At 39.8% G+C, this 57671-nt stretch carries 40 protein-coding genes and 7 pseudogenes; 13 read left to right on the plus strand and 34 right to left on the minus strand.

From position 1 onward, the window contains the following. Positions 1 to 346 precede the first annotated feature (346 nt). Both F891_RS14575 and F891_RS14580 read right to left on the minus strand, forming a co-directional pair. Positions 347 to 1105, minus strand: a complete 759-nt coding sequence (locus F891_RS14575) for a hypothetical protein (protein ID WP_004282173.1) — start codon at positions 1103 to 1105, stop codon at positions 347 to 349. A gap of 20 nt (positions 1106 to 1125) precedes the next feature. Further along, complete coding sequence (locus F891_RS14580; RefSeq protein WP_004282174.1) at positions 1126 to 1671, minus strand: hypothetical protein; 546 nt, start codon at positions 1669 to 1671, stop codon at positions 1126 to 1128. Between the two features lie 72 nt (positions 1672 to 1743). On the opposite strand from F891_RS14580, the gene F891_RS14585 reads away from it, so the two are divergent. Next, positions 1744 to 2082 carry a hypothetical protein gene (locus tag F891_RS14585; RefSeq protein WP_004282175.1) on the plus strand — a complete coding sequence of 113 codons (339 nt, stop codon included), beginning with the start codon at positions 1744 to 1746 and terminating at the stop codon, positions 2080 to 2082. A 130-nt stretch (positions 2083 to 2212) separates the two neighbouring features. Beyond that, complete coding sequence (locus tag F891_RS14590; RefSeq protein ID WP_005264215.1) at positions 2213 to 3547, plus strand: ISNCY-like element ISAba32 family transposase; 1335 nt, start codon at positions 2213 to 2215, stop codon at positions 3545 to 3547. A 705-nt stretch (positions 3548 to 4252) separates the two neighbouring features. Here the strand turns inward: F891_RS14590 and F891_RS14595 are convergent. From F891_RS14595 to F891_RS14605, 3 genes are all read right to left on the minus strand, one after another. Further along, positions 4253 to 4777, minus strand: coding sequence for a PaaI family thioesterase (locus F891_RS14595; protein ID WP_004282177.1), 525 nt, complete (start codon positions 4775 to 4777; stop codon positions 4253 to 4255). A 74-nt stretch (positions 4778 to 4851) separates the two neighbouring features. Next, a complete protein-coding gene (locus F891_RS14600; RefSeq protein ID WP_004282178.1) occupies positions 4852 to 5247 on the minus strand; it encodes a hypothetical protein in 396 nt (131 codons plus the stop codon). After that, the gene (locus F891_RS14605; RefSeq protein ID WP_004282179.1) at positions 5222 to 6100 is read right to left on the minus strand and encodes an alpha/beta hydrolase family protein; all 879 of its coding nucleotides are present in this window, start codon (positions 6098 to 6100) and stop codon (positions 5222 to 5224) included. The genes F891_RS14600 and F891_RS14605 overlap by 26 nt, the downstream gene beginning before the upstream one ends. Positions 6101 to 6186: 86 nt before the next feature. Here F891_RS14605 and F891_RS14610 point away from each other — a divergent pair, with 86 nt between their 5' ends. After that, positions 6187 to 6552, plus strand: a complete 366-nt coding sequence (locus F891_RS14610; protein ID WP_004733161.1) for a MerR family transcriptional regulator — start codon at positions 6187 to 6189, stop codon at positions 6550 to 6552. Positions 6553 to 6670: 118 nt separating this feature from the next. On the opposite strand, the gene brxL is transcribed toward F891_RS14610, so the two are convergent. The 8 genes from brxL to F891_RS14650 are packed head-to-tail and all read right to left on the minus strand — an operon-like array spanning position 6671 to position 22659. Next, positions 6671 to 8710 carry a protease Lon-related BREX system protein BrxL gene (gene brxL / locus F891_RS14615; protein WP_005264219.1) on the minus strand — a complete coding sequence of 680 codons (2040 nt, stop codon included), beginning with the start codon at positions 8708 to 8710 and terminating at the stop codon, positions 6671 to 6673. Positions 8711 to 8739: 29 nt separating this feature from the next. Next, positions 8740 to 11364 carry a BREX-1 system phosphatase PglZ type A gene (gene pglZ, locus F891_RS14620; protein ID WP_005264220.1) on the minus strand — a complete coding sequence of 875 codons (2625 nt, stop codon included), beginning with the start codon at positions 11362 to 11364 and terminating at the stop codon, positions 8740 to 8742. Then, a complete protein-coding gene (locus F891_RS14625; RefSeq protein WP_005264222.1) occupies positions 11365 to 13302 on the minus strand; it encodes an AAA family ATPase in 1938 nt (645 codons plus the stop codon). It lies immediately after the preceding gene. Position 13303: 1 nt separating this feature from the next. Continuing rightward, positions 13304 to 16810, minus strand: coding sequence for a BREX-1 system adenine-specific DNA-methyltransferase PglX (gene pglX, locus F891_RS14630; protein ID WP_005264229.1), 3507 nt, complete (start codon positions 16808 to 16810; stop codon positions 13304 to 13306). Positions 16811 to 16856: 46 nt separating this feature from the next. Continuing rightward, a complete protein-coding gene (gene brxC, locus F891_RS14635) occupies positions 16857 to 20537 on the minus strand; it encodes a BREX system P-loop protein BrxC (protein ID WP_005264232.1) in 3681 nt (1226 codons plus the stop codon). Between the two features lie 41 nt (positions 20538 to 20578). After that, complete coding sequence (locus tag F891_RS14640) at positions 20579 to 21154, minus strand: DUF1788 domain-containing protein (protein ID WP_002010699.1); 576 nt, start codon at positions 21152 to 21154, stop codon at positions 20579 to 20581. 16 nt (positions 21155 to 21170) lie between these two features. After that, complete coding sequence (locus F891_RS14645; protein ID WP_005264234.1) at positions 21171 to 21782, minus strand: DUF1819 family protein; 612 nt, start codon at positions 21780 to 21782, stop codon at positions 21171 to 21173. 10 nt (positions 21783 to 21792) lie between these two features. After that, on the minus strand, positions 21793 to 22659 hold the full coding sequence (locus tag F891_RS14650; protein WP_005264236.1) for a helix-turn-helix transcriptional regulator: 867 nt from the start codon (positions 22657 to 22659) through the stop codon (positions 21793 to 21795). A gap of 208 nt (positions 22660 to 22867) precedes the next feature. Here F891_RS14650 and F891_RS14655 point away from each other — a divergent pair, with 208 nt between their 5' ends. After that, the gene (locus F891_RS14655) at positions 22868 to 23197 is read left to right on the plus strand and encodes a DUF4236 domain-containing protein (protein ID WP_000506885.1); all 330 of its coding nucleotides are present in this window, start codon (positions 22868 to 22870) and stop codon (positions 23195 to 23197) included. 260 nt (positions 23198 to 23457) lie between these two features. Here F891_RS14655 and F891_RS14660 read toward each other — a convergent pair whose 3' ends face one another. The 12 genes and pseudogenes from F891_RS14660 to F891_RS18490 form a co-directional block, all read right to left on the minus strand. After that, the gene (locus tag F891_RS14660) at positions 23458 to 23607 is read right to left on the minus strand and encodes a hypothetical protein (protein WP_227574743.1); all 150 of its coding nucleotides are present in this window, start codon (positions 23605 to 23607) and stop codon (positions 23458 to 23460) included. A gap of 275 nt (positions 23608 to 23882) precedes the next feature. Then, positions 23883 to 24158: pseudogene (locus F891_RS17605) on the minus strand (HNH endonuclease signature motif containing protein); the annotation flags it as partial. Between the two features lie 20 nt (positions 24159 to 24178). Continuing rightward, on the minus strand, positions 24179 to 25411 hold the full coding sequence (locus tag F891_RS14665) for an ATP-binding protein (protein WP_004281980.1): 1233 nt from the start codon (positions 25409 to 25411) through the stop codon (positions 24179 to 24181). A gap of 550 nt (positions 25412 to 25961) precedes the next feature. Beyond that, positions 25962 to 27214, minus strand: a pseudogene (locus F891_RS14670) (HNH endonuclease signature motif containing protein); the annotation flags it as partial. 63 nt (positions 27215 to 27277) lie between these two features. After that, a protein-coding gene (locus F891_RS17610; protein ID WP_228129163.1) for an IS3 family transposase occupies positions 27278 to 28410 on the minus strand; the annotation gives its coding sequence in 2 pieces (ribosomal slippage) (positions 27278 to 28158 and positions 28158 to 28410; 1134 coding nt in all). 90 nt (positions 28411 to 28500) lie between these two features. Next, positions 28501 to 28902 (minus strand): annotated as a pseudogene (locus F891_RS14685) (hypothetical protein); the annotation flags it as partial. A gap of 782 nt (positions 28903 to 29684) precedes the next feature. Continuing rightward, on the minus strand, positions 29685 to 34733 hold the full coding sequence (locus F891_RS14690) for a tyrosine-type recombinase/integrase (RefSeq protein ID WP_005100797.1): 5049 nt from the start codon (positions 34731 to 34733) through the stop codon (positions 29685 to 29687). Beyond that, on the minus strand, positions 34730 to 35401 hold the full coding sequence (locus tag F891_RS14695) for a hypothetical protein (RefSeq protein ID WP_034439774.1): 672 nt from the start codon (positions 35399 to 35401) through the stop codon (positions 34730 to 34732). The genes F891_RS14690 and F891_RS14695 overlap by 4 nt, the downstream gene beginning before the upstream one ends. A 146-nt stretch (positions 35402 to 35547) precedes the next feature. Next, a pseudogene (locus F891_RS17100) lies at positions 35548 to 35880 on the minus strand (IS66 family transposase); the annotation flags it as partial. Positions 35881 to 35954: 74 nt separating this feature from the next. Next, entirely contained in the window at positions 35955 to 36143 is a 189-nt protein-coding gene (gene tnpB / locus F891_RS14705) for an IS66 family insertion sequence element accessory protein TnpB (protein ID WP_005100789.1), read from the minus strand. After that, positions 36140 to 36292 carry an IS66 family insertion sequence element accessory protein TnpB gene (locus F891_RS17915; protein ID WP_004647769.1) on the minus strand — a complete coding sequence of 51 codons (153 nt, stop codon included), beginning with the start codon at positions 36290 to 36292 and terminating at the stop codon, positions 36140 to 36142. Before F891_RS17915 ends, tnpB begins: the two co-directional genes overlap by 4 nt. Then, positions 36289 to 36673, minus strand: a pseudogene (locus F891_RS18490) (transposase). The gene F891_RS17915 and the pseudogene F891_RS18490 overlap by 4 nt, the downstream one beginning before the upstream one ends. Before the next feature lie 64 nt (positions 36674 to 36737). On the opposite strand from F891_RS18490, the gene F891_RS14720 reads away from it, so the two are divergent. Continuing rightward, positions 36738 to 37484, plus strand: coding sequence for an IS5-like element ISAba31 family transposase (locus F891_RS14720; protein WP_005264244.1), 747 nt, complete (start codon positions 36738 to 36740; stop codon positions 37482 to 37484). Positions 37485 to 37804: 320 nt separating this feature from the next. Here F891_RS14720 and F891_RS14725 read toward each other — a convergent pair whose 3' ends face one another. Then, the gene (locus F891_RS14725; protein WP_004281973.1) at positions 37805 to 38977 is read right to left on the minus strand and encodes a replication initiation protein; all 1173 of its coding nucleotides are present in this window, start codon (positions 38975 to 38977) and stop codon (positions 37805 to 37807) included. Positions 38978 to 39834: 857 nt separating this feature from the next. Between F891_RS14725 and F891_RS14730 the strand changes: the two genes are divergently transcribed. Together F891_RS14730 and F891_RS14735 are read left to right on the plus strand one after the other, a co-directional pair. Further along, on the plus strand, positions 39835 to 40608 hold the full coding sequence (locus F891_RS14730) for a ParA family protein (protein WP_004281972.1): 774 nt from the start codon (positions 39835 to 39837) through the stop codon (positions 40606 to 40608). Between the two features lie 13 nt (positions 40609 to 40621). Beyond that, positions 40622 to 41533, plus strand: a complete 912-nt coding sequence (locus F891_RS14735) for a ParB/RepB/Spo0J family partition protein (RefSeq protein WP_004281971.1) — start codon at positions 40622 to 40624, stop codon at positions 41531 to 41533. A 49-nt stretch (positions 41534 to 41582) separates the two neighbouring features. Here F891_RS14735 and F891_RS17920 read toward each other — a convergent pair. After that, positions 41583 to 42297: pseudogene (locus F891_RS17920) on the minus strand (IS5 family transposase). Positions 42298 to 43189: 892 nt separating this feature from the next. Here F891_RS17920 and F891_RS14750 point away from each other — a divergent pair. Then, positions 43190 to 43879 carry a GntR family transcriptional regulator gene (locus tag F891_RS14750; RefSeq protein WP_004281969.1) on the plus strand — a complete coding sequence of 230 codons (690 nt, stop codon included), beginning with the start codon at positions 43190 to 43192 and terminating at the stop codon, positions 43877 to 43879. Positions 43880 to 44104: 225 nt separating this feature from the next. On the opposite strand, the gene F891_RS17925 is transcribed toward F891_RS14750, so the two are convergent. Beyond that, positions 44105 to 44317, minus strand: coding sequence for a hypothetical protein (locus F891_RS17925; protein ID WP_004281968.1), 213 nt, complete (start codon positions 44315 to 44317; stop codon positions 44105 to 44107). On the opposite strand from F891_RS17925, the pseudogene F891_RS18495 reads away from it, so the two are divergent. Further along, a pseudogene (locus tag F891_RS18495) lies at positions 44288 to 44873 on the plus strand (DDE transposase); the annotation flags it as partial. The gene F891_RS17925 and the pseudogene F891_RS18495 sit on opposite strands and share 30 nt — an antisense overlap. 19 nt (positions 44874 to 44892) lie before the next feature. On the opposite strand, the gene F891_RS18130 reads toward F891_RS18495, so the two are convergent. Continuing rightward, positions 44893 to 45066 (minus strand): hypothetical protein, encoded by a 174-nt coding sequence (locus tag F891_RS18130; protein ID WP_004281965.1) that lies wholly within the window; start codon positions 45064 to 45066, stop codon positions 44893 to 44895. 1448 nt (positions 45067 to 46514) lie between these two features. On the opposite strand from F891_RS18130, the gene F891_RS14770 reads away from it, so the two are divergent. The 3 genes from F891_RS14770 to pnuC are packed head-to-tail and all read left to right on the plus strand — an operon-like array spanning position 46515 to position 50539. Continuing rightward, a complete protein-coding gene (locus tag F891_RS14770; protein ID WP_004281964.1) occupies positions 46515 to 47720 on the plus strand; it encodes a phosphotransferase enzyme family protein in 1206 nt (401 codons plus the stop codon). 40 nt (positions 47721 to 47760) lie between these two features. After that, complete coding sequence (locus tag F891_RS14775; RefSeq protein WP_004281963.1) at positions 47761 to 49941, plus strand: TonB-dependent siderophore receptor; 2181 nt, start codon at positions 47761 to 47763, stop codon at positions 49939 to 49941. 28 nt (positions 49942 to 49969) lie between these two features. Continuing rightward, entirely contained in the window at positions 49970 to 50539 is a 570-nt protein-coding gene (gene pnuC, locus F891_RS14780) for a nicotinamide riboside transporter PnuC (RefSeq protein WP_005264247.1), read from the plus strand. Positions 50540 to 50716: 177 nt separating this feature from the next. Here pnuC and F891_RS14785 read toward each other — a convergent pair whose 3' ends face one another. Continuing rightward, positions 50717 to 52228 (minus strand): acetaldehyde dehydrogenase ExaC, encoded by a 1512-nt coding sequence (locus F891_RS14785; protein ID WP_004281961.1) that lies wholly within the window; start codon positions 52226 to 52228, stop codon positions 50717 to 50719. A gap of 201 nt (positions 52229 to 52429) precedes the next feature. Between F891_RS14785 and F891_RS14790 the strand changes: the two genes are divergently transcribed. Beyond that, a complete protein-coding gene (locus tag F891_RS14790; RefSeq protein ID WP_004281960.1) occupies positions 52430 to 53611 on the plus strand; it encodes a sigma-54-dependent transcriptional regulator family protein in 1182 nt (393 codons plus the stop codon). Between the two features lie 514 nt (positions 53612 to 54125). Here the strand turns inward: F891_RS14790 and mdh are convergent. The 4 genes from mdh to F891_RS14810 form a co-directional block, all read right to left on the minus strand. Then, positions 54126 to 55298, minus strand: a complete 1173-nt coding sequence (gene mdh, locus F891_RS14795) for an iron-dependent methanol dehydrogenase (RefSeq protein WP_004281959.1) — start codon at positions 55296 to 55298, stop codon at positions 54126 to 54128. A 255-nt stretch (positions 55299 to 55553) separates the two neighbouring features. After that, positions 55554 to 55826, minus strand: a complete 273-nt coding sequence (locus tag F891_RS18500; RefSeq protein ID WP_005100766.1) for a hypothetical protein — start codon at positions 55824 to 55826, stop codon at positions 55554 to 55556. Then, the gene (locus F891_RS14805) at positions 55823 to 57382 is read right to left on the minus strand and encodes a PepSY-associated TM helix domain-containing protein (protein WP_005100761.1); all 1560 of its coding nucleotides are present in this window, start codon (positions 57380 to 57382) and stop codon (positions 55823 to 55825) included. The genes F891_RS18500 and F891_RS14805 overlap by 4 nt, the downstream gene beginning before the upstream one ends. Positions 57383 to 57385: 3 nt before the next feature. Further along, positions 57386 to 57667, minus strand: a complete 282-nt coding sequence (locus F891_RS14810; protein ID WP_004281957.1) for a hypothetical protein — start codon at positions 57665 to 57667, stop codon at positions 57386 to 57388. Positions 57668 to 57671 lie beyond the last annotated feature (4 nt).

Consider the following 57671-nt stretch of genomic DNA (forward strand, 5'->3'; position numbering starts at 1 on the left):
TGATGTGACAAAACCTGAATCCTGGTCGTTAAAGTGTTTGTTTGCACTCATATTTTAACTGTTAGGACTCAGGTTTTTTTATTTAAAGCAAACTATGGGACAGCAGTGGCTTTTGGAGCCGTTTTTTTAGACCCTATGATTAACCACGATTGTTTAACTAATATGAACAAAGTCGTGAAACATTGCTTAAATAATAGGCGTGGAACGTGAAAAATCATAAAAAAAGCCCGAACAGGGATGTTCGGGCTATAAACTAGAAACTACAGCATTGATTTCTATAGATAATTATAACGCATTTCGTATAAGGTGTATTATGTTAATTTTAGAAAAATTAATAAAAATGATGTTAATTACTAGTAATAACCCGAGCTTTAAAATCATCAATATTTTTGCTCTCATCAAAAATTTTGAAAAAATTTAAAGCGATTTGTCTTGCTTCATTTGAAGATGCTCTCCAATGGGCAGGATGAGGCATTCGAAGTACTAGAGTTTCATTATTCCAGATACGCATATTAAATTTATCTATATGTTCTCCAGCAGTTATTTTTTCATTGCTTAATAGTTCTAAGCTTTTTTCTAGTTTAGGAAAATTATTATGATATTGACCAGTGAAAAAAATAACTTTAGGTTTTAAACGTTTTATTTGTTCAGATAAATTTTGAATAGATAATTTTTCTAGATATGAGGAAATTTTTTCATATTCAGATTTTTTTCTGAGCCCATTAAAAGACTTTTTCTTATAGTCAAATAAGTAAAAATTTAACCACTGTACTGGTTCATTATGATTAACCTCTTTTATTTTCTTCATAAATTGATGAAAACGACTTCGCGTAGCGGATTGTTCATATAACTCACCATAGCGTTTTTTACTGTTTTGAATGATGTTTTCTAAGTTTATATCGTCATTTAAAAAATTTTCTAACCGCCCTTGCCATCCCTTAGTCTCTTGACCAATTAATAGTACTTTATTCTTAGATGAATCAAATAAAGGGTCAAAATTGGGAATAAATGGATAGCTTAAATCATGTAAGCATTCTTTCTCAGCAGGAGGCAAATTATTCAAATGCTCTTTTAATTGAGCTAATTTTGAAGTGTATTCAATCATTAATTTTTGTCTCTTAAATATTAATCATTAGACTGATTACTTAAAAAGTTAAGCTTAATTGTTAGATCACCATTCTGCCCTATATCGAATGTATCATCAGGGTCATCAGTCTTTAAAAAAAAGACCATATTTTGTTTCAGTAAGTTCTCAAGTTCATCTAGTTCAGTCTTTGTTAATTTCTCAGAAGTTGTATAAGTAGTAAAACCAAAAGCCCCTTTTTCATTAGCTCTAACTTGGCTCACATGTTCTAAAATTTTATTAGAAAGATTGATGGCTTTTGCTTTACCTTCTCTTTCATTTAGCTCTATTGCTCGATCTCTTAAAACACTTTCCAATTTAGCAGGGATAATAAACCATGAAGGGTTTCCCATAGCTGAAGGATATCCTTTTGGTGATTCTTCAGATCCATTCCATCTTAAAGCTAATTTCTCAACAGTTTTCCCTGATTCATCAGCCCAGTTTAAAACAGCAATTGAAAATGATTCTTCAGCACCATCATAGAGGACATGGACTCCCTTTACATTTTTTCTAGGGGTTCTTACATCTTTAGGAAGAACATATGTCATTAGATATTTCCTTTTATATGTATTTGTATATAATAAAACATATAAAATTTTACATGTAAATAACTACGTAATATGAAAATTGGAATTTTTTGGTATTGGAAAGATGAGGTATTAGGGATTGCACATGATTTTTGTCTTTCAGATATCGACTCTATAGGCTTAGCTGATAGTAATTATGCTCATATCGAATATTGGAAAGTTCTTCAAAGTAGAAATAACGATTTGAAATATATGGAATATGAAGAAGTTCCAAGAGGAAGAGCTATTTTTAATTCAAACGTAAATAAACTAATAATTTATTTGGACAAAAGCCTTTTAATACGCTCTAAAATTGAAAAAATTACTTGCTTTTTTGAGGCTGACTCTGAGCAAATAATTATTAAAAGGGATCCGCATTACAAAACAAAATAGTTCCATTTAACATAATGGGCGTTATACGAAATGCCTTTGTTAGAACCCATTTAAAGTGTCTATATTCTCACCAATAAAAATGTCTGGTTTATGATGGTTTTTATCACCATGGACTGGATATAAAATATAGATGCTGATCACTATGTCTGATAAAGAAATTCAACGCCTTGCAGTTCTGCAAGACGTTAGAGATCATCGTATTACCCAGGTCCGTGCTGCTGAAATCCTGAATCTTTCCACCCGTCAAATTACCCGGTTATTGCAGAAGCTCAATCAAGATGGTGTCTCAGGTATGGCACATGCCAGTCGTGGTCAACCGGGTCATCGTCGCCATGACGTCCTGTTAAAATCAGAATGTCTTTCCATTATTTCTGAACATTTACTTGGCTTTGGTCCTACATTGGCTCATGAGAAGCTCAGCAGCATGTTTGGCCTGCATATCCCGGTAGAAACGGTTCGGCGCTGGATGACTGCAAATGACCTCTGGATTCCTCGATCCAAGCGCCTGAAACGTCCATATCAGCCTCGATACAACCGTGATTGCTTCGGTGAGCTGATCCAGATCGATGGCTCATATCATGACTGGTTTGAAGGTCGAGCTTCCAAATGCTGCTTGCTGGTTTATATCGATGACGCCACTGGAAAGCTGTTGCATCTGCGCTTTTGTGAGGCTGAAACGACCTTTGATTATATGCTTTCAACCCGAGCCTACATTGAGCAATACGGCAAGCCTTTAGCGTTTTATAGCGATAAACACTCGGTATTCCGAGTGAATCAGAAATCGAGCCAAGATAGCCAGATCACGCAATTTGGGCGGATTCTGAATGAGTTAAATATTGATATTATCTTCGCCAACTCACCCCAGGCCAAAGGCCGTGTGGAACGTGCCAATAGAACACTCCAGGATCGCCTGATCAAGGAAATGCGCCTAGAAGGTATCTGTTCAATTGCCGAGGCAAATGCCTGGCTGCCCTGCTTTATTGAGCATTTCAATCAGAAGTTTGCCAAGTGTGCGCGAAACTCAAAGAATTTACATCGGCCATTAACCGAATCTCATCTTGAACTGGATGATATTTTTACCTGGCAGGAACCGCGTAAGGTCACCAAGAATCTGACCCTGACCTATGACAAATGTATTTATCTGCTTGAACCGATAGAGCTGAATCATAAGCTTGTTGGGCAATATATTTCATTTCTGGAGTACCCGGATGGGACTGTGGCCCTCATGCACGAGGGACGAAAGCTCAACTACAGCATTTTCAATAAATTAGCTGGGCTACAGCAGAATGAGATCGTTGAGAATAAACGGTTAGGTACAGTTCTGGCACATATTCAGCAACAGCATGAAGAGTTGGAAAAACAGAATAAACGTTCCCGTCTCAAGAAAAGTATGCCGAGTCGTAAAGCTCAGAAAGCTGTTATTGAACAAAGAAAGTTAAATCCTGTGCTTGACTCTTGTGGTTAAAAACAGGACATTTTAAATGGTTTATCGCATAGACATTTTAATTGGTGAATAACAGCCTTTTTAAATAGTATTATTTATCAATTACTTAAACCCATAAATCCAAAACCCAAAAGATCAAAAAACAGACGTTTTAACAACTCGTGTGTTTTTTAAGCAGATTTGTAATATTTGGCCAATAAAATCGATTAAAAAATACTCAAATTCGACATTTCCCTAATGTCCACGGCCTTCCCAGGACCAAAAATATCCCCAATTTCTGGGGATAAAATTTAGGCTATTTTGTACGCTTTGGCGCACATCAATCTCGGCCCTTTGCTACTACCTGGAACAGTGGAATTTTCCTATGATCAAGTCATCAGGAACAGGATGTTCCATAACATAAAACAAAAATTATAAGTTATTGCACATGGACCAGAGGGTACAACAGCACAATCAGCAACGATGAAAAACCCCGGCAGGATGCCGGGGTTTTTTATTTCTAAGATTAATCCTTAATTTCTAAATTTCATTCTGAATGTGATGTGGTTCCGTTAATTAGACCACTCAATCTAGTTTTATAAGTGATAAATCCGCTCTAAATATTTAAATTATGCTGCCATTACTTTTGGTAAATGTCGATCTCCGTTGGGGTATACCCATATAATATCCATTATATTCTTAGCATTTTTCTTTGGTTTAAAAGCTATTAACGATCAAAAATTTTATCTAAACATCAAGAATGATGCAGGTTGTGGTGGCATGGGCATATAATTTGCCATCAGGCCCTACAATTTTGCCTTCAGCAGTCGCTGTTCTCCGACCAGCATGAATGACTTTGCCTTCAGCCCGTACTAAAGGTGTTGCCACTGTCAAAGCTCGCACCATATTTACTTTTATCTCTAAAGTTGTGTAGGTTTTTCCTGCTGGCAAAAGGGTATGGACAGCGCAGCCAACAGCGGAATCTAAAAGCGTGCAGAACCAGCCGCCGTGGACTGTACCTAATGGGTTGTAATGATGAAGCTTTGGACGCCCTTGAAAAACGGCAATACCTTTTTCCATATAAATAGGAGTGTAGTCGAGCGTTAGACCAATAGGAGGATGAGGCAGCTCTCCTGCAAACATAGCATTAAAAATGTCCATACCGCTGCGAGTGGTTAAGTCTGATAATGGAATGACGTCAGCGTCACCTAGCTTTTCTCTAATGAGTGCTTCTTCTGTTTCCCATGTTGCTATAGTTTCTTCAACATTCATTTTCAATTCCTTAAAACGATAAATAAGATGTTAGCTCATTCTTATAAAGACCAAAGTTTTATCAATTAGTGTTCTTAATGCCCACTTTTATTTTTAAAATACATCGTTACATAGCCGATTAACCAAAAAGCACATATTGCTTGAAACCAGATAAGACTGTGCATGGTGATCGTCATAATATTATCAGTCTTAACGTTGTAGTGTAGTAATGACAATAAACCCATCAAGGCATACAAATAAAGCCACCAATGCCCCTTGCTCATCTGGCTTTTGACAGCCACGATCAAGCCGTAGATACCGATTGGTGTCATGACGAACCAAAAAGCATCTACCAGATGAGGGGATAACCAATCAGGCTCAGGATAGTGATCAAAATGAACCACATTATGAACATAGTGCAAAATGCTCGAGAACACATTAAGTAATACAATAAAAATCAAGGTTTTACAATGTTTGTAACGATTTATCATGGTGTACCTTGTTGATCGTCTCTAAAATATCTTGCCAAATATGAGTGTTTTTACTTCTAAAATAGCCAAAATGCCCAATTGATTGGTCTGATCCCTTGCTAATGGTATAGCGTTTAAAAGTGATGGGTTGATCGCTAGTCACATTTTTCCAAAAATTATGCAGGTTGCGTTCAGTACAGATTTCATCATCATCGGCAGTGAAGACGAAAGTTGGCACATTAAAATTCTTGTAAGTCCCAAGGGGAATGGTTTTCCCATAGAATTTATCCGAGAAAAACAGCTCTTTTTCTCGGCACCAAGCACCCCATTCCTCTGTAAAACCAGCTGGCAAATCTTCCATGAGTTTGAAGCTTTTAGCCGGCACATAATTAAAGACTTTATTACTAAGCGGTGCTAAAAAACGGAAAAAGAAGTTAGCCTTAAGACGATAGCGAAGCGGCATATAGCTAAAGTATCCTGCTGAGACAGCCACTGCGATTAAAGCATCCAATTGATCAGCATTATGAGCAAGGCCAACTTGTTGACCTCCAGCGCTATGCCCTACGCAATACAAGGGTAAGTCATTGAACAGGCGCTTGGCTGTATCGATAACAGCTGGAATGTCGTACCGTCCGATATCAGAATACTGATAATGACAATCCTTTAGATGACTCACTTTAGAATCGCAAAACCCTCTGTAATTCCATAGAATGACATGGAAACCATGCTCTCTTAAATATTTAGCAAAAGGTAAATAATAAGAAGTATTGGTAGCGGTTCCTGGGTTTATTAGAACAACGGCTTTAGGATTAGCAGCTTTATAAAGAGTTGCACGCAGCTCGACGTTATCATCCGTCAATATATTAATATCCATAAAAAACCCTACTTGTTGTTAATTAATGGCTACTCTAAACTATGGATATTACTCCATAGTCAAACGTTAAGTGAGCGTGCTCGATAATGAATACAAAAGAATTAACTGAAATAGTCGGATTAAGCAGAGATACAATTCGTTTTTATGAGAGAGAAGGGTTGATATTGCCACCATCTAGAACAGCTAATGGCTATAGAGACTATACTAATAAGACAGTCGACCAGCTTAATATGATCTCCATGGCGAAAGAGTTAGGTTTTACCTTAAAAGAGATTAAAGAGTTAACAGAGCTACTGTATACAAACAACCTGACCCAATCACAAATGGGTGAAAAGCTTCTAGAAAAAAACAAGCAAATTGAAGTTAAGATTCTAGAGTTATCTAAAATGAAAGCGTTGATAGATGATGCATTAAAAGGCATGTGTGAATATAAGGATAAGTTGGCGCTTTGAGACCTTCCTAAATTTTGTGTAAGTATTTAATCTAAACGTCAGTTACACAGAATCTGGGATGGTCTCCAGAAACTGAATTTAAAACAATCTACTGTAACTCTTCCAGACAGATATGAAATTAATCCACCCCTAACCCTTTAAACACCGCATCCACCGGATCTGCATAGAAGCTGGTCTGGAACTTGGTAAACAGTTCCACAGGAATCGTTGGGATATCTGCCGCACTACTCATTGGTAAAGCAACCTTCTTGGCACCCGCATCAAAAGCAACTTGCAGACATTCGGCAATACTTTCCACCGGTGTCACTGAACCACCCAAGCTCATATCACCCAGTACCACCATCTGACTTTGTACCGATCGTCCTAACAGGCCTGAAGCGAAAGCCACTAAACTTGGCAAGGCAAGATGGCTGAGCGGCCCGGTATTCTGTAATTCCACCACATGTAAGTGGAAGTCATGTTCCAGCACCTTACTGCCCCCCGAGATCCGGGATGCATTGGCCTTGAAGTAGTCAAAAGCAATCTTGACCTGTTCTTTGGCACTGCTTGAATTCCATAAACCAGATGTCGCCAACTTTCCTGAACCTTTAGTGACTTGAAGTTCTAAGCGGTATAAGCCTGGCATGCCCTTATTACTGAGGCCAATGGTATACAGGAAACCTGGTTTAGCAGGACCTTCGGGAATAAGTCCACCTCCACCCTGCTCTTTTACCGAAACAAAATGCTCTTCTAGGGTGTCATTGTCGATATAGCTAAAATGCACATCATAGAATTCCATCCCTCCAATTTTCTTCAGCTGTTCTTTGACCCGACGGCGCACCTGCAGTGCATATTCCAGGCATTGCCGTACATCTTCTTTGTTAAACTGACCATGTGGGTAGAGCAGCTTCATCAATCCAGAAACCGTCTTGCGAACGGCGATCACATCACGCTGATTCAGGTTATTCCCTAGCTTGAAGTACTTCTCCATGGCATCCGCAAAACTACGCTTACGCATTTCCCGGAAGAATTCAGCCAGATAATCAACGATTAGACCATAACGGTTGGTAAAGAATTCCGGACGCATTTTTGGAATTTCCCAACCCGGGATATAGGCATGAAAGCGATCAAAGAATGCTGAATCGATCATTGCTTCAGGAAAAGGAGCCAATAAGTGGCTAGTCTTCACCAAGGATTCAACACTTTGGTTAATATTACCCACAAAAACCATCGAAGCTGAGGCTTCCATCTGTTCACGACCACGGGCAAAAGATCCTGAGGCCATGTAGTCTTTCATGATCTGTACGCCATCTTTGTCCTTAAAGGAAATACCGGCGACTTCATCAAAAGCTACCACATCCCATAAGCCCACCAGACCAATACGGCGGCTACTCATGTTATAGAACAGGTTGGCGACAGTCGTTTGCCCACCAGAGACTAAAATACTATTCGGTGAACACTCTTTGTAAATATGGCTTTTCCCGGTACCGCGTGGTCCCAGTTCACAAACGTTATAGTTATTTTCAACGAACGGAACCATACGCGCTAATAGGTGCCATTGCACGTCCTCTTTTAACGAAGCCGGTTCCATGCCGATGGAACGGATTAAACTCTCGCGCCACTGATCCGTGCTTAATGCTGCTCGTCCGTTGAACAGCTCATCCATATTCATATTCGGCATTTGAATCGGCTTGAGTAAACTCACCCCAAATGGAGAACTAGTCTGTCCTTCTTCAAAATAATAACTGAGCGTAGCAATGACCCAGATACCACCAACAAGTAATTTTTCATACTCTTTGACGATGCCTGCCGAGATTTCGGCATCTTTGATACCCAGATTACTAAATGATGCTTCGTATTTGTCCTTACGCTCATTCAGCTTTACGGTCACCCGATCAATGACCTTATAACTGCCCCGTTCACGAACCAGGGATTTCACCTTCTCAGCTTCATCAGGACGGACGTAGTTCTCAGCCAGTACGGTCTTTACGTTACGTAGTCCCTGTTCAATGATCTCTGGATCATCCGAGGCACAGTACATCCCCAGCAGGTATTCGAGTACATAGACAGGGACATTGGCCCCTTCTTTGATCAGTTTAGTCAGATCCTTACGTACCACCCGCCCGGCAAAGTGTTCATTCAGCAGCTGATCCAGTTCTTTATCGTTAGCAGATTCCATGTAGGCTACGCTCTATCGTTAATTCGTTATTAGAAGAAGTCATCGGTAAATGCCAAATCAATGGTGACCTTATAGCGTTGCATCTCGATATTCAGGTCTTTGTCCTTCAGTACCAGGAAGTAATCTTTCTTACGGTCAAAATCAGTGCCAGACAATGACAGCCTGACCTGTTTGACCCGATCGGCAACAGAGTCGGTAGTGCTATCAAAAGTCAAAGTTTCTTCACTGGAAACTTTAAGATCCCCATCATAAATGGCAATGGATAAAGTCACTGGCATGACCAGCTCACTGACAGCTTCAGTTTGCATCAAATCAAACTTCTGGATGTTATTGACCATCTTCAGCGTGGATTTGGTAGAAATGACCTCAACTTTACGCTTGGTCCGCTGTCCAGCCTTTTCACCACGTAGCTGTTTTACCGTTAGTACAGGCACTACGATTTCCTGAGGCATGATGCCGCCATGCACGAAACGTGAGCCTCCTACAAAATGGAAACGGTTCGCCCCTTTTGGAATCCAGAAATCAGTCGCAGATAATGTGCCTGCCGTAGCTTGGGTTGAGCCTTTCCAGGCTTCCTTGCTCTCTGGTAAACCATGCCCAATCACATAGCGTTTTTTGCTCTTCAATGTATTGGTAGGTTTTTCAGTCAAGCTTGAACGATCCGCAGATTCCAGTTTACTTTGCTGGAACAAGAAGCCATGGTCGGCTGTAATCAACAGGGTGGAAATATTGAAGTGCATTAAAATTTTACGGCTGAGTTCAGTCAGCTCTTCAATAGCATGTTCCACCGCCATAAAGGTCTCAGATTCTGTCGAGGCACTGTCACCGCGTGCATCAATCACGTTGTGATAAACGTAAATCAGCTCATAGTCTTTCAGCGCTTCACGGCCTTCATCACGCGACCAGCCTTTTACCATTTCAGCGGTTACTGCCAATCCATTATAGGTAGCCAGAATTTTGGATCGTGCTGCAGTACCTTTGCTAGATTGCCCATCTACTAAAACATCATCCCCTGCGGCCTCTTTGTACTCCAAAGTCTGATGCGGCAACAACGAGGCCATGCCAAGTGTGGTGTAACTTGGTACGACACCCAGCTGTGAAGACAAGGTCGCTTCAGAATAACGCTTTTCATTAATACGATCACGCAGCTCTACCGCAGCTTCATAGCGAAAAGCATCACTGATAATTACCACAATACGGCGTTTCGTTGCAGAACTGAGTAAGGGTCTGACGTGAGTATCGTAGAAGTTCTGCTGATTTGGGATATCTGCCACTTTCCAGACATTCAAGCGTTGCTCAGCTTCTACACGCTCACCCCAGTTACGTGCCAAGTGGTCAATAAACCAGTAGGAATAGCAATTTTCGACTTCTTCATCGAGTTTTTTCAGGATATCGACATGAGCGCGTTGAGAAGCAGCACTGTAGTGGCGATAGGCCATATCAAAGCGATACAACTCCTGCTCGTAGGCTTTATACAAGGCTTCGCTAGAGTCGAAATAGAAACCGGCATCAAACAGCAGTCGCAGGCTGAACAGCTCAATCGCTGCCTGCAACGCTGTATAGACGGTACGGTATTTACGGCGGGTTGCATCGTCCTTATGTTTGGAAGCCCAATAGCCATCCAGACGGGTAGAAATAATCGTTCTGAAATGTTCCAGTTCAGCTTTGGCTGCTGCAGGGATATGACTGGCCAAATCAACAATGATCTTTTGTTCAATTACTTCAAAGGTCATGACATCGAGCAGCTGCTCCAGATCAAAGGCCCCGACCTTTTCTTGGATCCGCAGTGCATTTGCCACGGTCTGGGAGAGTGTGTCGAAGGTTGGGTAGTATTTGGAGCTGTCTCTCCAGCGCGACAAAAAGGCTCTGGCTGTTGCACGGGAGCTGACGGATGACATCACCAGTTCTTGAGCCCATAGCGGTATATCGCCCAGACTTTCACAGAAACCTGTGCTCATCAAACGGATAAAGAACGTACCGAGCTTGAATGGTGCTTCCCCATTCAATTCTTCAACCGATGCTGGATAACCAATTTCCGCCTGTAATGCTGTGACTAAAGCTGGCACCAGTTGGAATTTTTCCAGTTCAGCAAAGGAATCTGGATTCACTTCCAGGCTCAGATTCTGCTGTACCATTTCATCTGCCAGCGCCAGAACGATATGCATGAGTTCGGCACTGTCAGCCTTGACCACAGCCGCAATCATGGCCATGTCCAGATCCTGTGCATCTGCATCAGGCTGGATATAGCGTTTTAAGGTGCTCAGACGTGCTTTGGCTTTGAGAAATTCTTCACGTTTGGCCAGATGTTCTCTTAGACTCTGCTGCTGTAAACCCAGCTCATTGAAAATAATCGAGAAACGATCGGCATAGAAGCTGCGAGAATATAGCTTGATGTCCAGTAACCAGTCTTTTTCGGTTTCAGGCTCAGGGCTAGGGAAATACAGCAAGTATTTACCCTGCTGATCTTGCAGTTCCAGTTTGAGCTTGATCGCCAGGCTCGACTCTTCTGCCATATTCAGAATCTGGACATCATTTAGCTCTAGGGCTTTGATTTCTTCAGTAAATGACTGTTCCGCATCGTACCAAAAGACAATTCGGTGATTTTCAGTATAAAAAGCTTGGGTCAGACCTTGCTGAAGTTGATCCAGATTCATTTATTCGAGCCATCCTCTAATTTCATTGATCCAATTTGGAACAACGTGATTTCCATCTATATTTTCAATATAACGTTGAGAAAACAAAAATTTATTATTGTCTTTATCGAAGAAATCGTTCAATGCATCCCATTCACTTGTCCTTAAATCCAAAGCGAAATAAGACACCTCTTCTGTAATTTCTTCAACTGATTTCGTTAACCAATTTAATTCCTGAGGATACTGATCTTTAAAAGATAAAAGTGTTTTATAAAATGTTTTGCCAGATAATGAATTTTCGATTTCAGTAGCAGGTGAAACTGGGTTTGCTTGAATATTTACTAATTTTGTTGTTCTTGTGGTTGAACAATTAACCATTCGCTTACAGATTAAATTTGGCAATGCTTTAACGTTATAATTTACTAATTCAGCATCTGTATCAGAAATTAAAATGATTTTTCCTGTTATTTCATTACGAAAATCTTCATACGTAGTTTCCAAATAATTGTATAGTCGCTTAATTTCACTAGCTCCACCTACAGGTACAATTCTTAATTTTTTTAAAGCTATGAGATCTTCTAAATACTTACTTAGATAAATTTTTTCTGAAGTACCTTCACAGATTAGCCAATTGTAAGGTTCATTCCCCATTGCACTAGTGATTATAGATTGCACAAGATCATTCATACTTTTTAAACGGATATCAAATGGAAGTCTTCCTTTTGAAGATGCTGTCATTTGCTTCACCTGTTCACGATAAGAAGCAAGGTTTATCTGATCAAAAACATGAGTCCCTTCTTTTTTACTAATAATTGTTGCACTACCTGATTCTATTACTGGTAAAAACCCATACCAATGAGATGAAAAAATCACTTGCTTACAATTTCGACTAATATCATACAGAGCATCAAATTGTGTAAAACATGCAGACATATGCAAGGATGACTCAGGCTCATCTACTGCGATAATTAAATTTGCACCACTATCTCTATGCTTAGTTAATAAGCTATGAGCTACATCAATAATCGCTTTTTGTTTTTCGCCGGAGCTTAGTGCATTAATTTCAAGCCAATTATCTCCTTGCTTTTTATGTAATTTTCTAATGTTAAAAAATGCTTGGATAATTAAATTATAAACATCAGCTTTTTTCAGTTGCTGTTGCCTATCAGTTGGAGTTCTATAGGAATATATTTCTAACTCATCTTCCAATGTATCTAAAAAAGAATTTAGATTTCGATTAATTTCCGTAATTTGAGATGGGGTAACTTTCTGACTCAATATTTGATTCAGATTTTCTCCCATTAATACTTGGATTTCGTTTGTTTCTAATTTAGTAAAACTTTCTGGATCAATCTCACGTGGAATATAAATATATTCAATTGACTTCCTAAGACTATTTAAAAGTGGCTTAAATTTATTAAGCTCAACATCATTTAAACTTGTTCTTCCTTCCTCAATTTTTTCATCACCTAATAATTTTTCTAATAATAATGAACAATTAAAAATAGAGACAGAAATCTCTCCCTTATAATTTTCACCAAGAGGTAATAAAAAATATTCTGATATGTCTATATTACGCAGTAGCTTATTTCTATGATCTATAAAACGTTTTGTATGAGCTTTTGTAGAGGGTCCTACATCTTCTTCAGTAATTGACCATACCACATCGCTTATAATTAAAGCTTGTTTATACTCTTCAGATCCATCTACAAAACTATCTTTTTTTACTAAAAATACAGGAACGATCTGAGGTTTCGTTGATGCTTTACCACTCTTTTTAGTAACAGTATGAAAATTCCATTCTTTCCCATTAAAAAAGCAATCTAATGCTTCTAAAACAGAACTTTTACCAATTCCATTATCCCCAACAAGACCACAAAATTTATCTTGATCAGTTATGGGAATATAATTAATCCCTTGGTAAGTTTTAAAATATCTAAGAAAAATTCCTACTATCATTTTATTTTTCCCCTGTCACTGCTTTCACTTCAGCCAACAAGTCCCCAAACTTGCCGTAGTTCACTTTCACCCCATCATCTAGATCCAGTGAAATACGCTGATCGGCATAGTGACGCAGTTTTTCCTCAAAGCTACTGAGTTCAGCCTGTTGCTTATGCAAGTTTTGCAGTTCTTTCTCTTTTCGTTTGATTTCAGCAGCTGAATCACTGTTTTCTATTTCACTTTCCAAAGAATTGGCCATAGCGGACATTTTGGAAATCAGTGGCATCACGTATTCGGTACGCATACGTGCCAAAGTGCTTTCGTTATAGCGGTGCAAGTACACCAATGCCTGGAAAGCGCCTTGCTTACCACTGCTGAATAACCAGTAGATTGGACGCTTTTTATAAGTTTGCATATGGTCTTTATAGAATTTGCTGGCGAGGTAACGGCGAATGGTGTCTTCTGCTGTTTCGTTGGCTTTTTTATCCAAGCTTTCTGCCAACCACAGCATATTAGCGTCTAGTGTGTCTTTACCCCAAACCGCAGTTAAGAACTCTCGAATACGGTGCGTTGCATCATCTTCAAACCAGTGCATTTCGGTCAATGGAATAATGCCATCAGCATCGGCAGGGAATTTTTTATAACGGCTGGCATCAAAGTCTTGATTGCCTGCATGGGCATAGATCAAGCCAGGTTCATCTAGGCTATAGCGCCCCATCATGCAACCAATTGCATAAGACACTAAACGCTGGCTGTCTTTTTCACGGTCGGCACGGGTGAGGGTAATTTGCTCATCTGGTACGTCAGGAGTGAGTTCATCCTGTAAACCATAAGCATCAATAAACAGCTTGTTGTTTTCTTCTTCCAGACGTTTCATTTCAGCCACGACGTCAGCATTTTGCTGCTGCCATGCATTAAATGCTTGTTCTAGGTTTGACTGCTGCGTACGAATAATTGGTTTTTGAGTGAAGTCCCAAGAAGCTTCCAATTGATTCCAATTATTACGAGAAATCTCTATAGCTTTATGCGCTAAGGAATTTTCTTTATCAATATAAGGCATTGCTGCCATATTACCCGGTTGTATATTGAAAGTTGGATTAATTACATCCATGTAAAATCTTCCAACTTTGCTACATAATAATGATAAAATATTAAATATTTTTTGTTGTTCAGAAACTGCGCACATTCCTGAGGCATCATCAAATAAATAACCTGCTGGCGAGTATCGGAAGCTTGGAAATGACGATGTAATTTTGCTCCAAATTATGGCAGGTTTGAAAATATATTCTAAATTATGATTTGTTGAACCACCTTTCCAACCTAACTTCTCCATATTAAGTAATTTATAACCATCATTTTCCCAATCAACAATACTTAAGTTATTACCATACCATTGTCTATATTCTCCTCCTTTTTGATATGGAAACCATTTCTTTAAACTATGAAGAGCTTCTTCTCTAGATGCAATATTAAAACCTATTTTACTTATTGATACTTCAAACCAATATCGAACAAAATACTCATTATCACGAGTACACATTCCTTTTCGAGGATGAGAAATTTTTCCTAATGCCTGACTGTTGTCTAAAGCAATATAAGCTCTACTACTTAACCAATAAGCCACAGGGCTACCAGGAATTTTCTTAAAGTCATCTGGTTTTGCTGTTTTTAATCGCTCATTTTGAACAGGGAATTGTTTTGGTACACCATGTTCATTTACATCATCATTTTTACAATAAGAAAAACTACCTGCATAATTACTGACATGCTTATTTAGCATAACTGTTGCAGCTGTCCCAAAGGCAATGCCCATTACTCCATTGCCCATATGAACCATACAAGACAAAGTTTTATTATTTAACAGTTTTTCACGCATTGCCTCATAAGATGATAAGAACATCCAGCTTTGCATGGTCACCATACTGTTAAAGCCATTATCCTTACACCACGCAAAACCACGCTCGATAAACATGGCAAACAGGTCTGACTTGCTGTCTGGGAATTTCTTTTTGGCAAAATCTTTCAGTGCTGTATTCATGCCCTTCCCGCCCATATACGGCGGGTTGGCAATGACAGCATCATATTGTTTAGCGAGTAATTTAGCTTGCTTTACTAAAGGTAATAGCTCCTGTGCTGACTGCTGTGCAAAAATATCCCCTGATTCTAATGCTGTATTCAGCTTGGTTTCTAAATCAGGTAGTTTCTTCGCAAATGCTTGAGGAATTTGAATCAAAGAACCAAAAGTCGACGCATGTTCAAATAAATCCAGTAACTCTTTTAAATCTGACTGCGCAATACCAGTGTTTGCCAAATCCTGACTCAATGCGTCTAAACGTTCCGGCTGACTATCTTGTAGCGCAATAATATTCAGCTTCGGTGGATTGCTAAATAAACGGCGGTCATCCTCACGTGCTTTCATCAATAGCGCAAAACTCGCCAATTGTGCCGCACGGGTATCGATATCAATGCCGTACAGGTTATTTTCCAGAATCAACCGTGGAATATCACGACTGCGGTAACCACGTTCCAGATAAATTGCTTTGAGGCAATCATAGGCCTCCACCAGAATATGCCCCGAACCACAGGCCGGATCGAGTACCGTAATGCTTTCAGGGTTTAAAGTATCGCCATCTTCACTGATCCGCACATCAATCAGCTGTTTTAACTGTGCATTGACCTCATCCGTTTGTTCAGCGGGTTGAATATAATATTCCCAATTATTGGCCAGCGTACTATCAGGCTGTGCCATCATCCATAAACGACCGACACTGTTTTGCACCAAATACTTCACAATCCAGTTTGGAGTGAAGAGTTGCGTCGCTGCAGGAATGTCTTCACTTTTAACAACCTTACCAATCACCTGATCTTTCTTTTCAGAAATATAGAACTGATACAGCCAGCCAATAATCTGTACATCCGACCAGTCTTCTTCAGGAATGCTGCTGACCAGATCACGAATCAAGGAGTCGGTTTTGGTCAGGTTATCCGGTAATAACAGTTCAGATTCATCAGACACCTGTTCGAACAGGAGTGGCATGACCTGATTCAACGCATGACACTGAGCCAGTAACAGTTCCCGATACAGCTCTTCGTCTTTATTGCCATCCAGCTTCAGTTCAGCCACACGGCTGGCATCTAAACCTGGTAGGTCAATATCCAGACATTCTTCCAAAATCTGTGGCAAGCCTGCACTACCATCGGCACTACTGAGTACACGACGGCCATGATCCAGTAAGCCTTTGCATTCCATGTAGCGAATCGCACAGAGACGGTTAAACCAGCTGTAAGCGATATAATCAATCGTCTGCTCAAAACTGCTGGTTTGAATGCGCTTGATCAGCTTCTCACGAGGTTTCATGACGGATAGCGGAAAAACCTGATCGCCAATCAGCAGCAAGTCGCCTTTCTGTTCAGCCGGTAAAATGCTGTCTGCGGTGATGCCATACTTGGCGGCCTGCTTGCGCATCGCTGCGATAAAATCGTTACGTGCTTGCGGTGCGTATTTTTTAATATTACTGGTATTCATGTTAAAACCTTTAATTAATGACTGATGCCGATATCCCTAACCCAAGTTAGCGAATACGCACACGCTTTTTATCACCCACGATTTTCTTCAGTTCAACTTTGAGTGCGTCTACAAACTGATCCACAGACTCTTCCGTTTCCAGATAGACACTGCTAGAGGTTTTGTTGTAAATGCTGGCGACATCGACTTCGACAACAGGTTTCGGTGGCACTACGGCTGTCACAGGCTGTACCGGACTCGCAGCAGGTGCTGATGTAGCTGGGCTGGAGGTGGTTGCAGTGTTGGTTACACTCTCTGCTTTGCTCTGAGCCAGTTGTGCCGCTTTGGCCTGACGCTGGATTTCCGCCTCAACTTCGCTTTCCAACTCATACAAGGCTTCATCAAAACGCTCGACGGCGGTTTGGGTTTGCAGCATATAGATGGTGGACAGGCTAGTTTCCACTTCAATATCCGTTTTCAGCAGTTGTAGTGGGCGTAATAGCTTGTTACTCAGCTCAGCGCTAGCGATGCCACTGTTTTTAATCTCGGCTTCTAACTGCTTGATCTTGTCATCAATGTGTTCTATCGCTTGATTGCGCTTCTCAGTCAGCAATTGCTCATTGACGCTTTCCACTGTGCGAACCAAATCAGCCACTTTATTTAACAGGCCATAGGGCGATTCAAGGGTGGCAATACGATGTAATTCGGAGAGGGCTTTTTTTGCCACCTCATCACTGCCCAGCGCCTGTTTGTTTTTCTCAAAATGACGTAAGGCTTGCTGTAGTTGCTGCCAGCTTGGCATCTGATTACTAAAGAATTCATGAATGTCACGATAGTCTTCTTCCAGATCCAGATAGTCGTCCTTGTTCTCAACCACGGCTTTAAAGAAATCGAAGCTGTCGCTATTGGTCAGCAGACGTTCCAAAGTCAAAATCGACTTTTCAATCACTTTCTTGCCCGGGAACTGTCCGACATCAGTTTTACTCTTATACGACTTAAAGTTGGCTAACCAAGTCTTAAAATGCTGCAAATAGAATTCAAACAGCTCTTTCTCAGTCGCTGGCCCCATGGCCGAGAATAGGTCTTGGGTCAGTTGGCGTGCCTGTTTCAACACCTGATCATCAGTCTGGCGCTTTTTAATAATGGAAACATCACGGCGACGGCGGCTGTTTTGTAAAGGCTCAAAGGCATCTTTTAACTGTAAGCTGCCGCCATTTAACTGCAGTGAAATCCGCCCCATTGCCGCCAGCTGACCTACCAGCAATAAAATCTCGGCATCTGGCCAGCCATAAGGGCGTTTGACAAAACGATCTATCACATCTGAGACCAGAATACGTTCGCTACCGGTGGCCCGTAGTGCAATGTACTGCTCCACTTCCTGTAGGGCTTTGGGATTGCTCTGACCGCCATCCAGAGACAATCCGAGCTGCGCCATATCATCCACAGTCAAGACGGCGTTCAGTTCACGCCAGGCATCCTGCTGATAGACCTGCAAATAGCTCAGTTTGGTATAGGTGTTTTCCAGCAAATAACGACAAGCCTCATCCAGCTTGGTGGTTGGACTTGAAGATGAAAGTTGTAGATGTTGACCCAAGGCATAACTTTCCGCGTCCAGCAACATTTCTTCGACCCGGGCACGCAGGCGTTTTTTACGCTCCTGATTCTCACGGCCACGGTCTGCCAGAATACGGGTGATATCGGACTGAGTGCCATCATCATTTAAACGGATGAATTTATTGGTTTTCAGCCAGGTGCGCAGTTCATTAAAGAACTGTTTATCGTCTGCCAGTTTAAACAGCACTTGTCCTTCAGCCTGAGTACTTTTACCAATACAGTAAGCTTCAGTGTAGAGGTTGTATTCCGTATCCAGTGGAGAAATGATTTCAACTTTCAAATCGCTCTCATACTTGCCATCCAGGCTATGGCTATCTAGGAAACGACCAATCTGATAGTCCATCTTGTTGGCTTGATGGCGGTATTTGTTCTGATCGCGCAGTAAATCTTTAAAGATCAGATTGGCTAACTCTTTATTTTCTTCTGAAGCTGCTAAGTCAGTGGCTTTAATTTTGCGGGTGATATCGCGTTCTTCATTGGTCAGGAACAGGAACTCATCGCCATTCCTCGTAATCAGGCTCTCTTTTTCCAGACGCTGCAGGCTCTCTTCAATCCGCTTACGCAATGCCAGCTTATCTTCATCAATTTTCTCAATCGACAAAGTCACCAGGTTATCTAGCGTACCTTTGATGATATCGACATAGCGGATCATGAACAGGGTACGCAACATCTGCACATCAAAACCATCCAGGGTCTTATTCTGCCCTGCCTGGTCGATGGTACGTTTAACCGCTGTATCCAGGAAGCCTTCGACTGAAGTATAGAAGCGGTGGAAAGGAACCAGGGCACCGACTTCATCTGTGGCAATCGCATTCGCGGCCATCTGGAACGCATCTAGCATGGACCGTTCACCATAGGCCAGGTGTGCACCGGTCGCACCGACTTTACGGATTTCTTCAAATACTTTTTGCACCAGCTGGAAATGGTACGGCGCAAAAGGATAGTTATGAATAAAACTGTCTGGCCCCTCATAGTTCTTGAGGGTTGGGCCTGAACGGTCAAAGGTAATCTGATTTTTTAAGATATCGCCCTTTTGCTCAAACACCGATCTGAGCAATGCTTCTGCTTCTGGGGTTTTACGTAATAAACGTTTCTGGATGACTTCATCGGTATTGGAACTGGACAGTGATAAACGGGTTTTAAAACGTCCAGCAATCTTGGAGAAGTCATTGGCTTTGGAAGAAGACATCTCACCTAAAACAGCATCGATGTCTGCCTGTGAGGTCACGATAATCCAAGCGCGGCCTTTACAGATCGTACCTAGGTTTTCAGTAATGGTTTGCAATGTCAGCATCAAGCGGGTATCGCTGCCAATAAACTGCCCCACTTCATCGACCAAGAACAACATGCGTTGCTGGGGTCCTTTGCTGTCCAGGTATTCTTTCACCCACTGACAGAAGTTTTCAACCGAAACACTAAAGGTCTGCTCAGAATCCTCAAACCATTTATGCGCAGCTTCAGCAGATAAGTTGAGGGCTTGGGAAATTGCGGTTTCGACATCATCCTGATAGAACTGATAGCCATCACGTTCTTCCAACCATGACATGCCGCTGGATTCTTCAAAGGCTTGTTTAAAGCGCTCATACACCCCTTTCTGGCTCAGGTGACGTTCCATATGGGCAATATGTGGATGGTCAGCACTAAAACCCTGATACTCGTTAAACACGCGTAAAAACACATTCAGAATCGGATTGCCGTCATCATTGGAGCTGGCTTTACTGTCGATGTTAAATAGGATGACATCGGCATGATGGCTAACGGCCTTGCCAATATCCGCACGGATAAACGCATCACGGATTTTGCTTTCATCAAAGAATTCTGCAGCACTGCGTTCGTTACCTTCCGCGTCACGTGCCACTTTATTGGCCAGAATATACGATAAGGTTTTCAGGAAATGTGATTTACCTGAGCCAAAGAAGCCTGAAATCCACACGCCGACACGATTGGCAATCGAAGGATCGCTCAGGTCTGTGCCATAAGACTGGAAAAAGTCCCGAAAATGCTTTTCCAGCTCATTGGTGACCACATACTCATCAAGTTCCTGATATACCGTGGTATTGTCATTCTGGTCTGCCTTGACCACCCCGTTTATCGCACGATCTAATGGCTTGTAAAAAAGTTCTTTAATGTTCATCTCAATCCATTCCCCCGAATTCTTATTTCTATTTGCCGTGTTTAAGGCACTAATCTGAATGCTCTGTAGTAATTGTTGCTTGGAATTTTTCCAAATAAACTCATCGCTTGACCGTCGTAATAGCCTGGGTAAAACAGCACCACTGGCTTATGCCCCAGTAACGAATGCAAACTGTTCAATAAGTGATGGGCACGTAACAGTGGCCAAACCGACCCTACCCCAGTCATCAACACAATATCTTGCGCATTGGTGGCATATTTACTCACCAGATAAGGCGCGAACTTATCCATATGCAGTGGGCCCTTTAAGGCTTTGAGCAGCGCTTCATCGCCTTTGGCTTTTTGCATTTGAATGGCTTTATCGATGAAGTTACGCTCAGCCAGATAATCCACCACGGCTTGCAGCAGGTTGATATTCACCACCTTCAGCTGACTGTGTTTTTTCTCCAGCATCCCGTCTAGAAAATGCAGATATTCGCGCACTTTCAACTCATCTTCAGGTGCATAATCAAAAATCCAGAAGCCAATTTCATTGCCCAATCCTTGTCCAGTGAGAAACTCAGTGGAAAGAATTCGCTCTGGAATCTGGTTCAGACGCTCATGTATTGTTTGACTCATTGCTGCCCCTCTACAACTAACGCGTCCATACCGACACTTCCATAGATCTTTTAATGCGTTGTTTATAATGTTCTTCCAACAGGCTACGCAGCTCTGCTCTGACGATCACGCGCTGCAACTCCAGCTTACGGGTACTTTTTAAGTAACCGGCTTCTGCCAGCATGCGAAACACCACCTGCCCCATTTTTTTCTTGCTGGACTCTTTCCAATCACAGATATCCGGATCACGTTGTGAGCGTTCATCCAAAAAATCTGACCAGATATAACTGTCCAAGTATTGCGCCTGAGAGATATAGGCATCCCTCATCACCGTTTCCATAAACTCAAGCAGCAACAGGTTGCGTTCCAGTGCGCCACAAAAAGCCACCTGGGTCGCCAGCTCATCGTCCCCATCCCGCAAAGCTTTCCAGAAATCAGGCTCTAAGCGCTCAAGACGCTTACGAATGGCAGTGGCGTTACGTTGGGCTGAAGCAGGCGTTCTTTTTTGCAGAATATTGTCAATCTGAATTGCCTGATGCCATTGTTCTGGAATCGCTTCTCGTAATAACAGATCCGCGATCAGCCGGCTTTCACGCACCATCAGGGAGCCACCAATCAGGTCACTGTCATAATGAAATTGTTCTAACATGGCCAATCTCCTATGAGGCCTGATCAAACAGGTAAGACGACAGCTTTTCGATATCTGAGCGTTGTAGTACCAAGGGATATTTCAAGGCATCATCCGCCTCAGCCAGCGTGATCGCGGCCTGATATCGCTGCAAGGTATAGTGAGCCAGGGCTTTTTTCACCGGAATCTGTAATCTGCCATCAGGCATGCCGAAGTCTTTTTCGACCAGCGCTTGTTGTGATGAGTTCAATTTTGGATTAGGGATCAGCGTCAGTACAATTTCTTCATGCCATTGCTGATCCTGAGCAGGGTCTACTGACTCAATCGCCACCACAACAGGTGTGCGATCAATTCTGGAGAGTAAAAAGTCCTTAAACTGCTTGCTCTGATGGCAATAGGCACGGACATGCCAGCGAAAACCGGTATACACCAGGGTGTGTGGGGAAATGATGCGTTCATGCCACTGCGGATTCTGCATCGAGGCATAAATCATTTTTAAAGTGTTTTGGTTTCGGCAGGCACGCAAAACTTCCCGAATCACTTCAGGACGTACACTGCGATCAGGTAATTGAACTGCTGTAAGATTCGGTTCTGGTGTCGCAATCAGGGTATGCGATTCACTAACCAAACCTGACAGCATATTGAGATATTCATTGATATGTACGGTAGTCAGCACCGGTTGAAACGTGGCTTTAGGCACATAGCCTTTTACGGAGGGATCATGGACCAAGGCATCTGGGTTATACAGCGTATTGTAACGCTTGATATCCGCAGAAGCCTGCTGTCGACTGAGCCCAAACCAGCTCATTAAACGATTGGTAACCAAACGACCTTCCCAGTATGCAAGGAGCTCGATCGCTCGCATTCGTAGCAGGACTTCATGCTTATCTGTCGTCATATACCAATCAGTCAATAAATAGCAGCTTTAAGATTACCCTACAGCAAATATACAGTAAACATTTTTGACGGTATTTAAAGGTAGTATTGCAATCACCAGATAAAAAATATACTAGTATCCTGATGATAGCCGTCAAAGTACGATCTCTAGCAGATCATGGATCCTAGTATAGCGCGTGAATTGAGCTAAGTTTTAAAATGAGAGCAATATGGGTTTTAGATTTCGTAAAAGTATTAAATTATTCCCGGGTTTTAAAATTAATCTGACCCATAAAGGCATCAGCAGTGCCAGCATTGGCAAACCTGGTGCTTCTCTAAATATTGGGAAAAAAGGTACGCGAACCAGTGTCGGTATTCCAGGTACGGGACTATCTTACTCTAAACACCAGCCTTACTCTAAAAAGACCCGTGTTCCACAACCGACATCGCTAGAACACACGGAATATAATCCTCAGAATTTAGAACAACCGAAGACAAAGATCTGGCCTTGGATTATTTTTGGAATATTGTGTTTTATGGTGGGTGCCGTCATTTTTTAGCAAAAACAACATTGTATTTTGATCAAAAAAAACGCCCACATGGGTGAGTGGGCAAACTAAGGATATTAAGATCCTTCAGAAACTACAGCGCAATTCTCGCTCCTACTCTATCCGTTATTTAAATAAGCGACTGTGGCTCACAGCATATTGCTGATCGCACAGCTTAAAAGTAAGTTTTGTTGTAGTTTTAATGAATTGCGGTTTTTTAAAGGAGCTTTTTTATAGCTTCATTATTTTGTGTGTTTTTTTAATTATTCAGACTATTCTAAATAGTCAGTACGTAATAGTATCACCTGTTGATCTTGGTATTGGCGATGAATGGTTACATCCATTTTAGCAATTGTTTGTGAGGTTAAATCTGACGGCTCACGTACTAATAAGCCTTGTAATGTTGTTAGTAAACTTTTCATTTTGCAATCCCCTATTTGATTTAAATCAATCACATGAATAGTACTATTTTGTAACATCAATATTTCAATACGATGAATCAAAGTGATATTAAAAGGACTGCCCCCTGTATATATAGAAATCAGTCCTTAAAAACGGCTTAATCAACGATCCAACTTTATAGAATCGGATCGTTTAGGCGTTATGTTCAGGTTAAGAACAAGAGTATTGACTAACCATGACTTGCAAGGCTGGTTAGGGTAAATCAGCCAGACCAAAGCCATATCTTGCTGATAAATTAGTACAAAAGCTCGTCAAACAAATCCGCTCTAGTCTCCTCTAAGCTGATATCTGATTTTCTTCTATTACAGAGCAGATGAACCAGCAGACCATTTTCTAGCACACCTTGCCCACCTGCGGCTTTGGTAATCCTATGATCCGATTCAGTAGAATCGAGATAGATTAATCCATCACAAATGGGGCAAAAGTTATGATTACCCACTAGAAAATTATGCTTAAGCAAATTTTTGGTTAATGCTGAAAAGGCCTTGGGCTTTGATCGAGAAATTGGATTGTCGATGCCTACACTCCACTTTATTTATTTTCAGACAGCAACCAATCAAGAGCGTTCATTTTTACAATACCATTATAATTGGCTTCAGTCCCTATGGTGTCTAAGGTAAGTAAATACTTGGGATATGAATCAGAAATTTTCTGTAATGGACGTAACTCTCGGCTTAGTGTCTCCTCATTGAGCGTTTCTAATGCCACCTGATAATAAGTTAAATTCTGTAAAGTATCGACAGCAACAAAATCAATTTCATATTCATCAACCCGCCCTACATAGACCGTATAGCCTCGTCTGACAAGCTCAAGATAAATCACATTTTCTAAAATATGACCTTGATCAGCATTAGCATCAGGCAACATAATGCGGCGCAATCCGACATCAACTAAATAGTATTTTTCAGAGGATTGTAATAACTCACGCCCACGTACTTTAAATTGTGCGGCGCTATAAAATAGCAAACTGTCCTGTAAGCCCCGAATATAGCGCTTCACTGTTTCAAATGAGATTTTAACCCCGCTTGAAACAAAGGTATTTTTAATTTTATTGATGGAAATGGGTGAGCCTGTCACGCTTGCCAAATATCTTGCGACACGCTCGAGAGAGTTAATATCGGCAGTATTTAAACGGGGAATAACATCTTTAAACATTACACTGGCATAGACTGCTTGCAAGTAATCATAGGTTTCCTGCTGGCTGGTCATGGCAAGCGTATAGGGGAAACTACTTCGCGTGTACATAGCATACAAATCACGATTGGATAATTGTTGGATGATCGGATTATTTTCAATATGCCACTGTTTAAACTCTTGGAATGACAAGGGTAAAACATGTTGCTCGATATAGCGTCCTGTGAGTAAAGTCGCAAGTTCTCCACTCAGAAAGAATGCATTTGAACCTGTAATATATAAATCGATATAATCCCGAACATATAAAGAGTCGACTACTTTTTCAAAATTGGTAACATGTTGTATTTCATCTAAAAAAACATAGTTTTTCTTACTTTCATCAACTTTGGACAATACATAATCATGTAGTTTACGGTAATCGGTGAGTTCTTCAAATTCCATAAATTCAAAGTTGATGACAATGATGTTTTCGGCTTGTACCCCCTGTGCTTTTAGGTCTTGTTGAAACATCGCCAGCAAGGTGGATTTTCCAGAGCGACGTACACCCGAAAGCACTTTAATGACATCACGGTTTTGCCATGTATTCAGAAATTTTAAGTAGCCATCACGTCGAATATTAGCGCTTCTCATTGCTTACACTTGAAATCTAAATTTTTAATTAATTCTATCAAAGTTTAGAACCTAGATGTAAAAATATTCAATTTTAAAAAAAGTTTAAAGTTTAAGTGAAACATTCAAAGCTACTGTTGAAGCATGCAAACAGTAGATCTGATAAAAATCCAAATTCTGTCTTTTTAATTATTTTCCATGTCATGTTATGTCATTGATGCTGCGACTTAACTGCTATATAAATTAAGTGAAAAGTAAAAGGAATTAATATGTTAACTAGAGTGGAACTCATTTTTGTTGTGCTGATGGTCTCAGCCTTAATCCTAATTGCTTATGAAATGCTAAAAGGTTTATTTTAGAGCATCTATACAATTTTTGATCAAAAAAAAGCCCACAGAGGGAATCTATGGGCGAAACTAAGGACCTTGACGGTCATTCAGAAACTACAGCTAGTTTCTGGTTGTGATTCTAGACTGAATTAAAAATAACCACATTGGCTGAATGTATCACAAGTTAAATCATGTGATTAATCATTGATACATCTGCAAAAATGAGCTCATCGCTCTGTTGATTAATACAGTAATTCACCAAACAAATCCGCTCTAATCTCTTCCAGACTCAGATCTGATTTCATTCTATTACAGATGGGATGAACCAGCAGACCATTCTCTAGAACACCTTGCCCACCTACGGCTTTGGCAATCCGATGATCCGATTCAGTAGAATCAAGATAGATCAATCCATCACAAATGAGGCAAAAGTTATGATTACCCACCAGAAAATTGTGCTTAAGCAGACTCTTGGTTAATGCCGAAAAGGCCTTGGGCTTTGACCGAGAAATTGGACTAATCGACTCCACATATCCCACCACATGCTTGACGACTGCATCATCATAACCACCCAAAAATCTTTCGACATAAAACTCGTTAAAGTTTATGTACTTGAAGGCCTTAGACATGGACAGAATAAAGGTATTCAGGCATTCCTCATCATCAAAATCAACTTCCATTTCCAAGCTTAAGCAAATAAAGGCTTTATAGACAATTTGTAGCCGATCATAGCCCTTGATACCACTGCCGAACTTGCCGACCGTTTCAGTGGTCGCCACGGGGAAATTAGCAATCAAGAACTCAATACTACGGCGTACCCGGGTGAAGTCTTTGAAACTAATCGTTCGATGATGAATCTGCATGAGGCTTTCATGAATTTCATACACAATTGAAAACCATGCAAGAAAAGAAGTAATCTGAAAACGCTGGTCCTTATAAAAATATAAGTATGGATGAAAGCCCAAACTCGGAACCCCAGTATTTTTTACAGGCGTCGCTATTCTGCAAAGAATGGTCAACAGATGCGACATCAGGTTTTCAACGCGTTCCCCCTGATTCAGACTCATAATATTATGAATCTGATCACCAGCAATGATATTCATCAACTCATTGACCAAGCCAATTTTTTTGCCATGACTCATTTCATTGTCTAATAAAATGGTCGAAAAAAGGAGCTGATGGATCCTCTCCCCTAACTCAATCAGCTCATTTAAACGTGTATATTGGAGCTCTTCCAAGTTAGATTTATTGTCATTGATATAACAACAGGCATAGATCGCATAATAGGCGTCACTCCCGCGACTTCTGAGATGATATTCCTCATATTTATCTAGACGTTTAGTATCTGAGTTAATCGATTGAAATACCCGTCGCGCATCTTCTGGAGTCCCCAGTACCTGCCGGAAACTGATTTTAATATCGCCTAATTTCGATTTTTTTCTGCAAATTCGGCATCAGTACAAATTTTTTGAAAATCAGCAAGATCTCCTAAATAATAGAGATGGTCCCACTTGTTTGAACAACTAAAAGCTTATTTATAAGTGATATTCTGCTCTAGTTAAGCTACCTTATTTTGTTGTGGTAGCTGGTCATAGTAAAACTCATCTGGAGTCATTTTGTCCAGACTCGAATGAGGTCGTTTCAAATTATAAAATTCAAAATATGCGTTTAATTGCTTCTTCGCATCAAAAACATTGCTGTAGGCTTTGAGATAAACCTCCTCATATTTAACGCTCCGCCATAATCGTTCAATCATCACATTATCGACCCAACGACCTTTACCGTCCATGCTGATTTGGATGTCATTTGATTTTAACACTTCAATAAACGCATCACTGGTAAATTGACTGCCTTGGTCTGTATTAAAGATTTCAGGTCGACCATATTTTTCAATAGCTTCATTTAATGTTTCTATACAAAATGCAACCTCCATACTAATCGATACGCTATGGGCAAGCACCTTACGGCTGTACCAATCAATCACAGCACATAAGTAGACAAAGCCTTTTGCCATAGGGATATATGTTATATCCGTTGCCCACACTTGATTACTCCGTTGAATATTCAATCCTTTGAGCAGATATGGATATTTACGGTGAGCTTGATTGGCCTGACTTAGATTTGGTTTACGATATAACGCATTAATGCCCATTTTCTTCATTAAAGTACGTGTATGACGTCGTCCTATATGATGTCCTTGACGGTTCAATAAATCACGCATCATACGGCTACCTGCAAAAGGGTATTGCATATGTAATTCATCAATACAGCGCATCAGCTTCAGATCTGATGCACTCACAGGTTTTGGGCGATAGTAATAACAACCACGGGAGACTTTCAGTAGCTTAGCTTGCTTAGATACTGAAATCTGAAGTGAGTCGTCGATTAACTTTTGTGGTTGAAGCGGCCCAGTTTCTTCAACACACCTTCTAAAAAATCAATTTCTAATGCCTGCTCACCGATTTTTGCATGTAGTTTTTTTAGATCAATGGGTGGTTCTGCTGGAGCTTTTGATTGATCGAAGGCTTGCGAGGAAGCCGAAATCAATTGATTTTTCCAGTCAATAATTTGGTTTTGATGAACATCAAATTCAGCACTCAATTCAGCAAGTGTTTTTTCTGCTTTAATCGCAGCAAGCGCTACCTTAGCTTTAAAGTCATTTGAATGATTTCTTCTTGGTCTACGTGCCATAAAATACTCCATATATCGATGTTTATAACATCATTTGGGGAGCAAAATATCACTTATAGGAGTTGTTCAAATTTACGGAGCCATCTCTTAATTGCGGAGGTAACGAATATCTTGTTTTTGTTGATCATTGAAATTAGGTGCTTGAGGGACTTGCTCATCCGCAAAATATCTATTGATCCATGCATAAATACAGGAAAGACGATGTGCCCCATCAATAATGTAAATATTGCCGTGTATATCTTTCCAATACAAAATGCATAAATTGATGTTTTGATCTTCTGTGCAATCCTCAATAAAGTTTGCAATTTCTTGCACATTCCAACATTCCGTAGAACGCTGGTTATCCGCTTTAAATAAACATTTGATGATGGAATGTTTTTCAAAATCAGTCAGTGCTACTTCAAAATTGTCACGCTGCATTGAAGGTGACATTTCTTCTGGCAACATAACTTTACGCTGAATAATATTGGTCAATAATCGTGTTGGACCCATTTTTATTTTCTCCAGACAACACTGTCCTACTTTCGCTCAAGTACGAAATTTGAAAGTGTATATAGTTCGATTTGGTTAAAGCGATGAATTAAATGACCGTCAATATTCAGTCAGCGCTAACAAAAGAAACCTAAGAGAAATGGGTACTTTTAAAATGATATTTTTCATATTGTAATCTCGTTGATCAATGTGAAATTTGCCAACATCTTTTCCACGAGATGGTGGCAAACCAAATAGGGGTGGAAATACCGCTCAACGAAACGGCCAGTCATAGACTGCCCTACTTGGCCTGCCATAAAGCATTGCCATGCAGACACAAAAGAGCCACTAAAAGTGACTCTTTAGCACGTTGAGATGCGGGTTTCCACGCCCGATTACAGATTTTGCTGTAATGTAATTATCATATGGGTATCTTTTTCTTTGGTCAAACCGAATTAGAATTTTTTTATTCATTTTTAAATAAAAAAATATAAATCGATAACATATGGATCAAATTGAAAGCAAAGAACAAATCAAAGTCGCTGATTCCTAGGCCCCTTAGGTTGAACGATATATGCTTAGGCTATTTGCACAAGGAAGGATGCTATACGGCTTCTAGCAGCATATTAAATGCAAGGTATGATGTAGTCAGGTAAATGATATTTATGCACACGTAGCTGTCTTGAACAAATTCACAGAATTTGGCTGCACTTATACCCAAATTGTCACTTGAATTTAGCTCAATTAGGGTAGCGCTGTCTTTCAAAACTTTATGTAATAAAGCGTGCGTAAGTCATATTTACTTAAATTCTGATATGATCTCTAATCACCAAATATCGTACACTCAACCATGCTAGTACCCATCGCACGGCGCTTAATGACGCTTGTTGAGACATAATTCTAAAATAATCATATTTATTATGTTTCATCACTATCGGAAAAAACTGATGTTCTGTAAGGATTGAAAGCATAGGTTCATCCTCTGCCGTAAAATGCATCAATACTTTTGTTACATTACTTTCATACAACCATTTTTTTATTAACCAATTATAAGTTTCTGATTGGTTTTGTTCTAAATAATCAAATCGCTCTAAAATCTCTTGTGCAGAATTAAAATCTACAGCACTGAGTAATTCAGGCAAACGTGCTAACTTTCCTTGTGTCGATAATGGATGTCTTCCTATATTTGAACCACGTTTACCTGACGGAATGTTTGCCATCATAATTAAAGCTTTCTTCCAGGACTCAATATCTAATCGTGGCTGCCCCTGCCCAGAAATAAGATACCGCTCAATATCTTCAAACTTTTGAAATAATTCGTGTTTAATTACTTTTCCAGTCGAATTCCCTCTTTTTTGAGCATAGATGACCCACCTCTGACTTTGTCTTTTTTTGAGTACATATTTTTCGATGGTGTCTCTCAACTCATATTTTAGATTACCATTCTGTTGATGAATCGCTTGGAAATGCCTGAATAAATTACTCCGACTCATGACTCGCTTAAAAAATGCAGTATGTAAATTGGGTTGCTGTTGTTGCATGCTATAGGCATAAGTAGCTAGAAATAAGATATGAATATAATGCTTTAATGTTGTTGATTCATGTAAATGTCCAAGCACTCGACTAATCGCCTTAATCCCTTGCCCAACCTGTCCTTCATTGCCTACTAGCGTATTAAATTGCTCATTCGATGGCATCCAAGTTTGTAGCCATGGCAGTTCTATTGTCAGCGCTTTAAAATCAACCACTGTTTGCAAACACTTTAAAGTATATGCACTTGCAAACGTATGTCTTAAATGATGTAAGCTGAGATCAATATCTCCAGTGGCTTTCTTTAATATTTGAGATATTTGATCAAAAAAAGGCCTATGCTCACTGTTCTCATCGGACATTAATATTGAATCTTTTTTATTCTGATAAATATCATCTAATCCCTTTTGAATCGTCTGACTTAATAAATTCATCGGAACAACACGTTCTGATCCAAGTGTTTTTAACTGATGCTCACCATAAGGACGAATTCGGAGCATATCCTCATCAATATCTAAGGGCCGTAAATGAAGTGTCTCTGAACGGCGTACACCCATCGCCGCAGATAAACGAAAATGACGCTGAATCTCTAGACGTAAAGCAGTATCATTCACCCCAGATTCTACAGATTGTAATATTTGAACGATCTGCCGCACTTCATTTTTTGAAAAAACCTTAGCACTTGCTTGATGCGCTGTACGCTTGTGTAACTTTATACGATCATCATTTAATTGAATTAAAAAATCTCTAAAGCGATTCCACGCAGCGAGATGCTTGCGGTGTGGAAAATGCTCTTGCGTCAACTCCATCCATTTTTGAAATACATCTTCATCAATCTGGCTATCTTTTGTTAAATCTTCTGAAAACCCCAATATACCTGCACTGACGATGGCCAAATGTAGATGAATCATATTTCGATTCTGTAGACTTAACTCTTCTGCATCACAGCGTAAAATCAGCCATCGCACAAAGCACGTTAATAAATTGACTGAGTAGTGATTCGTTTCATTATTGGCAAGCTGTTTAAGCCAAATGCTTGATCTAGATTCACCTTTTAGTTGCTGAATCATCGCTAAAATATCAGACAAATGTAGTTGCTCATCGTCTATTTCTATTTCACTTTCTGGCTCAGTGCTATCTAAATTTGTGGTTAATTTTTCATATTCGAATAAGCGTAATAATTCATTTATTGAAAGATCTTCAGTCAGGACTTGGCCTGATATATAACCTGCAATCAACGGAGTGCTATTTAACATCACATTTTGCTGTAAAGCTTTCAACCATTGAGCTAACGATAGAGTTGACTTAACCCCTATTTGTTTTAAATATGTATTAAAACACTTTTGCCAAGCCGTTCTTTGTTGATTTCTTGGCTGTGCTAAAATCTCTTTTAATCGGGGCTGTAGATACTGTCGGTCTACTAAAATTAACGTCGAGACATAAGGACTTAACATTACTGTACGGCGTATCTTTGTCACAGATCTATCATTATTCACTGTCAGTTCAACGAGCCGACTATTCCCCATAGCGACTATAGGCTGATCAGAAGCAATAAACTCTAACATTGCTTGTAAATGGCTTACTCTGCACAATTGTGAATACATCGAGAGTACAACCAGCAAACGTCCTATTTCAACATCACAATTTTGATGTTCAGGTAATTTTTTTAAATCCTCCTGAATAACATCAAGTAAGTTTTGTTCTATATAACACCATGTACTAAAACTATTTTCAGATGTCAGCCATGTACGATGAGCCTTTTGAGGTAGCTGAACGAATAAAGGAATTTTCGTTTTATCGCGAATATAAGCACAATATGCCTTGATCGCTTCTGGCAAATCAATGTTTGTATTTTTAGCTAAATGTGAAGCTAATACATGTCCAAGCTCTAAAGCTACTTGTGGCTCAGGATTTTCCTCAAAAATCAACGGACAATAGGACTCATACTCTGAGTTTTTCAGCCATTCTTTTACATCATTTTCTGAATATTGTATTCTCAGCTTCGTCTCTACTTGAGCTGTTTTAGTCTCTTGGGTTAAAACAAATATTGGAATATGCTTGATTTTTAAAAAATCAAAACCTTCAAGACATTCGAAACCTAATTGTTTTTGCAAGTTTTCTTGTACATCAAGCCACTGTTGTTGAAAAGCTGATACAGGAAATACAGATAACATATCCCATGGATGACGACCCCGTATCCAGTGCCCAAGTCCAGCGTCCTTGAACCGTCCAGGTAACTGATTATAATCAGAGCGAACCAACTTCCGTGCCCAATTTCTAACTAAACCTTCAATCTGATGAGGATCACAAAGTTGCACAGCATAAGATGATAAATCAACACGTGGTTCAACTTGCTCCCCTAGCATTCCCATCAAACCACGTAAACCTTGAATCTGTTTGATCAATGCTTGCGTCAATGGCACATAACGATCGGTTGATTCATCTTGATGATGTTTATCTTGAATCAATGCCCAGCCTTGCTGACTGATCCACTTTGGAAAGGGCTGCTTAATTCCTCGTCCTGCAGTTGCAAGATTCATCCATAATGCTGTATACAATGTTAAGTTATCAAAGAGCGTCTGCCAATCTTTCTGTTCGGCAGCATGATTTATGCTCTTTTTTATTCGTGTAATTTCATTTTGTATTTCAATAATCTTTATTCCAATTGGGCTACCCACCCGCTTATTGGAAGAGTATTTATATTCAGGAATATTAATTTTTATCGTGCTTAAACAAGCAGCCCAGAGTTGCTCAAGTTGCCTCTGTTCAAAAGAGGCATAATGAATCAAGTTATCATAATTTCGACCTGATGCATTCGTCACTGCTTTAACGACAGCTAAATCACCTTGGCTATGCTCATATAACAACCGTGGAAGAATATCTCGAATGCTTTTGAGGCTGATTTCTAGCTCTTGAGGTAAACGGTTAATCAGTTCACTCACGTCACGTTCAACTGCCATATGACGTCTTGTAATCCCAAGATTTTTGACTTGACTCACCAAATCATTGAGTTCACTTGGTAAAACCAAATGTAATTCATTGGTCCATGGCACATGAAATTTAGAATGTTCTGGTTTTTTTTTGAGTGTCGGTGTCCCTGCAAACACACTTAATACATATGCAGATAAAGTATGATTATACTGAATAGCAATATTATTCTGATCTGCATTTCGACTAAAACGAGGCGCTGTTAATTCAGTAACCGAACGTCCTGTGAGTAAACTCAATATTAAAGCTAATTTTGCGCGTAAGATTAAGCTGGCATCAGTATGAGATGGTTGACAGAGCCTAAATACTTCTTGAATTGAATTTAAGGACAATCGCGATTTGGTCCAAACTAAACCAACATTTGCAGCTTCAATATGTTGAGAAGTAGACTTAGATGCATAAAGCCCTCGAATTAAATCGGATTGTTCTGCCAAAAAAAATCTAAACAAGGGCTCCAATGGTGTTTCATCTTCTTCAATCTCATCATGCTCAAATACATCAGAGACTAGACCACGATGAATTTCATCTACATCCTCTAAAGGTTGGATAGCAATACTTAATGAACCATATCGTTGCAGGATCAATTTTTTGTGCTTTAACCCTATACAGTGTACAAACTTTGGACGTTTCTTCTTATTTTTTAGAGGATTGTTTTCCCAAATTTGGGATAAAAATAGCTTTAATGGATAAAAAACTTCTTTAAATCGTTTATCTTCAGAACGATCGGACATTGAACGAATCCATTGTTCCGGTCCGTTTTGAGTGATTAAGTCTTTGACTCGTTCTAAAATATCCTCATGACTTGGATCACCCAACAGCCTAATCGCTAAAAAGGCGTTATACACACGAGATCCTTTTTGACCTTTCAGCTTTATGCTTCCATCACCCTTTAAATAACTACTATAAAGCCCTAGGGTATGTACTTTTTTTTGAAAGTGAAAGATTTGGTCTAAAAACCACCTTATTACCGTATTAAAACTCTCATTATTTTGACTTATTCCTGCTTGAATCAATAGCAAGTCACAAATACCACTGTCTCCAGTGTAGGGGCGTAATGGCGTAAGTATATTATTTCTATCTGTTGTTTCTGAGAAGAAATGTGAATATTTCTCAGCATCCTGTAATCTACTAATGATCTTTAACGTATTAAGCTCATCACGAAATTCTGATAATTCATCATCCCCAATCAATGTGAAGATTCGCTGACAAATGACAACAATGCCAGCTAAGCTATAGTGTGCACGCAACAAAAATAATGCTTGGATCAGTTCTTTTTCTTCTATATTTTCATTCTGATTAATACATTCTAGGAGCTTCTTGAAATAACTTTTCATGAACTACTCCGAATACGATAGACTCTTGCCTTCTTCAAGTCTGTTAAAGCCAAAGCAACTTCTGCCATTGGTGCCACACGAACAATTTGCTGCTGATATTTTTGATAAAGTTCCTCCAGTCGAGGTAAAAATACAGAAAAGTTAGCTAAATGAAAATATGGTTGCACAGACTTGCCCAGCTCTTTCACTTTAATTCTTTCTAATGGCAAAAGCTTCTGGGCGATATAACCAGCTAAAACATTTTCGATTAAAAAATTACCACTCACCACCGGTGATGCCCAATTAACCAATTCTTGAACAAAGGAAATCGGCAGCTTTTTCAAAAAATGCTGTGTATTTAAAAATAAAATCATTTCTTCTGGATCTAAACTCTTTAGTCGAAGTTGGCCTGCAACCACCATCTTGTCCTGTGCTTTATCCACTTTAGCCCAGTGTCTTCTTTTCACACTATCCTTTAGAGTTTTTACCTTACATAAGTCCCTATCGACAGCAAGCAGTAACTTACGATATATCGCGAGCAGTAGTAATGCTTGATTTTTAATTTTTTCTGAAAACTCCCCGCTCATTTCCTCATTGAGTAACATCATTTTCAAAACTAAAACTGGGCATGGTTTTTCAAACCTGCCTTCAGAAATTGTTAATGCATCAATGAGCAATGGTGTCATCATTTTTTTCTGCACAGGGAAGTTATTTTTAGCGTCACAATAGTAGAATAACACAGTCCCAAAATTAACAAAATTAAATCAAATAAATTTTATATTTAATAAAAAAGTATTTGATTTATATAATTTATTTACTAACTTTATTTTTATACTAATTCATCAGCGGCGATATCTTCTTCGACCGCTTCGTCCCAAAGATGGATTTGTTTGGCCGTTAAGTGTTCATTCTTCTGGGCGAACTTATGCCGTTTAAACTGCGCAAGTTCATGCTCGTATTTTTGATTGAGAATAGAGAGAGATTTAACTTTAGAATCTAATTGCTGATTGGTGACTTCAAGATGTTTAACTCTGGCATCTAATTGCTGATTTGATTGTTCCAGTTGTTGTTTTGATTATGCTAAAGACTGATGCTGCATCGCCAATTGCCGGGTAAATTCCAGCAGTTGTTCATGGGGCAGTTGGCTTAAATCAGGCAGCGTATTCATGGCCGCAGTATGCTTGAGGTCATGACGCAGAGGAAATAGAATGTTTGGAGAATAGCAGAATGGCCGAGCTTGGTTTAGAGCATTGTTACCACTTGCTGCAGACCGATTCTTTGCCAAGCTAAACCTTGGATCAGTGCTTGTAAGTGCTCCGGGCTGAGGGCCACGGTTTCACCCTGGTGAACTTTAGCCCAGTGGAATTTTCCCTGTTCCAGCCGCCGGGCACACAGCCAGATGCCCAGTCCATAATGCACCAGCACTTTCATGCGATGGTCACGTTTGTATTACAGAATAGGTAAGCACAATGCGGTTTGATATAGCCAAAGGCTCTCAGCACCTGAGCCATGACAGTATCCATACCTGCTCGCATATCCAGAGGTTGGGTAGACAGCCAAATTTCATCGATACGGATCATGTTGCAAGTGCCTTGAGTAATTCTCCTAAAGCAGATATTTCTGATACTTGCCATTTCAAGCCAATTTCTGATTTTGAGTGGGGTAAAGTAATTTGAACCGTTAACATGTCAGTAGGAGTAGGATCTAATGGTGCAGAGCAAGATAAAGCAATAAATGCAGGTTTATTCGGTAGTGGTGAGCGATCATTTCTCTAGCTTACCATCAATTAAGCGAATCCAGTTGGATAGGGGATTTGTATTCAATCCATGTTGCAAAGCGACTGAAGCAATTGAAACGTCCGGTGCTTTACAAGCCTGAACGATCTGCTGTTTAAATTCAGCACTGCATGTTCTTCGTTTTTTCTCAAGAGATGTGATGGATGTCCTAGGGTGTGTTGACACTTTTAGCTTAAAAAAATAGCGAAGTAGTAAAATCAAATCGCCAAACCCAATTTTACTATTCGCTATGCCTCGTACCATGCTGACAGATCAACACTGGCAAAAGTTGAAAGTTATTCTGCGTAATTTATCCATTCACCACAACTCAAATTTACGCAATTTTATTGAAGCTATTCTCTATAGAATTAGAACAGGCTGTCCGTGGCGAGATATTCCTTCTTGTTTTGGTCATTCAAACTCTATTTTCAAACGTTTTAATCGTTGGTCAAGCAGCGGTAAGTTACTTAGATTATTCAAATTACTAGCCTCATGCCCCGATATGGAGTGGATTTTTATTGATGGCTCTCATGTACGTGCTCATCAACATTCTGCCGGCATAGCGAATCAATCTATTTCTAAAAGTGCAGGAGGAAACTCCTCAAAAATACATTTGATTGTTGATGCACATGGCAATCCTATTGATTTCATGATTACCGATGGAACCACACATGATGTTAAAGTTGCACCTGATTTAATATCAACATTAGATTTAAAAGAGACAAAAGTGGTATGTGCAGATAAAGGCTATGATTCAGAACCACTGCGTGAACAGATCAGGAAAACAGGGACTAAAGCGAATATACCAAAGAAAACAAATAGCCAATCAAACAATGACCATATGGACTGGTGTTTATATAAAATCAGGCATTTAGTTGAAAATATGTTTTGTAGATTAAAGCAATTTAGAGGAATAGCTACTCGATATGACAAGCTCAAAAGAAATTATCAAAGTTCTGTTGCTTTAGCCTGTATATTTTTATGGCTACCTTTATAGGGTTAATTATGAACAGTAAATGTCAACAGACCCTAGTTATTTGTAGTCATAAATTTAGTCCCCACTTGTTTTTAAGTGGGGACTAAATTAAGGCTTATAGGATGAATTCATAAGGTGTGTTCAGCGAACACTTACGTTTTGAATAGATTTAAGGAATTAGGCAGACCTCATACCCAAGTTGTCACTTGAATTTGGATAACTTAGGGAAGATCTATATCTAAAGCCTTTATCCAACAGAGTCGTTTTTATCCTAGGGTCCTTACCACTTGTATTCTTTACAAACATATATCTAAAAAAGTGTAGCAAGTTGCTACACTTTTTTAGATAAGCTCTTTACCAAAAATATCATTCAGTCTTTCACGAATACTTTGAACGAATTCCGGATTATTTTTAAGTTTATGCTTCATATTTCGTTTAAAGTCATTCAGGCCCATACCAATTTCAGCAAAATCCATTTGGAATAAAGTGTCATTAATGACAATATTTGCTTGAGAGTCAGTGAGACATCCTACTTTTTTGAACCACTTCTTGAATTGCTGATAATTTTCATCATTATTAAAAATATACCAAGAACGTATATTCGTATCGAATTTCGCCCCCAATTCTTTTACGAATGCATTGTCTTCAAATGGAACATCAAGATAGATTTTTTCAATTACTGCAATTTCATCCGGTGCTTTATCAGCAACCCGATGATGCAGTTTAAAATTCACACCCACAATTGGACGGCCTTTCTTAACGGTTTCATATTCCAATTGTAGATCTGTATTTTCGTTAATTTCTGCCACTATTTTGTCTAATACATAGCGTCTAAAATCTACCCAGCGATCATATTTGGTTTCATTAATATCAATCAGTGCTTTCAAGTTTTCCAAAAGTAATGGCACTTCATAACTCTTTTGGTTGGCGTACTTGAATTCGTTTTTAATGAAATACGTATAAAGACTCATACTGGCAACAGAATCCAGGGCAAAAAGATGTTTTAGCTGGTAGGTAGTAAAATTCCCCCCAGCCAGTTGAGTGAAATACGGTAACACCTCACTGGTAAAACGAATCTGAATCGCATTTTTAGAGTCATCTTCCCATCTTAACTCACGGATAATGGGAACGACAGAATGTACTTTTTTAGTCTTTCTCTTACCATCATCAGCAGGCTCCTCAATAATAAAATGAGCCACCCGAGATGAAAGTTCTTTATAGATCCGGTCTATTGCAACATTAATTGAATTGCGTTTATTCAATCCTAGTAAATCTGCCAGATCATCCTTATACAAATAAATATAGGTTTGTTCAGTGATTTCACCATTTACCCTATTTTTCTCACTATAATTCGCAACTGCCATTGCATATAGAAGCGCCTTGTATTCATTGGCTGATAACTCGATTGGGCGAATTAAACGGTTACTGGTACTGACAACGCCATTATGGCGAATGTTGCCTATACAGTAAGGAATATAATTCGATTCTTCTTGCAATGGTTCAGATTCTGTCATAACCGTGATATTTATAATTTGACTTAGTTTTTATATACAAAAGTGGAAAAACTTTCAAGACTTTCACCACAAGATTCTAAAAGTGGAAGGCTTGTCATCAAAAAAAAGCGTTTTAGCCGGTTTTTTGCCTTTAAAGTGGAATTAAATATAATATTTCCACCCTATAGTGACAGACCTTCCACCTTTAGCCCCGAAATTACAGTTCAGAATGCCTATTTTTAGTTTTTTTCATCCGCATTCAGGTTGGTTAAGTCAGATAGAAACCCTGATGTGACGAGGCTTCCACCTTTCCGTTAGATTTGAAAGGTATAACTGCACATATAATCATCAGGAAATATCCAATAAAAATAGATTATCCACAGGTCAAGAATATACAGTGACAACCTTTCCACCTTTAAAGCTTGGTTACAAGACTTTATTAACAGCTTAAATCATTGTTTTTTAAATTACTTTTAAATAAAAATAGCAGTTTAAAAAATAGCAGTGACAAACCTTCCACCCTAGTGACAGACCTTCCACTTTACAGTGACAGACCTTCCACTTTACGGTGACAAACCTTCCACCTTACAGTGACAGACCTTCCACTTTACGGTGACAAACCTTCCACTTTACGGTGACAAACCTTCCACCTTTAAAATTCCAAGCATTTGTTTTATATGATAAAAATATGCTCCTAATTATTAATTAGCTAAATAACTAATTATTCTAATTATTAATTAAGCTAGCTTAGTTAAAGATTTATTTTTTAAGCTGTTTTACATCTGAACAAATAGGATTTATAAATTTAAAAACTATAGTAAGATGAGTGAAAGTTATTTATATTACTAGACATTCAAATACGGAAGCATCTGACACGCATGTCTGCAAAAATTATTACTGTTGCTAACCATAAAGGCGGATGTGGTAAAACAACGACTGTTGTGCACCTAGCCTCAGAACTTGCCAATCTGGGCAACAAAGTTTTAGTCATTGATTTAGATCCTCAAGCAAACGCAAGTTTACACATTGGGATCCAACATCCAAGCGAAATTGTTGTGACTACAGCAGAATTACTGGTGGGCGATATTTCGTTGTTGGCAGATGCATTACAAGAAGAAACGAACTTTGAAAAAGTATCATTAATTTATGGTTCCTTGAATTTAGGAAAAACAGAAGACCAACTAAAAGAAGAAGCTCCCCGTCCTTCTGAAGAGTTAAATATCAAGCTAGAACTGTTAAAAGATCTTTATGACTTCATATTGATTGATTGTCCACCTAGTCTTAAATTATTAACCAGCAATGCGCTGGCATCTTCAACCCATGTCATTATCCCTATCGAATCCGGATCACAATATGGACTGTATGGGGTAACAGATCTTTTAAACCATCTTGAAAAGATCAAACGTATTAATCCAAATTTAGAGCTTTTAGGCGCTTTACTGATTAAGCATGATGAACGTCAGAATGTTTGTAAATTGATTCGGGATGAAGCCTTGAAACAGGTGGGCAAAATTTTAGAAACTACCATTCCTCAAAGTACTAAAGTCAATCAAGCAGCGATTCTGCAACAATCACTTTTGAAAGTAGAAAAAAATTCAAAAGTACGTAAGGCTTTTGAAAGCCTTGCCAATGAAATTGTAGCGAAAGTTTAAACCTGAGAGCATTATGGCAAGCACCAAAGAGCTTTTAGCTCAGAAACTGAAACAGAATACAGAAAAACACCAGCAAGCACAGAAAGACAATATTAAAGAGCTGAAAGAGTTTAGACGTAATGTCCCTATTGAGGATATCAGCCGCAGTCCAAACCAGCCACGTAAAGTCTTTGAAGAGTCACTGTTAAAAGAACTGGCGGATTCCATTGATGAAATCGGCCTTTTGCAGCCCATTACAGTGCGTAAACTGGATAATCTGAAATATGAACTCATTGCAGGCGAGCGACGCTTACGGGCGCATCAGTTACTCGGCAAGTCTGTGATTGAAGCCATTATCATTGATGCAAATAATGTAGAAGCGTCTTTGTTAACCCTAGCAGAGAATTTAAAGCGTCAGGATCTGACAGATTATGAGATTTTTATTGGCCTGAACTCACTTGATGAGAAATTAAAGAAAAACAAGCAACGTTTAGCCAATTCACTGGGTTTAAATCGCGAAGATATGTACAAGTATTTAGCGTACGAAAAACTGCCTCAAGCAATTTTAAATGACCTTGATGTGGAACCAGGCCTGCTAGGTCGTACTGCTGCAACTGCATTCAAAAAATTTCTGTCGGATCATATAGAGCAACTTTCTGAGGCCGAAAAGGCTTTGCTAGGGGCTTGGGAAAAAGTAAAAGACAAAAAACTAGAGCAAAGTAAAGTTACTGCCTATGCTGAAAAAATATTGAGTCAGGATCCAGGAAAACTGACCACAACATCTGTGGTTAGAAAAATTGAATATGCAGGTAAGATTGCGGGGAATATCAAACTCAATCAAAAACAGCTTAAGGTTTCTCTGAATATCTCGGAAATTGACGAAGCTAGTCTCTTACAACTAGAAGATTTTTTAAAACAGCTTATTCAGAAAAGTGAAAAAGTGTAGCAAGTTGCTACACTTTTTTTGACAATCTCAAACTAGGGCGTGTTATCAATTAAGCCAGAAAGATCGCTGATAAGAAGTTTTGAGCCAATTTATCATAGCGTGTGGCAATAGCACGATATTGTTTGAGCTTGGCAAAAAAATTCTCGATCAGATGTCTTGCCTTGTAGATATGTCAATCATAATCACGCTGATCAATAGAATTACTTTTCGCTGGCATCACAACTTGACCCTTCGCCTCTAAAATTGGATCAATGACCCGATCCCTAGAGTTGTAGGCTTTATCCATAAACCAGGTCTGGCTCAACGATAAGTCCAGCAACACATCTGAACCGTTTAAGTCATGGACCTGCCCATTCGTGAGATAAAATCCTGTCGGGTTGCCTAAAGCATCAGTACGGGCATGAATTTTGGTGCTTAAGCCCCCTTTACTGCGCCTAGTCGCCTGATTTCCCCCCAGCGCTGTGTTGGTAAGCACATACAATGGGGTGGAGTCTAACATGACATATTCATTGTCAAGGTCATGTGACAGCACTTCAAAGACTCTCTGCCACACACCTGTTTTAGCCCAACGACTAAAACGAGTATGCACTACTCTAAAATCACCAAAGCGTTCGATTAAGTCTCGCCACGGGATACCTGAACGATACCGCTTCAACAAATAGTCGGTTATCTTTGGCCGTTACTCCAACAGTACCCATTCGTCCATGTAACAGATCTTTAATCTGTTCCCACTGATCATCTTTTAATGCATAGCGTTTAGTCATGAAAAAATTATGAGGACCGGTAAGATTTTCTCAAGCTAATTGATGACACCTTAATTCAAAATAAAAAACGGTTTTAAATATTATTTCTATAAATTTCAATGTTACACTGACTTATAACAGGTTTTAATTGATTCCGCTTAGATGATATATGGGACCTAAAAAATTAACTAATTAACTTATGTCCATGACAAAATTATAAATAAATGGACATATATCAATGATGTATGGTTGTTTTTTTATAATAAATAGCCTAAGTGCTCGTTAGTGAATAGATGTTTTTTTGGTGCGGTATAATTACCTGAAAATCCAGACATCAGTTATAAAATGAGATAAATTTTGAAGGACGCCAGCTTTAAACCGCAGCTTTCATTTTTTGTCTACATACAGCAGTCCAAGACGTTACCCAGTGTCACGTTACGGAACCGCACTCAGTGCGCTTGCCGGATTCAACAGTCTGGAGATCTTAGTATATTGCCCTATAAAGCTCATTTTATTAAAGATAATCTTTAATAGTCAAAGGCATTCAAATGTATAGATAGGGACTGTGTCAGGAAATGTGCTAGTAGAGGTGGGCAATAATGTCTAGAATCAAGGTACGTGATTTTCTCAGTCGACTATTACGAATAGCCGCCGATTTTGTAGATGCCTTTTAATTAGATTAGACTGTCACCACTCTCCTAGACAAATTTAGTCTATTCTTTTTGCATAAATGAGAATATTATGAGTGGACAACGATATTCTCTCAGAATCACGTATCAATCATGCTGCTAAACATTCTCATTAAAACAAGGGAATGCATCTTTTTACTGATCTGTACCTTGTTTTCAATTTTCCTCTGTTCTTTAATTTAGTACTATCTTTATCACTTATGAGCACTCACTGGATTCACTGAATGAAGTATATGGAAATCAGAGATTTGATTGAGGCTGAATTGAAAAATTACAGTTCTAATCAAATAATTCCATCCGAACGGTACTTGGCATTAAAGTTTGACTGTTCAAGGGAAACAGTGCGTAAGGCCTATGAACAGCTTCGTGCCGAAGATAAAATTTTCAAACGGCAAAATCTCGGCTGGTTCGTGAGTAATAAAAAAATTCAATATTATCCAAACTCAATTGAAAATTTTCGTTCTTATATGAAGGCACAGGGTTTTAATGCCAGAACTGAACTGATCTCGACCAGACAGCTGCAGCGATTGGATCACAGTAATCTTTTTAGCGAAGAAAATCGTAAATTGGGCTTTATTGAAATTATCCGTTTACGTTATGCTGATGATGTACCAGTACTTCTAGAATATAATTATTTACCTGTTGCGCTGTTTCCAGATGTGCTGAATTATAATGTGATTACTTCGGTCCAAGATGTCATTAAAAATCACTTTCATTATAATTACACGAGTAGTCAGTTAAAAATTAAAAATACCGGTGTGTCTCATTTTGAGAGCCAGCACTTAGGTATTCCTTTAAGTCAAACCGCCACTTATATTGAACGTATTTCAAAATCAGATGATCTAGTGATTGAATATGACATCGAAATCTGGTCACAGGACAAAATTGAAATGACCTTAGATATTCAAGCATAAGCTTATATTTATATCCTGCCCATTCAAATCCTAAGAAGTTAAATGGTTTTAGGATTTTTTTTATTTTCTTAGATTAGACCTCCTTCATAAATCATTCTTACTCAGTTGCAAATTATAAATTCCAGCAACTAGATTGAATCTCAAAAGGGGGGCTTTTAGCTCTACTGCGATAACGTTCTGAAAGTATTTTGAAAGTTTTTAGACTGCCAAATACATACTTAATTTCTATTCTTCTTTATTGATTTCCTGATTATAGATTTTTAGTTCAGGATCCAGTTTACAGCGGCTTTTGGCCTCTAATGGCAACAGGGTATTGGGATACAAAGTATAAATCCTTTGATAACCTCTATCTGTAAGAACAAAGGTTCCTGAAGGGATCTGGTTTAAATTGTGTTTGAACAATTCTAAATCAAGCGTAATTCTCAGCATGACTTTCATATCAGGATGCCAATATCAGCAAATGCCAAGAAACTTAATCCAACATTAGGGGGTATTGGGAAGTGCGTTTGATTGAAGTTGAGCAGAAAGGGAAAATTAGACGTTATATCACTTTATTAATGAACCCAAAGACACAGCCACTGATAGGCTTGGCGAAGCTTTATGCTCAGCGCTGGGAAATAGAAATGTGTTACCCAGAAATCAAAAGTGATTTACAGGAGGGCAAGCATTTGAGGAACAAGCAACCTGATTTAGTTTGTCAATAATTATGGGGGGCTTTATTGCCTACAATATTCTAAGAAGACAAATGAAACATATGGCTCAACGTGCAAAAGTCAGTCCTTTGAGAATCAGCTTTCATATTGCATCTATTGGCATTCTGAATATATTAAGATTCGACTCTTTAGACTCCGCAGGTAATTTACCTAAACATTTAGAAAGTTTACTGGAAAAATCTAAGAGATATGTTTTGCCTGAGAGGGGAGTGAGGAGTTGCCCACGAGTTGTGAAAGGAACACCACAGAAATACTCAAGAAAATGCCAGTCAATTTCTTAACTGACCGGCATCACTTTAATTAAGGGCTTTCAGATGATTCAGATTTTTTGTCTTTCTCATTTCCATAATCTAAAGCAACCTGTTGCGCTTCGGCGGCGGCAGTTGCTTCTATTGGGATGGATTCATCTGCAATAGCTACTGTTCCAGTAAATCCAAATAAGCTCAGGATTAGAATCTTTGAATACTTTTCCATCTGAATTTCCTCTGCGTTTCTAAAACTTAATTTCAGTGTAGAGGGTAAGTTTAAATTCCGATGTATGAGCTATGTCTGCATATGTAAGATATTCAGGATCCAAGTTATAGAACCTCGGGTTTATGTAAGAATACTTATCGGATGAGTTTTTTTGTAGCGTTGACTGGCCAAATACAGACCGATTTTCTTGAAAATCTTTTATAGGGAAGATAATTTAATGGCAAATTATAAAAAGAGCATAGCAATGGTCAACTGCGGTAATCCCCCTATAATAAAATCCAAGAAGACATAAACAATATGAAACCAGGTACGATGAAATAGATCAGCAATAATATTGAGTTAAATGACATGCAGGGTTTCCATACTTTCTTATTAAGTTTAGAAGAAGAAGGTGGTGTTGATATGATCGCAGTAGGTCATGAGTCTTATACAGGACATCGCCTAGTACATAAGGTTAAGTTTGAAAAGAATTAGCACCTCCTCTGAGAGATTTTTCTTTACCAGCCCTGTTTTTGTAACATCTAGTAATTTTTTTGTAACCTTATTGTTATTTATTGTTCACTTTGTTTATTATATAAAAGATGAAAGGTGGAGAATTTAAGATGCTCACTAAGGTCGAAGCCATTGTGATTTTACTAATGGTAATTGCATTAATACTCATTATTTATGAAATGGGACAAGGACTTAATTGGACTTTATAAACGCTTTCTCAGTTTAAAAAAAGTCCTCAATTGATGGCATTAATTTATTTATCAGAAGTTTCAGAATTTTGATCTTATACTTGGCTGACTAAAGATGAATAATATCTATATTGGTGATATTGTTTACCTAGTTTACGGTAGTCATCCAATGATGGTTGAAAAATTGCAGGATAATTTAGCTACTTGTATATGGTTCAGTGATAAAAAACATTTTTTCCGTGAGAATTTTCCCTTAAATATCTTAATAAAAAAAACGTAATTCAACAAAATATACCTGGGCGAATTCAAAGCTCATAGTGTACAGGTCATTTCGACCATGGCATGTGTTACTGATCTAAACAATGAATCACTGGTAGAATTTGCTGCTGAGGAACATGGATTTAAAGAGCTACTTAGTGAAGTCATGAAAATGAATTACGGTGCATTTCAAAACTATGTTATAGCTTGAACTGAGGATCAGAAAGCTTGTTTGAATTGATGTATTTCATCCGCAGATTATGCGCGAATGCTAAGAAATCTGGAGTTCGAATATTAACCAAAAAGAAGATCATTTTTTGATTTATGCGAGAGATCTATTTTATTTTTATATTTATAAGGCTAAACTTGCCTCCAATTTAATACTGGTATGTACCACTTAATTTTAGGGCGTGTCTTCAATATTAAATGTATTTAAAAATACTGTTTGCATGTTCGCCTAAACAATGATTTTCCATTATTACATAATGATCTGGCTCAGGAATATTGATAATGACCACAATGACTGATGATTTAGGTCATGGTATGGGCAATGCCTGGGAACATAAAGACTGGGCACATATTTCTGATCCAGAATTACAAAGCCTGCAGCAGCACTATTCCTGTTTACAAGGTCATTTTGAGATTTTGTGGTGTAGTCCCCGGCCATTTTCATCTGCGGCTCTGGTCAAGGTGGAGCAAGATTTTGTGAGCAGGGATGAAGCAGTCGCGCATCAGTATTTGATTAAGCGCAGCCATTGTTCCTTTCGTCGTGCCCGCGATATTTTACAGGAGCATGCCGTTCTTCAGCATTTAGCTAGCAAAGAAATTCCTGTTGCAGCATTGATTAGCTCAAATCAAGGTCTGACCGCTTTAGAGCTAGGTGACTGGACCTATGAAGTCTATGCAAAAGCAGCCGGCTTAGATCTGTATGCAGATCAGCAATCCTGGAAACCTTTTTTCTATGCTGAACATGCTGCGAAAGCGGGGCAATTACTGGCAAGCTTACATATGGCCATGCAGGATTTTCCTGAGCGGCAAGGCCGATCAGCATCTTATTTATTGTCCAATCAGCAGCTTTTAAACAGTGAAAATATCGTTACAGCCATTCAACGGCGCATTGTAAACAGTCCAGAATTAAGCCGTTACTGTGCCGACAAAAATTTAGATCCTTACTTTTTAGATCAAATCTTACAGGTTCACCAGCGTATTCAGCCTGTATTGCAACAGGCAAGCAGAATTTGGACCCATAACGATTTACACGCTTCTAATCTATTTTGGTCAGCACCGGATGCCAAAGCGGAGATTACTGCCGTAATTGATTTTGGTTTATCTGACCGAAATTCGGCACTTTATGATCTGGCTGTGACGATTGAACGTAATTTCATTGATTGGTTGGAATTAAAGCAGAACCCACATATTCCGATTGATGAAGCCGGTTTAACCGCTTTTCTCCATGCTTATTTTTCCGAGATACATCCACAAGAAGATTTTAGTATTTTGCCAGAACTGCTGAAAATCGTGCATCTGGATTTCGCTTTTTCAGAGCTGGAGTATTTTGTGGGCATTACCCACAACCTCAACCATGCAGATGCTGCTTATTACGACTGGATTATCGGTCATGTGGACTGGTTCTTTGGCGAACAAGGTCAACAATTTACCCAGACCTTAACCCGGCTCATTCAAGATGAATTGCAATCTTCTCAATGCTCTCTCTAAACCCAGCATCATCACCCACTTCACAGACATAAGGTTTCGTATGAACACTCGTCAACTCAAACAGAATGTATTAACTCGATCTTTAAATATGATCATTCTGTCGCAGCTGTGTTTAGCCCCGCTGACTTATGCTGAAGATGATGTTCGACAGCTTGACACGATTGTCATCAAAGCCGATCAAAGCATCCCTTACTCAAGTACCAAAGTGAATGTTGAGGGTTTTGCTACGGACAGTCTTCAAAAAATCCCTGCATCTGTCTCTGTCATCACAGCAGATCTCATCGCGGAACAGCATGCACGTGTACTGAGTGATGTTATAAAAAATGATGCAGCCATCGGTGATGGCTATGCCGCAATTGGCTATTATCCAAACTTTGTCTCTCGTGGCTTTGCACTCGATTTGGCATCTAGCTACCTCATTAATGGCAATGTGATTCGTGGTGAACAAAACGTCGCACTTGAAAATAAAGAACGTGTGGAAATTTTAAAAGGCATGTCCGCGATTCAAAGTGGGATGTCGACCCCGGGTGGGGTTGTGAATTATGTCACCAAGCGACCGAAAGATATTCAGGCACTGACATTCTCGGCCGATCAACACGGCCAGTTTTCAGTGGCAACTGATCTCGGTGGTTTTTTGGGTGATGAGCAACAATTCGGATATCGCATCAATCTGGTGAATGAACAGATGGAGTCTTATGTCGATCATGTCGATGGTGAACGCTATCTAGCGGCATTGGCCTTAGATTGGAAAACATCTGAGCAATCCAAATTAGAATTTGATCTTGAAGCACAGCGTTCCGAACAAAAATCAGTGCCAGGTTATCAATTACTGGATGGTAAAGTCCCAGAAAATGTGAAATGGGACCGATTGCTGGGTTATCAGACTTGGGGCAAACCGGTCACGATCGATAGTCTGAATAGCAGTTTAAAATATAGCTATGCATTGAATGATGACTGGAACTTGGGACTCGTCGCAGCCCACAGTAAATCCAAGGTTGATGATTATTCGACATTTGCTTACGGTTATTATCGAGAGGGATGTCTAGAAGCATATTCCTGTAACACGTTTGGTGAACAGGGAGAATATGATATTTACGATTATCAAAATCCTGATGATACCTATCAGACTAACCAATTTAAAATCAAGTTAGATGGTCTATTACATACTGATCGGGCGTTACATTACCTTAACTTTGATTTGACTTACACAGATAAATCTAGAAATCGTTACAACGGTATAAACCAGTACATAAATTCAGAAGACTATGTTGGTAATATTTACCAAGATACCTACGACAGGATCCCAGAAGAAGGAAATCTAGGTCCTTATTTTAAAGCTTTAGACAGTAAACAAACTGCATTGACGTTTCTTGATCGTATTGAATGGAATGAACATTGGACCACTTTGATTGGCGGAAAATGGATCGAGCTGGATGAACAAGCATATGATGCAGATCGGGTAAAAGTCCGCGATACTGATTTAGGCAAATTTTTACCGCAATTTGCGATCAGCTATAGCCCCTTGGAATCGACTACCGTCTATGCCTCGTATGCTAAAGGCCTGTCAGATGGAAAAACAGCGCCTTGGTTTGCAGAGAATGCGGCTGAAACTCTAGCACCGATCTATTCAGAGCAATATGAAATTGGTTTCAAACAACAGATCCATGATTTCCTGTTGACTGCAGCCGTTTTTGATTTACGTCAGGATAATCAATATAGCAAGCCGATTTCAGGACTTCGCTATTTTATTGCGGAAGGCGAACAGCATAGTCAGGGCCTGGAATTAGGACTGAATGGTGCATTAACCGACCATCTGGCCTTAACTTCATCTTTAGCCTTGACCAAAGCCCGTTTAGAAAATGTGGAAGCGGTTCAATATGGTAATCATCAGGCGCAAAACGTGCCAAAAGCTCGTTTCGCAACACATCTTCGCTATAACGTACCGAGCATTGCAGGTTTCACTGTTCTGGCAGGTGGTCAATACAGTTCCAGCAAATATGCCAACAAAGAGGGTGCTGCGAAAGTTGCAGGTTATAGTGTGGTTGATTTAGGCGCTGCTTATCAATTTAAGCTAAATACGACCGATGCATTGCTGCGCTTGAATATTAATAATCTGTTCAACAAGAAATACTGGCGTGATGCAGGTGAATTTTTGGGTGATGATTATTTATTCTTGGGTTCGCCGCGTACAGCAACCTTGTCATTCAATCTGAACTTCTAAATTGGCTGCTTAATCAGGTTATATTGCTATGGAAAATATAGAAATTGCAGCGTTCATTTTAAACGTTTTAGGTGTCTGGCTGACCTCCAAACAATATAAAGTCTGCTGGTTGGTGAATATTGTCGCTGTATTTTTATATATGATTATTTTTTATCGTGTCAATTTATTTGCAGACGCAGCATTACAAGCCGTATTTATCTTGATGCAACTGTATGGCTGGTATAGCTGGTCGAAGAAAAATCATGACCAGGCTATCACCGTGCAGATTGGCTATTTGAATAAAAAAATCTGGGTATATAGCCTGATTGTGGGTATTGTCGCCGGTCTGGTGATTGGCGCCTTATTTGCTCATTTCACCACAGCATCACTCCCTTGGTTGGATTCCATGTTGGCTTCTTTTAGCTTGGTGGCAAGTTATTGGGCGGCAAAAAAATATATTGAAAGCTGGGGATTATGGTGTGTGTTAGATGTGATTTATGTCAGCATGTATAGCTATAAGTCATTGTATTTAACCGCCGTGCTTTATTTTATTTTTATTCTTCTGGCACTCAATGGCTGGAGAATGTGGCGAAATCTTTATAGAGTGAAATTATCTTAAAATGACACTATTGCAAATAGAAATTTGAGGTGATGCTCTTTCCTTTAAAAAAAGTATTTATAGACTAAAAACTTTATTTGAATTGGCCGCAGCTTGAAGATGTTGCTGATATTTTGTGAAAGCTAGCTACCATACATTCAAAGCGAACCGAAGTTCGCTTTGAATGTATTTCACTTCTTAAAAGAACCCGGCTGGTTTGGTCGAATAGCTGACTAGCAAGTTTTTAGTCTGCTGATAATGATCCAGCATCATTCTGTGATTCTCACGCCCAATCCCTGATTTTTTATAACCACCGAAAGCCGCATGCGCAGGGTAGATGTGATAACAGTTAGTCCAGACCCGACCTGCCTGAATAGCACGGCCTGCACGGTAAGAGGTATGCGCTGAGCGTGACCAGACACCGGCACCGAGTCCATAAATCGTATCATTGGCGATCTTGATCGCATCATCGAAGTCTTTGAAGGTGGTCACAGCCAGTACAGGCCCGAAGATTTCTTCCTGGAAGGTCTTCATGTCATTGGTGCCTTTAAAGATAGTCGGCTCAATATAGAAACCTTGCCCCACTTCCTGACGTGCTTCACCACCAGTCAGGATCTGTGCGCCTTCTTCACGACCAGTGGCAATACAGCCCAGAATCTTGTCCTGCTGTTCCTGTGAGGCTTGCGCGCCAATCATGGTGTCAGTATCCAGCGGATGCCCGGTTTTAATCCGTTTCACCCGTTCAACGGCACGCGCCAGAAATTCGTCAGCAATACTTTCCTGGATCAGCGCACGCGATGGACAGGTGCAGATTTCACCCTGGTTCAGGGCAAACATGGCAAAACCTTCCAGCGCTTTGTCCAGATAATCGTCTTCCTGATCCATGATGTCAGCAAAGAACAGATTTGGTGATTTACCCCCCAGTTCCAGCGTCACCGGAATAATATTTTCGGTGGCATATTGCATGATCATCTGACCGACGGCGGTGGAACCGGTAAAGGCAATCTTGGCAATGCGTGGGTTGGTGGCTAGCGGGCGACCGACTTCAACCCCATAACCATTGACGATATTCAGGACACCCGGTGGCAAAATATCCTGAATCAGTTCAGCCAGCACCAGAATGCTGACCGGAGTCTGTTCTGCAGGTTTCAACACAATGCAGTTGCCCGCAGCCAGGGCAGGTGCCAGTTTCCAGACAGCCATCAGAATCGGAAAGTTCCACGGGATAATCTGACCCACGACGCCCAACGGCTCATGAAAATGATAAGCAATCGTATCTTCATCAATTTCGGAAATGCCGCCTTCCTGCGCACGAATACAGCCGGCAAAATAACGGAAATGGTCAATAGCCAGCGGAATATCGGCAGCCAGCGTTTCACGGATCGGTTTGCCGTTATCCCAGGTTTCTGCCACTGCCAGCAGTTCCAGATTTTGTTCCAGACGATCGGCAATTTTCAACAGAATATTGGAGCGGGTGGTCGGCGATGCTCTGTTCCATTGTTCTTTGGCTTTGTGCGCTGCATCCAGGGCCAATTCAATGTCTTCTACAGAAGAACGCGGAACCTTGGTAAAGACTTTGCCATCTACCGGAGAGATGTTGTCAAAGTATTCACCTTTGACCGGAGCGACCCATTCGCCGCCAATAAAATTCTCGTATTGTGCTTTAAAATGAACTTTTGAATCAGGTTGATTAGGATCGACGTAACGCATATTTATTTCCTTTGCTTATTTTCGTATGGCAAAACCGCTTCTACAGCTTTGGTATAAGGTACTTCTGCACCTTATTTGATTAATATAACTGGTATAAGGTTGGAAAAAGGTTGGAGCTAGCATGTTCACGATATTTTCATCCATTTTAAAAAAATAACGATTACAGCGGATGTAAATCATGAATTGTTGTGAGAATAAGGAATGATGACAAAACAAGATTTGATGGAAAAAAGGCACAATACTGATCAGCTTCGGCAAAACAGCAGTTTGTCTCCCTTACATGCAGAACAGCTGGGACAGAGTATTGCCAGCTCCTGGCAACGTTCATCCTCGGCTGAAATCCCGAAGAATCGTTTAGCAGCACCGCTGACGGATTTAAAAAAGACCACTTCTTCCTCAACTTTAGCCCAAGCCCTGCAACATTGTGCTCAGGATTTAAAACATATTGCCGAGCAATCTTCTATGGTGCTGGCGGTCGGAGATATCGGCAGCACCATCATTTGGGCAGCTTCTAGCCCACAAATGCAAAGTGCCGCAGAAAGTGTACATTTTATTGAAGGTGGGCAATGGCGCGAAGAGCTAGTCGGAACCAATGCATTGGCATTATCCTTAAAAACTCAACAATCCAGCTGTGTCTTTTCCAGTGAACATTACATGTCCTCCATTCATGATTGGGTTTGTTACGCTGCCCCGATTATTGATCCCTATTCAAAACAGGTCTTAGGTGTCATTGATCTGTCGACTACCTGGCCAAAGCATAACAGTTTAGCACTACTAGCTGCGGAGCGCTGTGCTACGATCATCCAGTCGGCTCTACTAGAATGCCAGAAGCAGCGCCTGTTTATTCGAGCTTTTTCAGTACCTCAAGTGCTGTTTAATGGCAAGATGCTGGTTCTGACTCCTCGACAGATTGAAATTCTGACCCTTCTAGCCTTATGTCCGCAGGGTCTGAGTCTAGATACATTGCATCAAGCCTTATATGGCGAGCGCAAGGTCAGTATGGGGACTTTAAAAGCAGAAATGTCACAGTTACGCGATGTATTAGGTGGTATGCTGGGTTCCAGACCCTATCGTTTATTGGCGCATGTAGAGGCTGATTTTTTAATGACAGAGCAATCTTTAGATGCTGGGTATATCGATTCAGCCTTGAAGTTATGTACCGGCGTATTTCTGGCTAGAACAGAAAGTCCATTTCTATGCGCTTGGAGAGATTGTCTGGAATCACGCCTGAGCGATGCCATTTTCAAGGCTAATGAAACCGATGTCTTGCTGAAACATGTGGCACATTTTCCTGAAGCGATTGATGCTGTAGAACGCCTGATTGAACTGATGCCCAAAAACCATCCCGTTCATCAGACTCTGTTAAAATATAAAAATCTTTAAAGCTGATGTAACTATCGGTACAAAGCTAAACAGTTAAAATAGGAAAATTCTGGAATATTAAGTATTATCCTTGCTTACTGTGGGTTTGCTTATTAATTTAGACTGAACCTGATCCTAAAATTTTTATCAGTGGCTACCCAGTTTGCCTAGCTGCTTGATGGGATGCTCTTCATTAAAATCAGCTACGCTTACCTTCATGTCATTTGAAGGACGCGCAGTTTATTCCTCAGAGATTAAATATGATATTAAGATCATACGACGGGAAATTTTTTCTGGCTGGAACGGGCTAAAAAAATCGTGGCATTTTTCTACCATGGGATTAATGTCGATATTCATAATGAAGGGGACTTCATAAAAAAGAAACACCCCCCGCTTTTATCCTCTTATGAAGGCAAAAGGATCAGCCAGGAACAGGAAAATGCATGTCTGCTCTTGGCACACTTCCTCAGGAAGTGAAACAGGGGCTGTTAAAAATGTAAGTCAGATGCTTGGAGAGAAGACTTAAATTGAGGCACTACATCGCCGCTTTAAAAATATCTACCACTTGGGCATGGCTGGCTTTACGTGGATTGGTCAGCATGCAGGCATCTTTTTGTGCATTTTCCGCCATGATGGCCAAGTCAGCTTCTTTTACATTCAATTCCGTCAGCCCAGATGGAATACCAATTGAAGCCGAAAGCTGACGAATGGCGCCAATCGCTTCATAAGCTGCTTCAGTTACGGTTAAGCCTTCTGTATTCACCCCCATCAATTGGGCAATTTTGGCATAACGTTCAGGACAAGCAATCAGGTTAAATTCACAAACATGGGGGAGCAAAATTGCATTACAAACACCATGCGGCAAGTTGTAGAAGCCTCCGAGCTGATGTGCCATCGCATGCACATATCCTAAAGAGGCGTTATTAAAGGCCATTCCGGCAAGATATTGAGCATAGCTCATGGCATCCCGTGCTTCTAGATTATCCCCATTCGCCACTGCGGGACTGAGCCATTCACTGATCATGGTGATCGCCTTTTCTGCGCAGGCATCAGTGATGGGATTAGCAGCCGTAGATACATAGGCCTCAACCGCATGTGTCAGAGCATCCATCCCTGTTGCCGCAGTCAGGCCGGCAGGTTTGGCCAACATCAGTTTAGGGTCATCAATTGCAATGAGTGGTGTGCAACGCCAATCTACAATCGCCATTTTCACATGGGTATCGGTATTGGTAATGATACAGAAACGTGTCATCTCCGAAGCCGTCCCTGCCGTGGTATTGATTGCAATCAGTGGTGTCATCGGAACGGTACTTTTATCAATCCCTTCATAATCACGGATATGTCCGCCACCTGCAGTGACCAGACCGATGCCTTTGGCACAGTCATGTGATGAGCCCCCACCTAACGATACAATAAAATCACAGGCATTTTCATTATAAGCTTCAACTCCATGATGCACGTTAATATCAGTTGGATTGGGTTCCGCACCTGGGAAAATATAACTGTCAACACCTGCCTCTTTCAAATAATCTGCAATATCATCTGCAACACCAAATTTAAACAGGCCAGCATCAGTTACAATCAGTGCTTTCTTGGCGCCTAAATTTTGTGCTTTGATCCCGATTTCTTTAGCACAGCCCGGACCAAAAAGTGAAACACAGGGAATATAAAAACCGTTAGTTTGATCTGAAATATTTTTAAAAGCCATGGTGTTATTCCTTCTACCATTCATTGATTATTTTATCGGTGACCCTCACCGTAATATAAGTATTGAATTAAGTTAAAAAGAATCCTACCTACCAAATACCTACCAATTTAAATTTTTGATTCTAGCCAAAATAATGCATTTGAGGTATTTAAAAGCAGATTGGCAAGGTTTAGCAGATACTGGGTAGATTGGTTTAATAAAGGGCGTGTGAATAGCACACTAGGCTGTTTGCTACTTTCTGATTTTAAATAAATACTAAAATGCTTTATTCATTTTTAAGATAAAGATAAACAGTACAGGGCTTAGAAATACCCATAGAGACACAAAGCTAATACTGGAGCTAAACTGGGTACGTAATAAAAACATCGCGACGAATAAGAAAATACCTGCAGCGAATTTAGTGTACGTAGGAAAATCCGCTAAAAAAGCGTAATGAGATTTTCGGGTTTTTAGGATCTGCTTTTCACTTACCACATAAAAACCAAAACAGCTCAGCCAAAGCAGACCGATCACTGCAATCCATATCATATTGATGATTCCTGTTGAGTGATTTTTAATTTAGCCTGAATTTTATTGACCGCTTTTTGCTGAATGGGCGTAATTTTTTGGTGTAAAAATAGAGCAAAAAGGGCCAAGGTCCATAACATTAGCTCAATACGCAAAAAAGGCCAATAAGTCGCAAAAGAATCAACATATTGCTGGGAAACTAAATAATAAATATCAATCAGGGGAATTATAAAGGCAGCACAAATCAGAAGTTTAAGCTGCATTCTCCATATATCTTGCTGTGGGGTTACACATGCCAGGATAAAACTGCCAAGCCAGATAGAGAAAAAACTATAAATTTCATAATTTGGTGCACCTACAGGAATACTGATAAAACGATTCGCATAGAGATATCCCAGCATGGCAAGCGGCAAGCCAATAATTATGGTGATATTCAAGCGGTTCACTAAATAGTGTCCGAGATGAAACCGCACTGATTTTTTCTGCATCTGGCGTTTCAGGCTCCACAGCAGCAATCCGGATGCAATCATTGCGCAGCCTAATATGCCGGAGAAAAATAACCCTAAACGTAAAACAGGTTCGGCAAAACGTGCCATATGTAAACCATACATGCTGGCATTTAGTGTGGCAATTGCACTTTCATTTCGTGTATTTTCAAGCAATTTTCCGGTAGCAGCATTTAAAATAAGCTGTGCCTGATTTCGTGTAATGGAATGATCTTTGAGCTGAGTTAAGGTTATGTGTGCCAGCTGGGTATTGGGCTGCTTGACCGTGATATTGTCAAATTCCGCATATCCCCAGTGTTGCTGTGCCGTGGTGATAAAATGTTGAATTGGCAGCATCTGGGTTTTCACAGGAACTGAGTGGGTGGCTGATGTATTGATTGTGCGAATTTCTTCAAAATATTGAAAGGGATTGTCTGGATAAAGTTTTTTCATACCGGAAGGCAGCACGATATAAAAGAAAATCGCCAACCCGGTAAATGTCATGGTCAAAAAGAACGGCAGGGCAATCACTGAACTGACATTATGAAAATCCAGATAAGAGCGCTGTCCTTTAAAGGCTCTTAGGGTAAAAAAGTCTGTCAGGATTTTTTTATGGGTAATGATTCCTGAAATCAGAGTCAATAACATGATAAAGGCAGCAATCGTCACAATCAGCCGACCAATGGTGTAGGGCATACCATAGAGCTGAAAATGAAAATTATAGAAAAAATCTCCCCCTTGTGTGGCTGAAAGCTGTAATTCTTTTCCTGTCGAAGCATTCAGGGTTTTGACTTCATAGCCACCATCCGCTTTTTGCCAGTAGACTTTATTCACCGGTGAGTCTTGATTGGCGACTCCGATATACCAGTTTTGGGCGTCCGGTGCATGCTGCTGTAAATAGCTGTAAGCAGATTTTAAGGCAGTTTCCTGATTGACTTGCATTGTGGCAAATTCAGGCTGCATCCATAGACTGATTTCATGTCGGTAATAGGTGACCGCGCCTGTTAAAAAGATCGCAAAGAGTAACCAGCCAAAGCTTAAACCCAGCCATGAATGTAAACATGCCATGGATTGACGGACAGATTTATGCATGGTTTAACCTATGAAGCGGGAGAAGAGAAATAAAATAAGTAAAGGAATCAGGCTATAGATAGAAAGCTTTTTTAAACTTTGGATACAGAAGATTCCAATCACAAAACAAACATAAAAAATCAGGGCAGTAAATGCAGCCAAATAGACAGACTCAGCTTTAGGCAGAAAAGCCTGTAGAAAGTAAGCCAGATCGAGTGCGATTAAATAACTGCACAAGTAGCCAATGCCAAAGGTCATGCCTAAGCGATAGAGAATGGCAAGTGGCTGCACTACAACAGACATCATATTT

Origin of the sequence: Acinetobacter sp. CIP 101966, assembly GCF_000369725.1 — a bacterium.
Classification (GTDB): Bacteria; Pseudomonadota; Gammaproteobacteria; order Pseudomonadales; family Moraxellaceae; genus Acinetobacter; species Acinetobacter lwoffii_Q.

Excerpts from the sequence above, each read along its gene's own strand:
- F891_RS17925 (WP_004281968.1), bottom strand. The coding sequence starts at position 44,317 with ATGAAAGTCATGCTGAGAATTACGCTTGATTTAGAATTGTTCAAACAC.
- F891_RS14720 (WP_005264244.1), top strand. The coding sequence starts at position 36,738 with ATGCCTCGTACCATGCTGACAGATCAACACTGGCAAAAGTTGAAAGTT.
- F891_RS14730 (WP_004281972.1), top strand. The coding sequence starts at position 39,835 with ATGTCTGCAAAAATTATTACTGTTGCTAACCATAAAGGCGGATGTGGT.
- F891_RS14650 (WP_005264236.1), bottom strand. The coding sequence starts at position 22,659 with ATGACGACAGATAAGCATGAAGTCCTGCTACGAATGCGAGCGATCGAG.
- F891_RS14590 (WP_005264215.1), top strand. The coding sequence starts at position 2,213 with ATGCTGATCACTATGTCTGATAAAGAAATTCAACGCCTTGCAGTTCTG.
- F891_RS14695 (WP_034439774.1), bottom strand. The coding sequence starts at position 35,401 with ATGATGACACCATTGCTCATTGATGCATTAACAATTTCTGAAGGCAGG.
- pglZ (WP_005264220.1), bottom strand. The coding sequence starts at position 11,364 with ATGAATCTGGATCAACTTCAGCAAGGTCTGACCCAAGCTTTTTATACT.
- F891_RS14690 (WP_005100797.1), bottom strand. The coding sequence starts at position 34,733 with ATGAAAAGTTATTTCAAGAAGCTCCTAGAATGTATTAATCAGAATGAA.
- F891_RS14655 (WP_000506885.1), top strand. The coding sequence starts at position 22,868 with ATGGGTTTTAGATTTCGTAAAAGTATTAAATTATTCCCGGGTTTTAAA.
- tnpB (WP_005100789.1), bottom strand. The coding sequence starts at position 36,143 with ATGAAAGTGCTGGTGCATTATGGACTGGGCATCTGGCTGTGTGCCCGG.
- pglX (WP_005264229.1), bottom strand. The coding sequence starts at position 16,810 with ATGAATACCAGTAATATTAAAAAATACGCACCGCAAGCACGTAACGAT.
- F891_RS14785 (WP_004281961.1), bottom strand. The coding sequence starts at position 52,228 with ATGCGTTACGTCGATCCTAATCAACCTGATTCAAAAGTTCATTTTAAA.
- F891_RS14575 (WP_004282173.1), bottom strand. The coding sequence starts at position 1,105 with ATGATTGAATACACTTCAAAATTAGCTCAATTAAAAGAGCATTTGAAT.
- F891_RS18130 (WP_004281965.1), bottom strand. The coding sequence starts at position 45,066 with ATGGAAAAGTATTCAAAGATTCTAATCCTGAGCTTATTTGGATTTACT.
- F891_RS14625 (WP_005264222.1), bottom strand. The coding sequence starts at position 13,302 with ATGATAGTAGGAATTTTTCTTAGATATTTTAAAACTTACCAAGGGATT.
- F891_RS14660 (WP_227574743.1), bottom strand. The coding sequence starts at position 23,607 with ATGAAAAGTTTACTAACAACATTACAAGGCTTATTAGTACGTGAGCCG.
- F891_RS14790 (WP_004281960.1), top strand. The coding sequence starts at position 52,430 with ATGATGACAAAACAAGATTTGATGGAAAAAAGGCACAATACTGATCAG.
- F891_RS14600 (WP_004282178.1), bottom strand. The coding sequence starts at position 5,247 with ATGATAAATCGTTACAAACATTGTAAAACCTTGATTTTTATTGTATTA.
- F891_RS14595 (WP_004282177.1), bottom strand. The coding sequence starts at position 4,777 with ATGAATGTTGAAGAAACTATAGCAACATGGGAAACAGAAGAAGCACTC.
- F891_RS14665 (WP_004281980.1), bottom strand. The coding sequence starts at position 25,411 with ATGAGAAGCGCTAATATTCGACGTGATGGCTACTTAAAATTTCTGAAT.
- brxC (WP_005264232.1), bottom strand. The coding sequence starts at position 20,537 with ATGAACATTAAAGAACTTTTTTACAAGCCATTAGATCGTGCGATAAAC.
- F891_RS14640 (WP_002010699.1), bottom strand. The coding sequence starts at position 21,154 with ATGAGTCAAACAATACATGAGCGTCTGAACCAGATTCCAGAGCGAATT.
- F891_RS14580 (WP_004282174.1), bottom strand. The coding sequence starts at position 1,671 with ATGACATATGTTCTTCCTAAAGATGTAAGAACCCCTAGAAAAAATGTA.
- pnuC (WP_005264247.1), top strand. The coding sequence starts at position 49,970 with ATGGAAAATATAGAAATTGCAGCGTTCATTTTAAACGTTTTAGGTGTC.
- F891_RS14605 (WP_004282179.1), bottom strand. The coding sequence starts at position 6,100 with ATGGATATTAATATATTGACGGATGATAACGTCGAGCTGCGTGCAACT.
- F891_RS14585 (WP_004282175.1), top strand. The coding sequence starts at position 1,744 with ATGAAAATTGGAATTTTTTGGTATTGGAAAGATGAGGTATTAGGGATT.
- F891_RS14750 (WP_004281969.1), top strand. The coding sequence starts at position 43,190 with ATGAAGTATATGGAAATCAGAGATTTGATTGAGGCTGAATTGAAAAAT.
- F891_RS14735 (WP_004281971.1), top strand. The coding sequence starts at position 40,622 with ATGGCAAGCACCAAAGAGCTTTTAGCTCAGAAACTGAAACAGAATACA.
- F891_RS14810 (WP_004281957.1), bottom strand. The coding sequence starts at position 57,667 with ATGATGTCTGTTGTAGTGCAGCCACTTGCCATTCTCTATCGCTTAGGC.
- F891_RS14805 (WP_005100761.1), bottom strand. The coding sequence starts at position 57,382 with ATGCATAAATCTGTCCGTCAATCCATGGCATGTTTACATTCATGGCTG.
- F891_RS14725 (WP_004281973.1), bottom strand. The coding sequence starts at position 38,977 with ATGACAGAATCTGAACCATTGCAAGAAGAATCGAATTATATTCCTTAC.
- F891_RS14770 (WP_004281964.1), top strand. The coding sequence starts at position 46,515 with ATGACCACAATGACTGATGATTTAGGTCATGGTATGGGCAATGCCTGG.
- brxL (WP_005264219.1), bottom strand. The coding sequence starts at position 8,710 with ATGGAATCTGCTAACGATAAAGAACTGGATCAGCTGCTGAATGAACAC.
- F891_RS18500 (WP_005100766.1), bottom strand. The coding sequence starts at position 55,826 with ATGATATGGATTGCAGTGATCGGTCTGCTTTGGCTGAGCTGTTTTGGT.
- F891_RS14610 (WP_004733161.1), top strand. The coding sequence starts at position 6,187 with ATGAATACAAAAGAATTAACTGAAATAGTCGGATTAAGCAGAGATACA.
- F891_RS14645 (WP_005264234.1), bottom strand. The coding sequence starts at position 21,782 with ATGTTAGAACAATTTCATTATGACAGTGACCTGATTGGTGGCTCCCTG.
- mdh (WP_004281959.1), bottom strand. The coding sequence starts at position 55,298 with ATGGCTTTTAAAAATATTTCAGATCAAACTAACGGTTTTTATATTCCC.
- F891_RS17915 (WP_004647769.1), bottom strand. The coding sequence starts at position 36,292 with ATGATCCGTATCGATGAAATTTGGCTGTCTACCCAACCTCTGGATATG.
- F891_RS14775 (WP_004281963.1), top strand. The coding sequence starts at position 47,761 with ATGAACACTCGTCAACTCAAACAGAATGTATTAACTCGATCTTTAAAT.